The following is a 56,942-nucleotide window of genomic DNA, read 5'->3' as shown; positions in this document are numbered from 1 at the left end:
GGAAGCAATGCTTCCCCGCCCCTCGGACGTTTTGCTGCGCTACATGTCAGGCGTTTGGACGCTTGCCATGGTTAGCGGCGTTGCCCTTACGGCTGCGCTTCTTACGACCACGCTTACCCATGATTGGTCTCCCTTCTGTTTCTTTCGCGTCATTGTTTCACGCCGATGCCGGTGTGGTTCCATTGGCAGGTCGATCGAGTAATCCGTCGACGTATTTTCGTGGTCAGAGTGCAGTTCCGACAGAAGTGAGGTTCACGATGGCAGAAGACGTGCGCGCCGAGATGGTTTCGACGGTCTACCAGGTCGTCGTGAGCGAGGGAGACGTCGTCGCGGACGGCGACACCCTGGTCATCCTCGAATCGATGAAGATGGAAATTCCCGTCCTGGCCGAGGTTCCGGGAACGGTGACGACGGTGGGCGTCAAGGTCGGCGACGTGATTCAGCAAGGCGATCTGATCGCCGTGATCTCCTAAGTAAGCCGATGTCCACTCTCAGTGACCTCCTCGCCGAACACACCGATCTGCCGGGTGCGGCGGTCGACCATCTCCAGCGCGTCGTGGGGGAGTGGCAACTGCTCGCCGACCTCTCTTTTGCAGACGTTCTCCTGTGGGTGGGCACCGAATCGGAGAAGAACCGATCCGAAGGGACGGTCATCTGCGTAGCGCACTGCCGGCCGACCACGGCATCGACGGCTTTCCCGGAGGACGCGGTCGGAACGGTCGTTTCCGAGTCCGAGCATCCGCAGGTGCTTCGCGCTCTTGTCGAGGGGCGCGTCGTGCGTGGGGAAGACGAGACGTGGCGTAAAGGAATGCCGCCGCGTAAGGAAGCGGTTCCGGTGCGTCTGGACGGGCGAGTCATCGCGGTTCTGAGCCGCGACACCAACCTGTCGCACCAGCGAGCGCAGAGTCCGCTCGAGCTCGCGTATCTCGATTGCGCCGAAGACCTGTGTCAGATGATCAGCGACGGAACCTTCCCGATCCGAGAATCGCGCTCCGACACGAACTCGAGCCCACGTGCCGGCGACGGTTTCATCCGTCTCGACACCGAAGGCACCGTCGTCTACGCGAGCCCGAACGCTCTCTCGGCGTATCACCGGATGGGTCTGAGTTCGGATCTGGTGGGACAAGATCTCGCGGCGTTGACCCGTTCGTTGGTCACCGACCCGTTCGAGTCTCAGGAAGCTGCGGGTTACATCCGAGATACGTTGGCGGACAAGCCTGGCCGTCGGATGGAGATCGAGGCGCGTGGGGCGACCGTTCTGCTGCGCGCTCTGGTACTCAAGCCGGGTGGTCGGCATGTCGGTGCTGCGGTCGTGGTTCGCGACGTCACCGAGGTCAAGCGTCGTGATCGCGCGCTCCTGAGCAAGGACGCGACCATCCGCGAGATTCATCATCGAGTGAAGAACAACCTGCAAACCGTCGCGGCGCTTCTACGTCTACAGGCCAGGCGAACCGGCAACGACGAAGCGCGACAAGCATTGACGGAATCGGTGCGACGCGTGACGTCCATCGCCCTCGTCCACGACACCCTGTCGATGTCGGTGGACGAAGAGGTGGATCTCGACGAGGTGATCGACCGGTTGGTTCCCATGCTCTCCGATGTCGCGGGAGTGGGTGTGCCGGTGACGATTCGGCGCGAGGGAAGTTTCGGAGTGTTCTCCGCCGAGCGCGCCACCCCGCTGGTCATGGTGCTGACGGAGTTGGTGCAGAACGCGATCGAGCACGCTTTCGATCCGGGACTCACCGGCACGGTCACACTCAGCGCCGAGCGTTCTGCGCGCTGGTTGGACGTGATCATCCACGACAACGGGCGCGGCCTGCCGGAGAACTTCGACCTCGAGAAGTCCGATCGCCTCGGACTCCAGATCGTGCGGACTCTGCTGGGTGCCGAACTCGGCGGCTCGCTCGGACTGCACCCGGGAAGTGGCGGCGGCACCGACGCGGTTCTGCGTGTGCCGCTCGGTAGACGTACTGCGCGTTACTGATTCGAGCAGCGCCAGTAATTCGAGCAGCGCTGTTAATTCGAGCAGACAAAAAGCCCGGCACCATGTGGTGCCGGGCTGTCGTCTTCGACTGTGTGGAGGGGCTGTACTCCGCCGCGAGTCGAACGTCTCGGTTCTACCTAGACGGAAGTGCGTGCACGGGTACGTGCGTTACGACGCTTGAGTGCGCGACGCTCGTCTTCGCTCATTCCGCCCCAGACGCCTGCATCCTGACCGGACTCGAGGGCCCAGGACAGGCACTCGGCGGTGACGGGGCAGCGGTTGCAGACAACCTTGGCATCAGCGATCTGAGCGAGGGCCGGTCCACTGTTTCCCACGGGGAAGAACAGTTCGGGATCCTCGTCGCGACAGATTGCGTTGTGGCGCCAGTCCATCTTTTTTCGCTCCTTAATTGGGTGTGTATTCACACCATTTGGTACCAATGAGTTTGTGTGTGCGTCATCAACGTTTCCGCACTGTTACTTGTGAATGCTTTCACGAACTCGCGGTATGTCAATAGGTTTGAACGGGTTCGTGGGCCAACTCACTAATTTGTGACACACCTGACGGCCACCTGGTCGTCACCGGCATTTTACCCGATTTTAGCTATTCGGCACCAGAGTTTTTGCAGGTCAAACGTGTTGCCTGACTCACGTCGTAATCGGCGCGAACACTTCCAGTGCATCCGGGACCGAGGTGAATTCGACCTTTTCGCGAAGTCCGATGTAGTCGCCGTCCATCTGGAGTCCGATCGGTCGCGACGATTCGATGGTGATTGTCGGGACGTCGTCGGTGCGTAGGAGGACCTTCGATTTCGGCTCTGCGCCGCGTGCGAGGAGCTGCCGCACAACCCGCAGGGACGGTAGGACTTTGGTGCTCGTCATGGCGAAGATTCCGAGTCCGCTGTCGAAGGTGGTTCCCGGATTGGTGTGCACGGGACGCTCTTCCAGATATGTCCACGGGCTCGAGTTCGACACGAACGCGTAGTGGACTCCGGAGACGGGATCCTGATCGGGAAGGTGGACTGTCAGGGCTGGTTCGGCCCGCTTCGCGCGGAAGAACGCTGCGATCGCAGTTCGGACATATCGGGCGGGAGTGGCAGCGTCACCATTCTTGCGGCTGGCGTCGACGGCTTCGCACACGTCGGCGTCGAGGCCCATTCCGGCATTGAACGTGAACCAACGGTTGTCGCAATGTGCGAGCCCGATTCGGCGTCTCGTCCGCTCCGAGAGTAGGTCGACGAGTTGGTTTGTGGCGTCGATCGGGTCGGCGGCAATACCGAGTGAACGCGCGAAAACGTTTGCCGAGCCCCCTGGAACGACCGCGATCGTCGGGATCGGACCGACCGGAACCGATTTCATCGACGCGGGATGCGGTGCCCCGAGCAGTCCGTTGACCACTTCGTTGACCGTTCCGTCGCCGCCGTGGACGATCACCGAGCCGAAGCCGTCTTCGTGCGCTTCGCGCGCCAGTTCGGCAGCGTGTCCACGATGTGTGGTGTGCGCCACAGTAAGTCGCACCCGGCTCTCGAGGGCGTGTGCCAACAGGTCACGACCGGCGGCGGTGGTGGAGGTGGCATTGGGATTGACGATCAGCAGTGCGCGCACGGGGCATGAGCCTATCCGGTGTCGTGTTCTAGGCTGGCCTCGTGCCGAATACCGCCAGTCCGAACGCCCTGCCCAAGACAGTCAGATGGGCAGGTGCCCTCGTGACGCTGCAAGGGCTGGTTGCCGCCGGGTTCGCGATCGTCGCGGTGATTCGCGGCGCAACCGGGCACGATCAGAGCGTCACCAACGGGTACGGCTTCGCCGCCTGGGTCGCGATTCTCGGCGGCGCGGTGTTGGCTGCCGGTATCGCTCTGCTGAACGGTCGCCGATGGGGCCGGGCAATCGCCGTCGTCGCCCAGTTGCTGCTCCTACCGGTCGCCTGGTCGCTGCTGACCGATTCGCATCAGGTGCTGCTCGGCGTCGTTCTGGGTGTCGTCGTTCTCGGCGCCCTCGGCTGCCTGTTCTCGGCGCCGACGTCTCGGTGGATGGCAGCGGAGTACGGCGCGTACGCAGACGAGGTATCGCCGGAAGAGGGAAATCCCGGCGCTGACGAGCCCGAAGAGCCGCAGGACAAAAAAGGCTGACCGCCGACTCTGCTTCAGACCTACTCGGCTTCGGCGGCGAGAGCTCCGAGGTGGGTGCCGGTCAGGCGATACGTGGTCCACTCGGTTTTCGCGTCGGCGCCGAGTGACTCGTAGAACTTGATCGAGGGGGTGTTCCAGTTGAGCACCGACCAGGACAGCCGCGTGTAGTCGTTGTCGGTGCACTCCTTGGCAAGTGCGGCCAGAAGAGCCTTCCCGTGCCCTGATCCGCGCTGGCTGGGCTTGACGTACAGATCTTCGAGGTAGATGCCGTGGGCGCCGTCCCAGGTCGAGAAATTGCGAAACCACAGCGCCATGCCGACGACGTCGTCGGCTGAATTCACAGCTACGTGTGCGAAGGCCGTCGCGGCCGGCCCGAACAGAGCCTCGCCGATCTGTTCCGCCTTCACGGTGCACTCGTCGAGGGCCTTCTGGTAGTCCGCCAACTCGTAGATCATGTCGGTGATCGGCTGGACGTCTGCGGGCGTGGCGCGTCGAATCATGGAGAGAATCTTAAGCCTCGACCAGCGGCGGCACATTGTGATGAACGAGGTGGGTGGCGCCGTGCTCGTAGCCGAGAACCGTGTATGCACCCGGGAACAACGCGAAACGCTTTCCTTCCGTCACCGGGAGCTCGAGCCAGCGGGCGATGAGTGCGCGCGAGAAGTGTCCGTGCCCGATCAAGATCACGTCCCGCTCGGGTAGTTGTGAACGCACCATCGACAGCACCATGTCGGTGCGGGCATGGATCTGATCCGACTGCTCGCCGCCGGGGCACGGGTGTGTCCAGACGGTCCAGTCGGGCACTGTTGCGCGGATCTCGGGCGTCGTGAGGCCCTCGTAGTCGCCGTAGTCCCATTCGGAGAGCGCATCCCAGGTTCGCTCCTCCGGAAGGCCGGCGAGATCACCGGTCAACTGAGCGCGCAAGCGAGGACTCGTGAGAATCATGGGATTGCGGAGGTCGAGTGTCCGCAGGCGGTTTCCGGTCGCGGTGGCCTGCATCTCGCCGAGCGGAGTCAGCGGAACCTCGGTCCGTCCCGTGTGTTTCCCGGTGCGCGCCCACTCGGTTTCACCGTGGCGCATGAGTACGACGCGAGCGTTGAGGGGGATAGCCGAGGGGGCGGACTGGGAAGCCATGTGGACCATCATTGCAGGCTGCCTCGCGTGTGTAGCTCGCCTCCTGGCGCGAAGTGCGCAAGGATCTACGTGTGACGACGGTTCTCGCAGTGGCGAATCAAAAGGGCGGCGTGGCTAAAACCACCACGGTCGCCTCCCTCGGTGCGGCTTTGTCCGCGCTCGGACAGCGAGTCCTGGTGGTGGATCTCGACCCGCAGGGCTGCCTGACGTTCTCGCTCGGACACAATCCGGATCGCCTCGAGCGTTCGGTCAACGAGGTCCTGGCGGGTGATCTCGACGCGGTTGACGCCGTGCTGCAGACGGAAGACGGCATGGACCTCCTGCCGGCGACCATCGATCTCGCGGGCGCCGAAGCGCTGCTCCTGATGCGACCCGGTCGCGAGTTCGCGCTCAAGCGGGCGCTGTCTCCGCTCCTGGGTAGTTACGACGTCATCATCATCGACTGCCCGCCGTCGTTGGGAGTGCTCACACTCAACGGATTGACTGCGGCGCAGTCGGTTCTGGTCCCGCTGCAATGCGAGACCCTCGCGCACCGCGGCGTCGGACAGCTGCTGCGCACGGTTCGTGAAGTCCAGGCCATCACCAACCCGGATCTTGTTCTGCTCGGGGCACTCCCGACTCTGTACGACGCTCGGACCACTCACAGTCGCGACGTGCTCGCCGACGTCAGCGACCGCTACTCCCTGGCCGTTCTGGCGCCGCCGATCCCACGCACCGTCAAGTTCGCGGAGGCCTCTGCTTCGGGCGCGACGGTCCTCGCGGGACGAAAGAACAAGGGCGCGGACGCCTATCGTGATCTCGCCGACAATCTTTTGAAGCATTGGGCTGGAAACGAAGTCGTGACTTTCGCGCCCGAACTGACGCTCTGAGCGCAGCGAGAAATTCTAGCGCAGCGCGAACACGGTGTCGCCGCGCTGTTCCAGAATCGTCTCGCCCGCACTGGCGAGCACGATCGGTGTCGTCGTCTCACCTCGGTCGACGGCGAGCATGCGCTGAACCGTTCCGTCCGAAGGGCTGACGGCTGCAATGCCGCCCGGAACGGGGATGAGCATCTGACCGGCGACCATGCTTCCGGGCCCGGACGTTCCGTTGACGATCCACGTCGGAGCGAGATCGTTCAGGCGCAGGTTGACGGTCTGCGAGCCGGTCCACCACGTGATCGAAGCCTTGTCGGCGTGGGTGCGGGCGCCTTCGGTCACCGTTCCCTCGATCGGATAGTCGACGATCGGATTGCCGGATCCGTCGAAAATACTTATGCGAGAAACGGTTCCGTTGGCTGCTGGGAGATAGACCGCCGTCTTCTCGCCGGCCACGGCAAGCAGGCGGGCGCCCTCCGAGTCGAGGAGAATCGCGGATCCGTACTCTTCGGGTTCCTGGGCGTCCTTGGGTGCGGGATTCATCACCGTCAACCTGTTGGAGGCTTCACCGGGGCAGCGTTCGAGTACCGAGACTCGGTTGGCGCTCGACGCAGCATCGAGCAGCGTGCATCCGGTGCGGGGTTGCTTGTTGGGGTTGACCTTCGCGTCGACCCGGCCGTACTCGAGGGTTCGGACGAGGTCCGAGCGCCACAGTTCCATTCGCTCACTGCCGCGCGAAATCAGGTAGGTGCCGTCCGCTGAAAGGCTGACCGCGGAATCGGCGTCGCTGTTGCGTTGGTCCTTGCGGGCACCGGTGTCTGCGACCAGCGACGTGACCTGCGAGCAACCACGATTGTCTTGGTAGACGCCGACGACGCGATCCCACGAACCGATCGCGCCGCACAGAGCGATGTTGCGCGCGTACCGCCACACTTCTTCGCCAGTAGCCGGATCGCGGCCGATCACTTCGGAACCGTCGGCGGTGACGACGGCATTTCCGACGGTGATGGGCGCCGTCGAGGCGGCGCTGGGGGATTCCCACGTCTGCTTCAGGATGTCGGGCAACAACACCGACGTCGACAGAGGTGGGAGTGACGTGTCAGCGGTGACCGAGGTGGTTCCGTGCGCATCACTGCGCAACCACACCACGGTCACCGCTACGACTACGGCCAGCGCGAGAGCCAGCGCACCGATCAGATCTGAGCGAGTACGCCTTTCAGGAGCCAGCACATCGGCAGCTTACTCTGCGGCGCCTGCCGTCGCGGTAGCCGCGGGGCGACGACGCCGACGTCGACGCGGCTTGGCTGCTCCGTCGTCGTCCGTGTTCTCGGCACCGGTTGCGGCGGGTGCCGAAGGGGGAGCGGTGGTCGCGGTGGCGGTGGTGCCGGTCGCGGCGTCGGCCGAAGCGCCGGCGCGGGTGCGGCGACGGGTCCGGTTGCGGCGGGGAGCGGCCTTCTCTTCGGTGCCGTCCGAGTCGGTCGTCTTCGGCGCGTCTGCCTTGTCCGTTGCGGCCTTCTCGGGCGCAGCCTTCGCCTTGCGGACAGTGCCCTTGGCATCGGCCGGAATCGACAGCTCTTCGTAGAGGTGCGGCGAGCTCGAGTACGTCTCGACCGGGTCGGGGATTCCGAGGCTCAGGGCCTTGTCGATGAGCTGCCAGCGAGGGATGTCGTCCCAGTCGACCAGTGTGACCGCGATGCCGGTGCGGCCTGCACGGCCGGTACGACCGATGCGGTGGACGTAGGTCTTCTCGTCCTCGGGGCACTGGTAGTTGATGACGTGGGTGACGTCGTCGATGTCGATACCGCGGGCAGCGACGTCGGTGGCGACCAGAACGTCGACCTTTCCGTTGCGGAAGCCCTTCAGCGCCTTTTCACGGGCGATCTGTCCGAGGTCACCGTGGACGGCACCGACGGAGAAGCCGCGCTCGGCAAGATCGTCGGCAACCTTCTGGGCGGTGCGCTTGGTGCGGGTGAAGATCATCGTCGCGCCGCGGCCTTCGGCCTGCAGGACGCGCGCGACCATCTCGGCCTTGTCGAGCGCGTGTGCACGGTAGATGTGCTGGCTCGTGCGGTCGTGCACTGCGGAGGATTCGGCCTCTTCGGCGCGGATGTGCGTCGGCTGCGTCAGGAAGGTGCGCGCCAGGGTGATGATCGGGCCGGGCATCGTCGCGGAGAAGAGCATCGTCTGACGCTTGTCAGGGACCATGCCCATGAGGCGTTCGATGTCGGGCAGGAAGCCGAGGTCGAGCATTTCGTCGGCCTCGTCGAGGACGAGGACGCCGACCTTGCCCAGAATCAGATGCGACTGGTTGGCGAGGTCGAGCAGGCGGCCCGGGGTGCCGACGACGACGTCGACGCCCTTCTGGAGTGCCGAGATCTGCGCCTCGTACGGCCGGCCGCCGTAGATCGGCAGAACCTGAAGACCACGATCGCCGACGCGGAGGTACTTGCTGGCGTTCTCGAGGTCACGGGCGACCTGGATGCACAGTTCGCGGGTGGGAACGATGATCAGGGCGCGGGGAGTGCCGTCGAGGACAGCCGTGCCGTTCTCGGCGGTGACGATGCGATGCAGAAGCGGGACGCCGAAACCGAAGGTCTTGCCCATTCCGGTTCGTGCCTGACCGATGAGGTCGTCACCGGCGAGAGCCAACGGAAGGGTGAGTTCCTGGATGGCGAAGGTGCGCTCGATACCGATCTCGTTCAGTGCGCGGACGATTTCGTCGCGGACACCGAGCTCGGCAAAGGTCGGGGGTACGTGGGTGTCGTCGAGCTGGACGGAAACGGTGTTCTCGGTTGCTTCGTCTTCGTGGTCGACAGTGATCTTGCTCAGGGGACTAGCCTTTCCTCGTGGCGGTACGCACGCACAAGGTAAGGGGCCAGGCCGTAAGTCGGCCGATGTCGATGCCCTCTTTTTCTTCGGTCATGCCTACGCCTCAGCACTGAATTCCCCTCGGACGAATTCGAACCGTCCGGAGATCTCGGCGAAGCGGGCAACAACCGTCGATGCAGGTGCGCGCACATTATCGGTGGGGTCCGCGTGAGCACAGTCGTGTCGGCTGATCTAAAGCAGCCGTCCCGGCTAACCATAAGAGCCGGGGGAACTGGCGAACTCCCAAGACCATTGTAGCTGCACGTTGTCCGCCCCTCGCGATGACATGTCGAAGATCACCGAATCGGACATGCGGTCCTTGGCGGTCGCGTCGGCCGTCGAAGCACTACAGTTCGTAGTCATGGGCGCACACGATCTTGATGCTTCGACGGACGCTGGAACCGGAGGCCGGGTCGCTTCCGATCACCCTGGCGTGATCGATTTGTTTGCCGTTCTCGCGTATGGCGAGATTTCGGCGTTCTACCGTTTGGCGGAAGACGCACAAATGGCACCGGACCTGCGCGGCAAGGTGGCGTTCGCCAGCATGGCCGCCGCCGAGATGGACCACTTCGAGACTCTCGAAACAGCGTTGACGGAACGTGGCCACGAGATCTTTGCCGTCATGGACCCGTTCGTTCGCGCTCTCGACAATTATCACGCGTCGACCACGCCGTCGACGTGGCTGGAATCGCTCGTGAAGGCGTATGTCGGAGACGGAATCGCTGCCGATTTCTACCGCGAGATCGGGCATTCACTCCCGGCGGATGTGGCCGAGATCGTGGAGGACGTGCTCTCTCAAACGGGCCACTCGGAGTTCGTGGTGCTCGAGGTGAAGGCTGCAGTAGAGGCCAGTACCCGCGCCAAGGACCGGTTGATGTTGTGGGGACGCCGACTCCTTGGTGAGGCGATCACACAGGCGCAGTTCGTGTTGGCGCAGCGTGAGGACCTCACGGATCTGGTGATCTCGGCCTCCGGCGATCTCAACGGAGTTGTTGCGTTGTTCGACGGTATGCAGGCCAAGCATGCCGAGCGGATGGCGATTCTCGGTCTCGTCTAGGTGCCTGTTCGCTCTGGGCACAGCGTGCAGAGGAGCGTGGGCGGTCGCTGCTGCATTAGCCTTGCGTCGACAACGGATGTAATTCACGAACAGTTCGGAGGTTGACCGTGGAGGTCAAGATCGGTGTAATCGACAGCCCGCGTGAGCTCATCGTCAACAGCGAACAGACCCCTGACGAGGTCGAGACACAGGTCGCGGCTGTCCTCGGTGGCCGTGAGCCGGTTCTGGCACTCGTCGACGACAAGGGCCGCAAGTTCCTGGTGCAGGCTGCTCGTGTGGCGTACGTGGAGATCGGCCCGTCCGATATCCGCAAGGTCGGGTTCGCGCCTACCGTCTGACGCGTAGCTGTAACAGCAGAATGGGCGGGCAGTCGTTACGACTACCCGCCCATTCTCGTTCTGGGGTTCGGTTACTTGGTTTCGGCCTGCAGCGGCACGTGGGAGAGGCCGCCCCATGCCAGTGCCACCGTGATCTCGACGGCTTCTTCCTTGGGAATGGGTCGGGCAGCTTCGAGCCAGTACCGCGCGGTGAACTGGCTGGCACCGACAAGCCCGACGGCAAGGATGCGTGCGCGATACGGATCGAGTCCGGAATCCTGGCTGACCAGGTCGAACACGGCGTCGACGCAGGCTTCGGTGGCTTGTTCGACGCGCGTCTGCACCTGGGGCTCGCCCATGATGTCGGACTCGAACACCAGGCGGAAACCCTGCGAGTCGTTGTCGACGAAGTCGAAGAACGCCTGGACTGCGGCGCGGACACGCTGTTTGTTGTCCGTCGTCGATCGCAGAGCTTGGCGCACTCCCGAGATGAGACTGTCGACGTAGCTCTGGAGAACCGCTACGTACAGCTCGAGCTTGCCTGGGAAATGTTGGTACAAGACTGGTTTGCTGACACCGGCGCATTCGGCGATCTCGTCCATACCGGCCGAGTGGTACCCGTTCGCGACGAAGACCTCGCTTGCAGCTGCGAGGAGCTGGAGGCGGCGCGCATCGCGGGGGAGGCGGGTGCTGCGACGTGTTCCGGCAGGCTTGCCGGCCGTTGTACCGCGATCGGAGTCTGTCCGATCCGCGAGTTCTGTCATGTCGCTTCCAATCTGAGCAAAAGTAAAAGTCGGTCGGCGCGCGGATCCGCGAGTCGCGTGTGCGTACCCGCCAGTATCCTCCGTCACACCGGTCGTAGCCGAATGAACGATACCGTGTGTCGCCCGGGCGAGTCGCGTGTGCCTCGGTGAGCGAGACCGGCGGTCTTTCTCGTTACACGAGGGGTCGTCATGACACGCCAGGACCAGCAGGTTTCGGTCAGCCTGGGCGAGCGACTTGCCGTGTGTGAGATTCTGGACGACGTGACTGACCCAGGGGGACCGCGCATGCGTGGACGAACTACGCAGAACCCTGATCGTGAGGAACTTCGAATGCGTAGCGGAACTGGAGCACCCCGCGACGAACGTCGGCCGGAGGTGCCGGACGATCGTGCCTACGGTGAACGCGACTATCGAGGCATTTCCTCCCATCAGCCTTTGCGTGCCCAATGGGATCCGACCAAACGAGAAGTGGGCCGAACGCCGCGCAATCCGCGGCCGGACCGGGCAGCGCGAAAGCAGAGCAAGCTCGGGCGCTTCGTCTCGACGTACGGCTGGCGGGCCTACGCGATCCCGGTCCTCGTGGTGCTCACCATCCTCGTGATCGTCGATGCAGTGCGTCCGGACACCACCGAGTCCGCGAGTAAGACGTCGGCCACCGCCGACCTCGCGCACAGCACCGACGGAACCGACGTCATCGGCGCACCACCGGCCGGAGACGGAACTTTTGCGTCGTCGATACCGTCCGGTGCACTTCCCGACGGTGGTCCGTTCACCGTCGCCGGCGGTGGTACGTGGCATGTCGTACCGGGTACGACGGGCAAGGTCGGACAGGGAACCGAACGCGAGTTCACGTACACGGTCGAGATCGAGGACGGCGTCGACACCACCGGCTTCGGCGGTGACGAATCGTACGGACGCATGGTCGATCAGACACTGGCCAATCCCAAGAGTTGGACCAACGATCCCAAGGTCGCGTTCCGGCGCGTCGACGCGGGTGAGCCGGACTTCCGGATCTCCCTGACCTCACAGATGACTATCCGCGAAGGCTGCGGCTACGAGATCGAACTCGAAGGATCCTGCTACAACCCGAGCATGGACCGAGTCCTGCTCAACGAACCGCGGTGGGTTCGAGGCGCCATTTCGTTCCAGGGTGACATCGGTTCGTATCGCCAGTATCAAATCAATCACGAGGTCGGCCATGCCATCGGTTACGCCGCTCATCAGCCGTGCGAGACCGAGGGCGGACTCGCGCCGATCATGATGCAGCAGACCTTCGGAACCGCGAACAACGACATCGCTAGGCTGGATCCCGAGGGCGTCGTTCCGATGAACGGACTCACGTGCCGCTTCAATCCGTGGCCGTACCCCCGAGCGTGACCGGATCAAGAACCCCCTGATCTCGTCTTGAACTAGGAGTGTTTCGCGGTGTCTGCAACACCCGTCGTATTGCCACCACTGGTGGAGCCGGCAGCCGAGTTGAGCCGGGAGGAAGTTGCCCGGTACAGCAGGCACCTCATCATTCCGAACGTCGGCATGACCGGTCAGAAGCGGCTCAAGAATGCACGGGTCCTCTTCATCGGCGCCGGTGGATTGGGTTCGCCTGCACTGCTCTATCTCGCCGCTGCAGGAGTGGGCACGATCGGAATCGTCGAGTTCGACGAAGTCGACATGTCGAACCTGCAGCGTCAGGTGATTCACGGACGTTCCGACGTCGGACGCCCGAAGGCGCTCAGCGCGAAAGAGTCCATTCTCGAGATCAACGAACACGTCGACGTCCGGTTGCACGAGTTCCGCCTGGACAACTCCAACGCGGTCGAGTTGTTCTCCGAGTACGACCTGATCCTCGACGGCACGGACAACTTCGCGACGCGGTACCTCGTCAACGATGCCGCCGTGATCGCCGGAAAGCCGTACGTGTGGGGCTCGATCTACCGTTTCGAAGGGCAGGTCTCGGTCTTCTGGGAAGACGCCCCGGACGGTGCGGGACTGAACTATCGCGACCTCTACCCCGAGGCGCCGCCGCCGGGCATGGTCCCCTCGTGTGCCGAGGGTGGCGTTCTCGGAGTCCTGCCGGCGACCATCGGTTCGATCATGGCGACCGAGGCGGTCAAGCTCATCACCGGAATCGGTGAACCTCTTCTCGGACGCCTGATGATCTACGACGCACTTGCGATGACGTTCCGGACGATCCGCCTTCAGCGTGATCCGACCAGAGTTCCGGTCACCGCCTTGATCGACTACGACGCGTTCTGTGGTGTCGTGTCCGAAGAGGCGAGCGCTGCCGCTGCCGGCTCGACGATCACGGCGCCGGAACTGAAGGCCATGATCGGCGAGGGTCGATCGATCGAATTGGTCGACGTACGAGAACCGGTCGAATGGGACATCATGCATCTGCCGGGGGCGGTGCTGATCCCGAAGGACCGCATCCTGTCCGGTGAAGCCCTGGCAGCCTTGCCGCAGAACAAGCAGATAGTCCTGTACTGCAAGACCGGAATTCGTTCGGCCGAGGCACTGGCCTTTCTCAAGAACGCGGGCTTCGCCGACGCAGTTCACGTTCACGGCGGCGCGATCGCCTGGGCGAACCAAGTGGATGCGAGTCTGCCGGTCTACTAGGCGCGCCTCGCGGGAGGCAGCGGTGCGCACCGGTAGCGTTGTGGTGTGAGCACAGGCCAACCTCCCCAGCACGTGTGCTCCACCTTTGGCCTACGTGAAGTCGACCCCATCCCACTCGGTGCGGATTGGGACGGCGGTTGGCTGTGTGGAGACGTCGTCCTTTCAGCAGTCGCGGATCATGCCCGCGCAGCGTGGTCGGCGAAGGTGCGAGAGAACCTCGAAGTCGACGGTGTTCGACTGGCTCGGCCGGTGCGTTCGACCGACGGTCGGTACGTCGTCTCGGGCTGGCGCGCCGACACATTCATCGTCGGATCGCCGGAACCGCGTCACGACGAAGTGGTCTCGATGTCCTGCCGACTGCATGCGGCGACGGCCTCGCTCGAGCGCCCGCGCTTCCTTGCACAACCGCCGGTGCCGCCGTGGGCCGAGGTCGACGTATTCGTCGCGGCTGATCGCGCGGCGTGGGAGACGGTCCCGCTGAGGATCGCGAAGGGCGTCGAGCAGCTCGAGACGCCTACGCCGGACGGCCGCAAGAGTTTGGAACTGATTGCCGGGCTCGCAACTTTGCGTAAGCCGGTGCAGAGTCCCGACCAGCTCGTGCACGGCGATTTGTTCGGGACCGTGCTGTTCTCGGGCAGTATGGCGCCCGGAATCACCGACATCACGCCGTATTGGCGTCCGGCAGCGTGGGCGGCCGCCGTCGCGGTGGTCGACGCGATCTCGTGGGGCGGTGCCGACGAGGCGTTGGTCGGCCGTTGGGAAGACCTACCTGAGTGGCCGCAGATGCTTCTACGTGCGGTGATGTTCCGCTTGGCCGTTCATGTTCTTCATCCTCGCTCGACGGCGGACGCGTTTCCGGGACTGGCCCGCACGTCCGACATCGTGCGCTTGCTGCTCTAGAGGGCCGCACCTGCACCGAAGTCCGAGACCAGGCCCTCGAACAATTCGCGTGCGGCGTTCGAGGCGGCCACCGTGTCCCCGTCGACGACAGCCTCGACGAGCTTCGCGTGCTGCGAGTGAAATCCCTCACCGGTCGCATCGATGTGCTGTTGAATCGTGGTTTCGATGACCGGGAGCAGGGAGTCGTAGAACTCCAGGTAGACCTCGTTGTGGCTGGCCGCGACTATCGCCCGGTGCAGGGCGACGTCCGCAGTGGTGGCGGCGTCGATGTCCTGGCCTTCCCACGACGCGGTGCGGAGCGCGAGTAAGCGCGTCAGTTCGGCGATGTCGTCTTCGGTTCGGCGTGCGGCGGCGAGAGTGGCCGCGGTGATGTCGAGCGCGCGCCTGAGTTCGAGCACATCCCGCTGGTGGGCGCCGGCAAAGTAGTTGCCGAGAGTGCCGCCGAGGTCGGAGAGGGCAACGACGTAGGTGCCCGATCCCTGGCGACGTTCCAGCATTCCGGCGTGAACGAGCGCCTGGACCGCCTCGCGCACCGTGTTGCGTCCGGTGCCGGTCAGCTCCGACAGTTCCGGTTCGGTGGGGATTTTGGAGCCGATCGGCCAGGTTCCGCTCCGGATTTCGTTGCGGAGTTGTTCGGTGACCTGCGAGATGAGGCTTGCGCGTCGAACGGGTTGCACGTGGTGTTTCCTCGGGTCCGGGTTGTGACTCTGGGTCGTGGTGTGAATGTGACGTTAGAGTACCGCGCTTGTGCGAGTTCGTCCGGTCATCCTATGATTTGCCGGTGACTGCTCAACTGGAGAGAACCGAAACCCACTCGTTGGTACAAGGCCGTGTGCTCGTCTTCGCCGCTATTGCGATGTCTGCGCTCGTACTTCGACTTGCGGTGACCTCCTTCTCGCCGTTGGCGGCAGAGATTCGCGAAGAGATCGGCTTCTCCGCCTCGATCGTCGGCGTCTTCGGCATGGTTCCGACCGCTATGTTCGCGATCTTCGGTCTCATCACCCCGGCCATCGCGAAACGGATCGGGCTCGAACGCACCGCCCTCGTCGCGATGCTGATGGCGGGCGTCGGAATGCTGTTGCGCGCCATGATGTCTCAGACGTGGTCGTTGCTGGCTCTGTCGGCTCTGGCGCTGGCCGGCATGGGAATCGGCAATGTCGTGATCCCGCCGTTGGTCAAGCGGTACTTCTCCGATCGCCTCGCCACCATGAGTTCGGTCTACATCGTGGCCGTGCAGATCGGCACCATCGTTCCGGCGTTCGTCGCCGTTCCGGTTGCCGACGCCTTCGGGTGGAGGTTCTCGATCGGCTGGTGGTCGGCCTTCGGCTTCGCCGCCGCAGTGCCGTGGTTGATCACCCTCGCTCGCTCACGCAAGGCTCGTGCGAACGAAGCCGGGTCCGTCGAGAATGCATCGGATTCTGTTGCGGCAGTGACGGAACAGCCGCGCGGTCAGATCTGGCGTTCGCCCGTGGCCTGGGGGATGGCCGGCATGTTCGGCATGACTTCGCTGATCACCTATTCGATGTTCACGTGGATTCCCTCGATCCTTCGTGATGCCGGCGCCAGCGACGCATTCGGCGGAACCATGGTCGGCATGTTCTCGGTGATCGGGCTCGTCGCAGCTTTCGGGGCACCGACGCTGTGCGCCCGCATGGCCAATCCGTTCCCCGTCGTGATCGCGTGTGCCGTCTGCTACCTCGTCGGAATGGGCGGACTCTACTTCGCCCCGATGGCGGCACCGATCGTGTGGGTTGTCGTCCTGGGCCTCGGCCCGAGTACGTTCCCGATGTCACTCACACTGATCAATCTGCGCACACGTTCGCACATCGGCTCCTCCGCCCTGTCCGGTTTCACCCAGGGCATCGGCTACTCCGTTGCCTGCCTCGGTCCGCTCCTGTTCGGCGTTTTCCATGACGTGTCCGGTGGATACGCTGCGCCGTTCGGCTTGCTCGTCGTCGCGGTGATCGTGGTGCTCCTGGGCGCCTACCAGGCATGTAAGCCTCGGATGCTCGAGGATTCCTGGCACGCACCCGCGAAAAACTAGCTCACACCCGGCCTTGTTACCGGGTGAGGATCAATTGACTTCGCGGTCATCGCGCGCAGCACCGGCGCAATAACAGTTTTCTACCTTTGGGTCTCCAACATATTCAGGAGGCCCTGGTGAGTCATTACATCGAGCATTGGGATGCAGAGGACGTCGACGCCTGGGAATCCGGCGGCAAGGACATCGCGAAGCGAAACCTGATCTGGTCAGTGGTGGCCGAACACGTCGGCTTCTCGATCTGGTCGATCTGGTCCGTGATGGTGTTGTTCATGCCGACGGACATCTACGGCATCGACGCGGCCGGCAAGTTCTTCCTCGTCGCAGTGCCCACACTCGTCGGGTCGGTCCTCCGAATTCCGTACACGGTTGCCACCGCACGGTTCGGCGGTCGCAACTGGACGGTCATGAGTGCGCTGTTCCTCTTCGTACCAACACTTCTCACCCTCTACCTGATGATGAATCCGGGCGCGTCGTACACCACGTTCATGTTGGTGGCGGCCACAGCCGGCATCGGTGGCGGCAACTTCGCGTCGTCGATGACCAACATCAATGCCTTCTACCCGCAGCGCCTCAAGGGGTGGGCGCTCGGGCTCAACGCAGGCGGCGGCAACATCGGTGTGCCGATGATCCAGCTGATCGGCCTGCTGGTGATCGCCACCGTGGGTAACCGAGCTCCGTGGATCGTGTGCGCTGTCTATCTCGTGTTCATCGCGGCCGCTGCCGTCGGCGCTGCACTGTTCATGGACAACCTGGGCAACCAGAAGTCGGACCTGCGCTCGATGGCCAAGGCGCTGAAGTTCTCCGAGTCCTGGGTGATCAGCTTCTTGTACATCGGTACGTTCGGTTCCTTCATCGGATTCAGCTTCGCCTTCGGTCAGGTTCTGCAGATCAACTTCCTCGCCGGCGGTGCCACTCCGGCAGCGGCGGCACTGCATGCGGCACAGATCGCCTTCATCGGACCGCTCCTCGGTTCGATCGCTCGCCCCCTCGGCGGAAAACTGGCCGACCGCATCGGTGGCGGCAAGATCACGATGTGGACGTTTGTGGCCATGGCGTTCGCGGCATCGATCCTCGTGACGGCCGGAACGATGGACGACAACACCGCGGGCGTCGCGAGTGCCGGGATCATGGTGACGTTCGTTCTCGGGTTCATCGCCCTGTTCCTGCTCTCTGGCATCGGAAACGGATCCGTCTACAAGATGATCCCGGCAATCTTCGAAGCGAAGGCTCAGAGCTTCGACCACATGGATCGCAGCGAGAAGGCAACGTGGTCGCGCAGCATTTCCGGCGCGCTCATCGGATTCGCCGGTGCGGTAGGCGGTTTGGGTGGTGTCGGCATCAACCTGGTCCTGCGCGCGTCGTACAGCAGCCCCGCGAAGTCGGCGACCATGGCCTTCTGGGTCTTCCTTGCCTTCTACATCGCCTGCATCGCGGTCACCTGGTTCGTCTTCCTGCGCAAGCCGTCGACGCTGACCACGGACGTCGACGACACGAAGGTCGCCGTCACGGCATGACGACCGCTCCGCAGAATCTCAGAACTCTCTCGTACCTCAGGAAGTAGGCGTCATGAGCAAGTCGGTTGTTGTCATCGGACACGGAATGGTCGGACACCGATTCGTCGAGGCACTGCGTTCGCGCGACGAAGCGAACAACTGGTCGGTGACCGTGCTCTGCGACGAGCAGTACGCAGCGTACGACCGAGTCGGGCTGTCCTCGTACGTCGGAGCGTGGGACCCCAAGGAATTGGCACTGGCCGGAAACGACTACGTCGGCGACAGCCTGGTCGATCTCCGGGTCGGGGAGGGCGCGCTCTCGATCGACAAGGACGCCCGCACGGTCACGACAACCACCGGCAACACGATCTCCTACGACGCTCTGGTGATGGCGACCGGCTCGTATCCGTTCGTACCTCCCGTACCGGGGCACGACGGTGACGGATGTTTTGTCTACCGCACTCTCGACGACCTCGACGGTATCCGGGCTGCCGCCGACAAGGCGGGCCCTGGCGCTGTCGGCGTCGTGGTGGGTGGCGGTCTTCTCGGACTCGAGGCGGCAAATGCGCTCTCGCTCATGGGAATGACGGCACACGTTGTCGAACACAATGCGCGACTGATGCCGATGCAGGTCGACGAGGGCGGCGGCGCGCTGCTCGCCCGGCTCGTCACCGAGCTGGGGCTCACCGTCCACACCGGTGTCGGCACAGCAGGAATCTCTCAGGCCGACAACGGAATTGTGGTCGAGCTGTCCGACGGTTCCACCATCGACGCGTCGTTGCTCGTCTTCTCGGCGGGAGTTCGGCCGCGCGATCAGCTGGCCCGCGACGCCGGCATCGCGGTGGGTGAGCGCGGCGGTATCCTGACCGACCTCGGCTGCGTGACGTCGGATGAGAACGTCTACGCAGTCGGCGAATGTGCTGCGGTGGAGGGTCGTTGCTACGGACTGGTTGCTCCCGGTTACACGACGGCCGAGATCGTTGCCGACCGCCTGCTCGGTGGTGCCGCGGATTTCCCGGGCGCCGACATGTCCACGAAACTCAAGCTCATGGGTGTCGACGTCGCCAGCTTCGGTGACGCGATGGCGACCTCGCCGGGCGCTCTCGAAGTTGTCCTCAGTGACGCATCCAAGGGGACGTACGCGAAGCTCGTCGTCTCCGACGACGCGAAGATCCTGCTCGGCGGCATTCTTGTCGGTGACGCGTCAGCCTATGCGTCGCTGCGCCCGCTGGTCGGTCGCGAATTGCCCGGTGACCCGGCGGCATTGATCTCGCCTGCGGGGGAGAAGCCGGGTGCAGGATCGCTGCCCGACGACGCCGAGGTGTGCTCGTGCAACGCGGTGACCAAGGGTGCCATCTGCGGCGCTATCGCAGCCGGTGCGTGCGACATCGCTTCGGTGAAAGCGTGCACCAGCGCCGGAACCACCTGTGGTGGTTGTCTTCCCACGGTCAAGCAGCTGCTGGCCGATTCCGGCGTCGTGATGTCGAAGGCGTTGTGTGAGCACTTCGCGCAGTCACGCGCTGAGCTGTTCCAGATCGTGCAGTCGACGCAGACCCGAACCTTCTCGGCTCTGATCGCCAAGTACGGGAAGGGAGCCGGCTGCGATATCTGCAAGCCGGTTGTCGCCTCGATTCTGGCGTCGACGGATTCCGATCACATTCTGCACCGGCAACAGGCGTCGCTACAGGACACGAACGATCACTTCCTGGCGAACATCCAGAAGAACGGTACGTACTCTGTCGTCCCGCGGATGCCCGGCGGAGAGGTCACGGGCGAGCAGCTCATCGTCATCGGCGAGGTGGCGCGCGACTTCGGCCTGTACACGAAGGTGACCGGCGGTCAGCGCATCGACTTGTTCGGCGCCCGCGTCGAACAGTTGCCGGCGATCTGGAAGCGTCTCGTCGACGCTGGGATGGAATCGGGCCAGGCATACGGCAAATCTCTTCGTACCGTCAAGAGTTGTGTCGGTTCGAGTTGGTGCCGCTACGGCGTCCAGGACTCGGTGGGCATGGCCGTCGATCTCGAGAACCGCTACCGCGGCCTGCGTTCGCCGCACAAGATCAAGTTCGGCGTCTCGGGTTGCGCCCGTGAATGTGCCGAAGCGCGTGGCAAGGACGTCGGCGTCATCGCGACGGAGAACGGTTGGAATCTGTATGTAGGCGGTAACGGCGGACAGTCGCCCAAACACGCTCAGTTGCTTGCCGGAGGCCTCGACGACGCGACCTTGGTCAAGTACATCGACCGCTACCTCATGTTCTACATCCGCACCGCCGATCGCCTTCAGCGCACCGCGCCGTGGGTCGAATCACTCGAAGGCGGGCTCGACCACCTCAAGGCCGTGATTTGTGAAGACAGCCTGGGAATCGGCGAAGAACTCGAGGCTCTGATGGCCAAGCACGTCGAGGGCTACCAGGACGAATGGGCTGGTGTGCTGGGTGATCCGGAGAAGTTGTCGAGGTTCGTCTCGTTTGTCAACGCACCGGAAGAAGCCGACCCGACGGTTGTGTTCGACGAGACCGGAGTGCGCAAGGTTCCAGTCCTGATGGGTATGCCGAGCATCCCTACGCGCCGGTAATAGTCGCGTAACCCGTGGGAAACACGGGGTCCGTAGAAACGTAGACAAGAACCCGCGCGACGTTGTCGCCGGATCGACAGGAGGACTTCGATGAGTGTCATCGATGCGCAGATCGCCAAGCTGGATTCGGATCGACTCGAATGGACGTCGGCCTGCCCGCTGAGCCATCTGATCCCTGGACGCGGGGTCGCCGTGCTTCTGCGCGGCGGCGAGCAGGTGGCACTGTTCCTACTCGAGGACGGCACGCTGAGAGCCGTCAGCAACTTCGATCCGTACGGACGCGCTGCGGTGATGTCGCGCGGACTCGTCGGCGACCGTGACGGTGAACCGATCGTGGTCTCGCCGCTGCTCAAGCAGGTGTTCTCGCTGGTCGACGGCCGAGCACTGGACGACTCCTCGGTCGCGCTGCCGGTATACGGGGTCCGCGTCTGGGCCGGTGTGGTTCAGGTACACAGCCTACAAATGCAGGGCGTTAGCTCGACTGTCCCCGATGCAGTCTCGTGAGTGACGACATGCCGTTGGCTGGATTCACGGTAGGTATCACCGCTTCGCGCCGCGCCGAGGAATTCGCGACGTTGCTGACTCGTCGGGGAGCCGATGTCGTTCACGCTCCGGCAATTCGAATCATCCCGCTGGCCGACGACCGTGAGCTCGAAAGGGTGACGCAGCAGATCATCTCGGATCCTCCGGAGGTGGTTGTCGCGACTACCGGGATCGGATTCCGGGGGTGGCTGGAAGCCGCCGACGGGTGGGGTGAGGCCGAAAATCTCGGATCCGCGTTGGGCTCGGCTCGACTGCTTGCGCGCGGGCCCAAAGCCAAAGGCGCAATCCGCGCAGCCGACCTGCGTGAAGAATGGTCGCCGGCGTCTGAGTCGTCCGCCGAAGTGCTCGAACATCTTCTTGCAGAAGGTGTTTCGGGCAAGAGAATCGCCGTACAACTGCACGGTGCAACCACTGAATGGGAACCGATTCCGGATTTCTGTCAGGTGTTGCGCGAGGCGGGTGCGGAGGTCATCGCGGTGCCGGTCTACCGATGGGAACCGCCGGAGGATCCGACGCTGCTCGACCGGATGATCGACGCCATCGCTTCAGCCGGAATCGATGCCGTCAGCTTCACCAGTGCACCGGCCGTAGCCTCGATGTTGATGCGGGCCGACCAAACCGGGGATCTCGGCGACATGCTCGACGCGATGCGGGGCCCGGTAGCGGCAATGTGCGTCGGCCCGGTGACGTCGGCGCCGCTCGACGCGTTGAACGTGCCGACCACGGCTCCGGCGCGAGCGCGTCTCGGGGCGCTCGCGCGTCATATCGTCGACGAACTCCCGCAGCGAGCCAACAAGATTCAAGCCGGTGAACATGAAATCAGTATCCGTGGAGGATGCGTCGTCGTCGACGGTGAAGTGAAGCAGTTGCCGCCGGCGGCAATGTCGTTGATCCGCACGCTCGGGGCCAGTCCCGGCCGAGTCGTCTCCCGCGACGAGCTCCTCGCTTCACTTCCCGGTGGCGGCGGCGACACCCACGCCGTCGAGACCGCCGTCGCCCGATTGCGCGCGTGCCTCGGCGCACCGAAAGCCGTTCAGACCGTGGTCAAACGAGGCTACCGACTTGCCCTCGACCCCGGCGACTACGTACAGAATTCAGGTGACTATGCAACGCGATGACGACGTACTCGTACTGGTAGCTCACGGCACGCGTAGTGCACGCGGCGTGGAAATGGTTGCCGCACTTGCCGAAGCCGTCGGCAAGCGCGTCGGGCGTACTCGCGTTGCCTTCGTCGATGTGCTCGGTCCGTCTCCTTCGGAAGTTCTCCGGGACACTCCGGGCCGAGCGATTCTCGTTCCCGCTTTCCTGGCGTCGGGCTATCACGTCCACACCGACGTTCGACGCGAAGTAGCGATCAGTGAGCACGCGGCCGTGACCGTGACGCCCGCTCTCGGACCCGATCCGGCCCTGGCGCGGGTACTGCTTGGACGATTGGCCGAGGCGGGGTGGAACCCGGGTGAGGCGATAGTGCTTGCTGCTGCCGGGTCCTCCGATGCCCGCGCCCTACGAGACGTCGAGCGTGCTGCGCTGATGCTCGCCGAAGTGGCGGGAAATCGCGTGGATATCGGGTACATCGCGACCGGAGAGCCGAAGGTAGCCGATGTTGTTGCAGCAGCACGCGTTCGCGGCGCGAAGCGAGTTTTTGTCGCCTCGTACCTCCTCGCGCACGGACTTTTTCACGAAAGGTTGCACGCTGCGGGAGCCGACGGTGTCACCGAACCGCTCGGTGTCGACCAAGGGGTGGTGGACCTTGTCGTGAATCGGTATGAGAGTGCGCGAGGGGAACTAGTATCGCTGCATGACGTCTCACTCCGTAACACCGACGTATGCCGACCTGGTCGCAGCGGTTCGTGAATCCGACGTCAAGGCACAGGCTCTCATCGGTGAACTGACCGAAGAGCAGGCACGTGAGCCGTCGGGGCTACCCGGCTGGAGTCGGGGGCACGTCGTCACCCACCTCTCGCGCAACGCCGACGCGCTGGGCAGATTTGTTGCCGGAGTGCACAGCGGTCAGTCGGGCGAGATGTACCCCGGGGGACCGGACGCGCGCAACGCTGCAATCGACGAAGGTGCCGATCGCCCGGCCGAGTTGTTGGCACTCGACTATCGCTTCTCGGGGACGAGACTGGTCGACGCTTTGGCTGACCTCCCGACAGATCGACTGGACACGCCGGTTCCGTGGCGCAAACCTGTTACTGCTTTCGATCTACCGATCCTGCGCTGGAACGAGATCGAGATTCATTTGCTCGACCTCGACATCGGTTACACCTGCCACGATTGGCCGGCCGCGTTCGTGGAATTCACGCTCGCCAGTCAGTTGGGCGCACTCGAGACGGCTGTTCCGGGTGTTCGAGTGCCGTCACTGTCCGACGCGGAGACCTTGGCGTGGTTGGTCGGGAGGCCGACGAGAGTCGGGCTGCCTACCCTGCCTGCCTGGCCTTTCTGAGATACAGCCTTTCTGCGATACAGCCGTTCTGAGAGTTAGAAGAGGGTGGGGGCGCTGACGTCGTTGCGCGCTTGGGCCAGTCGCGCACTCCACCGCTTCACCAACCACATCTCGACGATCTCGGGTTGGGTGCCGGCGGCATAGGCCCAACTGTCGAGCAGTTCGCAGTACCGTCGGTAGCGGCGCGTCGTGAACCCGGTGACGGAAGGATCCTCGAGCCAGCCCTCGTGGATGAGCGTCGAGACGCCGTACTGGTCGATCATCTGAGCGCGTCGGCCTTCGTCCTGTACGCCCACCGCCCACATGAATGCGGCTATGAGCGATACCCCGACGCCGGGGGTGAGTGGCCAACCCGACCAGGTGTCACGCCGAACTACGGGCATGGACTTGTGTTTCGAACAGTGATCGAGAATGGCTGTGATCTGGGTCAGTGGGTCCTCGTCCTCGCGGTGATGCGGGTTGAAGACGTTGGGGAATCGCCGTGTGAACCGTCTGCTCTCGTGCGAGCCCTGCCAGGCTGCGCAGAGGAACAACAGTCCGAGACCGTCGTGCTGGGCGACGACGAGATCGCTCGACGGGCGAAGGTCGTTGCGTTGAACGATGGCTCGGCCCTCGGTGATCACCTTGCCGTCCAGATCGCGCCCGCGCAGGCTGATCGTGTGGCCGGCATCCTCGAGGTGCGCGTTCCACCAGTCCAGGTCGACGGTCGCTTCGTCGTCGAGGACGTGCAGTGGAAAGGTGCGGGAGCGGCACCACTCGACCAATGCGTCCGGCGGTTCGAATCCTTCGTCGACACGATTCATGGCGCGATGATCCCACGAGTCGCCGACAGAAACCCCGTCGACCTGATCGAACCGGACACTCGCGGTACGCTCCGCTCATGAAATTGGCGTCCTCGCGGGTGCGGCCGGTGCTGTGGATTGCGGCCCTCGCCCTGACGGCCTCGAGTCTGAGCGGATGCATCGGTGCCGTCGACCGGATGGATTTCGAAGATCGGATGCGTGAACGTGGCGGTGGAATGACGTCGGATCTGGTGCGGAACGGGTTCGACAGCCTCGCAGAGCGATACGGCGTCGACGCGGTGGCGGTGACCAGCGTCGACATCAGTCCGATCGAGACGCTCGGCGTCACCGTTCGAGACCCGGGGAAGCCGTCGCAGCTCGACCGGTTCTCTTTCGACGGCGTCATTCTCGGCGAGCCGAGCCCCGTGCAGGTGAGCGTCACCGAAAATCTTGATGCACGATCGTTCACGTTGGATCAAGTACCGGCATTGGCGAACGTCGAGAAGTTGGTCGACGACGCGCTGGCGAGCAGCGGCATCGACGAGGGTGAAGTCACCGGGATCTCGGTCGGTCGCACCGAGGCGATACACGCCTCCGTGATGGTGGAATCCTCACGCTCTCAGGTGCTGGTGGTCTTCGACCCGGACGGAACTCCCTTTCTGGTGCAGCCGCTGTGAGCCGCCGTATCGTTCCGCTGGTCATCTCGGCGGTGGTGATCGTGGTCGTGGGAATCTTTGCCGCACTGTTGTCTTCGGTGATCTGGCCCGGGCAGGTGGCTCACTTGGCGCCGATCTTCTGTGAAGATCCGACATCGAGCGCGATGGTCGTCTCGGATACCTTTACCGACGGCGACGGTACGTCCACCAATTTCACCCTGTATTGCGTCGGGCCGCGCGGTCAGACCGTCGATGCCGGTTGGCTGCTTCCGTTCGTGGTGCTGTGGGGCGTGTATTCGCTGGTTCTCGCGGTCGGTGTCGCCGTGATCGTGCTGGCGGGCATCGGCCGGCGTAGGCGCCGGAACAGTCTCGGGGTCAGCGATGCCCCGGCGGCGTCGTCCTATCGGGAGTTCTGACCGCGGGGTGCTTGTCCCGATCAGTCTGGGAGGACGATCAATTCGGCGACGGCGCCGTTTTGTGCGTGTGCCGGCACGAGGGCAAACGCCGAGCGTCCGATCAACCCTGCAAGGTGCGCGGTACGCACGGACGGATCGGCTCGCCAGCGACCGTCGGGGGATTGTATGACCGGAAGTAGGCGTACCGCATCGGAACTCACCGCAGCAGCGTTCTCGATGATGCCGAGCAGCGGCGGCGGCGTCTCGCGCCCGGTCAGGGCGGCCACGACGGTAGGCAGCATCGTCAACAGGGTGGTCACTGCGGCGTAGGGGTTGCCGGGGAGGCCGAGAACCACCCGACCGCTGGGCAGGACCGCCGTTATCTGAGATCCGCCCGGGCGCGAGGCAACCCGGCCGACGATCGTGCGAGCGCCGAGTCGATCGAGTGCACTGCGCATTTCGTCGGCCGCGCCGCCACCCGTCGCACCGATGACAACAAGCAGGTCCTGTTCGGTCGCATCCGCGAGCACACGCTCGAAACTGTCCGCCGTGTCGCGCAGGTGCGAATTCGACTCGCACCGTACGCCGTTGCGTTCGAGCAGGTAGGGAAGAATTCCGCCGACGGAGTCGCGGGTCTGACCTTCACGCAGTGGGCCTCTCTGCCGGATCTCGTCGCCGGTGACTATCAGGCGTGCCCGGACCGGACCACGGACGAGGGCGGCGAAGACTTCGCCGCTGGCAGCCGCCGAGATCACCGACGGGGTCACCGCGGTGCCAGTCGGGGCAATCGTGAATCCGGTGGTCCAGTCTTCCCCTCGCGGGCGAGCATCGTTGCGGTACGGCGCATCCGGCAGTCGTCGCAGTATCCGAGTTGGCTCGTCGAGGGACAGGTACTCGTCCCGAATCACCGAGGTGGCACCGGTGGGCAGGTGCGCTCCCGTGGCAATGCGGATCGCTTCGCCTTCGCCGAGTTCGAGTTGCCCGTCGGCGCCCGCGATGCGGATCTCGGTACGCACCCGCCACGGACCCTCGCCGGAGACGGCGTACCCGTCCATCGCCGAGACATCGGATCGAGGAAGATCACCCAGGGCGACGAGAGGCTGCGCGAGGGTCGCTCCCAGACTGTCGGCGAGGTCGGCCCGGTGCGGGGACAGCGGTGTCAAGGCGTTCGTGACGGCGATGCGGGCTTGATCGATCGTCAGGCGCGGATGCCTTCGCGCGCGATCGATGTCCGCCGGTGTGTCGCAGTCGGTGGTACCAGCCACACGCAGGGTCGAGAACGGTTCGGTGACAATTGCTTTCATCGGTTGGTTCTCGAGCCCTGAGCTTTCACGCAAAGTGGCGAGGCGCTTTCGGAGTTCACGAACAGTCCAGGCGGAGAACAGGAATTGGGTTCGGTTGGTCTCGTCCACCGCGCACGTGATCGGATTGTCCGTCGACGTCGCAGCGATCAACGCGTCGACCGATTCGGCCTCGATGTGCGGTAGATCGGATGCCAGCACGACCACCAGAGCGTCTTCAGTCAACCCGGATGACAACCCGGTCGCGGACAACCCCGCCCAGATCGCCGCAACGGGTCCGGCGCCGATCGGAGATTCCTGCGTCTGGGTGATGCGCGCATCCAGTTCGGGTCGATGCGGACCGACAACGACGACGGCGTCCAGATGCGCCGTCGCTGAAAGCGCGATGTCGAGGAGCCTGCGGCCGTGAACGAGCAGGCCAGGCTTGTCGACACCACCCATTCGGGTCCCGCGACCACCCGCCAGAATGACGGCGGCAGTCGGCGGCGTGATGGTCATACCTCCATGCTGCCCCATCGCCCGGGTCACGACGACCGGTGACACGTGAATCAGAAGTGATACCGAGCTTTCTTCAGGTCGATCCGACCGTCCTTGATCGGCACGCCTTCGAGTTCGAGCTTGGCGATCTGACGATGGGCCAGGTGCGCCGACGGTTTGCCGGAGGCACCGAGAACCCGATGCCACGGCAGATCGGCAGAGTCGGTCCGCATGATCCAGCCGACCGTACGAGCACTGGAAAGTCCTGCGGCGTCGGCGATGTCGCCGTACGTCGCCACGAAGCCGGCGGGAATCGAGGCGATGAGTCGCCTTACCTCTTCGATCTGCTCTTCCGTGGTGGCTGCCATCGGGCCCTCGTCAGAGCACTGTCCGGACGAGGGTCGCCACCTCGTCGGCCCGCACGTGCGGGACCATGTGGTCACAATCGAATTCGACACTGGTCAGATTTTCACCGAGGCGTTCGGTGAGTGCTGAGCGGAACTCGTCGGTGACATAGGGAGGCTGAACCTTCATTGCCTGAACCAGCACGGTCGGCATCGATGACGGTGGCAGCACGATCGGGCGAGCGAGTTCACCCCACCCGGTCACGATCGCAGGGGTGGACAGGCGCCAATTGACGCGCCCGTTGCCCAGTTGGATCAGGTGCTCGGCCATCTCGATGTCGAGATCCGGGGTGGGAACCTCACCCCACGAGCCGTGAATCTTCTCGGAGTAAGCCTCTGCCGCATCGGTGTAATCCGGTGAGCCGATTGTGAGTTCGGCCACTTCCTGCATGAAAGTCGGATCCAAACCGATCGCCGGGTCGAGCAGGACGAGCCCACGAACGCGTTCCGGTGCGGTGGCCGCGAGGTGCAGCGCCAGCATTCCGCCGAACGAATGCGCGAGGATCACCACCGGTCCGGTGGCATGTTCGTCGAGCGTCTCCAGCAGGCTGGCCACGTGGGATTCGATGTTCCACGGGGGAGCCCAGGTGGAACGCCCGTGACCGCGCAGATCGGGCGAGATCCAGCGCGCTTCGGGCAGTTGGTTCTCGGCCATCGACTGCCAACGCCGGCCGTGACCGGTCAGGCCGTGCAGCGAAAGGATCTCCGGCGCCCCGACGGGTCCGTAGAGATACGTATGGAGTGCAGACACACGAGCAATCATGCCGGATGTGGGCGATGCATGAGTTGTCGGTGCGCTCTGGTGGAATGCCTGGGTGAGTGAGACGGCAACACGCAGCAAGGTCACCATTCCGCGGGCGCGGTTGGTGCACCGAACTGCGCCGTCTCCGATACCCCGAACGTGGGACGAAGGGACGGCGCGGCTGTTCGCTCCGTCGTCAGAAGATCCGTTCCAGCTCGCATTCGGCCCGGCGTCATTCGGCTCGGCGTCATTCGGCTCGGCGGCCGCCTGGAATCCCTGGCAGGTGCTCGGCAGCCCAGGAACCGGCAAGACGTCCCTTCTCGTGGATCTGGCAGTGCAGAAGATCTCCGGTGGCGAAGATCCTGAATCGGTCCTCGTGCTCACCCAGTCACGCCGGGCAGCGACGCAGGTCCGTGAGCAGATCACAGCCGGATTGCTCGGGTACGAACAAGAACGCGGACCGCAGGCAACTCGAGAGCCGTTGGTCCGCACCGTTCACTCCTACGCCTTCGCCGTTCTTCGGCTTCAAGCCGCAGCACACGGCAACGCGCCGCCGCGCCTGATCACCGGCGCCGAGCAGGATTCGGTGCTGCGAGAGATGTTGCGCGGCGACATCGAAGACGGTGCACTCCGGTGGCCGGAGCGCCTGCGACCCGCGCTGGGCTTGAACGGCTTTGCCGTCGAACTCAGAGACCTGATGCTGCGTGCCAACGAACGCGGACTCGGTCCCGAAGATCTGGTCAAGCTCGGTAAGAAGCGCGGCCGACCAGAGTGGGTGGCGGCCGGCCGGTTCGCCGAGGCTTACGAGCAGGGTGTGCTGCTGCGCGGAAGCGTCGGCGTCGAGGCTCCGGAGGCCACAGCGCCGGCACTGGACGCAGCTGAGTTGATCGGCGCCGCGCTGACCGCGTTTGCCACCGACCCCGAGCTGCTCCGCTCCGAGCGCGCCCGCATCCGGCACCTCCTGGTCGACGACGCGCAGCACCTGGATCCTCAGGCGGCGCAACTGGTTCGACTGATCGGAACCGGAACCGCAGGCACTGTGATCGCCGGCGATCCGGATCAGTCGGTCTTCGGGTTCCGCGGTGCGGATTCGGCGTTCCTGCTCGGACTCGCCGAGCGCGGAGACGAGCGCCAGATCGTCCTGCCCACCACGTTTCGAAACAATGCCGACGTCGCGTCGATCTCGGCCAAGATCGCTGCGCGGCTGCCCGGCAACCTCGCTCACCGCATCGCGGTTCCGTCCGATCTCACCGATGAGGACCCCGGACGGGCGTCGGTGCGTGTTCTCGGCACGACGGCCAAAGAAGCGGCCGTTGTCGCAGATACCTTGCGCCGTGCGCATCTGCTGGACGGGATTGCGTGGTCCGACATGGCAGTCGTCGTGCGGTCGGTCCCGCGCACCCTTGCCCCTCTCCGGCGGGCCCTGCTCGCAGCGGGGGTGCCCGTCACCACTGCTGCCACCGAATTGCCGCTCGCCAGACAACACGGCGTGTCCGGCCTGCTCCTGGTCCTTCGGGCGCTCGGCGGCGATCAGTTCACCGGAGACGACGCTCTGGCCCTGATGGCCGGCCCCATCGGCGGCGCCGAACCGGTCACTCTGCGTCGGTTGCGTCGTGGTCTGCGCCGCGTCGAGTTGGCGTCGGGAAGTGATCGGGACTCGTCGGAGTTGTTGCGGCTGATCCTGATCGACGAGGATCGCGCGCAGTCCAAGCGGCTCATGGGCAAACTGACGGACGTCGAGGCTGCCGCCCTGAATCGAGTGCTGTCGGTCCTTCGCAAGGCCCGGGTACCTCTCGAGCGTGGTCTCGGGGTCGAGGAAGTCCTCTGGGCGGCCTGGCAGGCGACGGGACTGGAACGGCGCTGGGCGGCTGCGTCGGCGCGCGGGGGTCCTATCGGCTCACAAGCCGATCGCGACCTGGACGCCGTCGTCGCACTCTTCGACGCGGCCGCCAACTACGTCGACCGGCTGCCGCGTTCGCAACTCGCCGGTTTTGTCGACTACTTGACCAGCCAGGAGATACCGACCGACTCGCGGAGCCGATCGGTTATCGCTCCAGACGCCGTCACCGTGGTCAGCGCTCACGCCGCGGCGGGTCGCGAATGGGCCGTCGTGGCGGTGGCGGGTGTGCAGGAAGGGCTCTGGCCGAGTTTGCGGGCACGCGGATCGCTGCTGCGCACCGAAGCACTGATCGACCTGGTCAACGGAGTCTCGGACGGCAGTGACTCGGCTGCTGAACGACTCTCGCGAACCGCGCCCCTGCTGGCCGAAGAACGCAGGTTGTTCCTGGTCGCCTGCAGCCGTGCTCGTCGCCGTCTGCTGATCACCGCAGTCGAATCGGCCTCGGGAGACACCGATCTGGTGCCTTCGCGGTTCGTGGACGAATTGATCCGTGGTGACGCGTACTCGGACGACCCGACTTCCGATCTCGACGTCGTTGCACCGGAGACCGGAGATACCCGGGTTCTGTCGCTGCCGGCACTGGTCGCACAGCTTCGCAGCGTGGTGTGTGATCCCGACATCGCGCATTTCGACCCCGAGAAGCACTCCCGTGCCGCACACCAGTTGGCGCGTCTGGCTGCTGCTGGAGTACGAGGCGCTCATCCGGATCAGTGGTACGGCACAGCCGAGCCGAGCATCGCTGCTCCCATGTGGCAACCCGAGGACGGACCGGTATCACTCTCGCCGTCCACCATCGAGCTTCTCGAAACTTGCCCTCTTCGATGGGTGTTCGAGCGTCATGGGGGCAGTGACGGCGACAACACTCACGCGATCGCCGGCACCCTGGTCCATACCTTGGTGCAGGCGCTGGCCGGCCGGATTCCACCGGAGCAGGTCGAGAAAGCACTCGAAAATGCCTGGGAGTCGATCGATCTGGGTTCGCAGTGGTACTCGCGCCGCGAACTCAATCGAACGCGCGAGATGCTGGCGACCTTCACCGCCTGGATGAACGCGACTCGCGGTGAACTGACCGAAGTCGGCGTCGAGGTCGCGGTGGAGGGTGTCCTCGAACCGCGCGAAGAAGGAGCGCCTGCAGTCAAGCTTCGCGGCCGGATCGACCGGCTCGAGCGTGACACCGAAGGCCGCCCGGTCGTCGTCGACGTCAAGACTGCGCGAAATCCCGTCAGCAACGAGGCCGCCCAATCTCACGCGCAGTTGGCGGCGTACCAGGTCGCAGCGGCCGAGGGTGCGATAGCAGGCGAACCGGCGACACAACCCGGCGGCGCACGCCTGGTATTCGTGGCCAAGTCCAACAAGAAAGACGGTGCGGCGCAGCGAGTTCAGCCGCCGTTGACTGCCGAAGCAGTCGAGATGTGGCGTGACGTCATTCACAACGCCGCGGCAGCGACCCAAGGACCCGAGTACCTGGCCAGGGTCAACGACGGATGTAGACATTGCCCGGTGCGTTCGAGTTGCCCGGCACACGACGAGGGACGACAGGTGAGTAACTAAGTGGCTGCCGCGACGCAGAAGGCACGCCGACCGAAGATCGACCCTGTCGACCTCGCGGTCGCGCTCGGTCAGCACCCGCCGACGCCGGAACAGGCGGCAGTGATCGCCGCACCGCTCGGTCCGACATTGGTGGTCGCCGGTGCCGGTGCCGGTAAGACCGAGACGATGGCTGCTCGCGTCGTGTGGCTGGTGGCCAACGGCTTCGTCGATCCCGAGGCCGTTCTCGGATTGACCTTCACGCGCAAAGCGGCGCAACAGCTCACGTCGCGAATCCGCAAGCGCTTGGCGCGACTGGCGGGTTCGGACGTGCTGCGGGCACTCGACCCGACCGGCGGAGTGCGTTCACGGATTCTGGCAGGGGAACCCGAAGTCAGTACCTACCACGCTTACGCGGGACGGTTGCTGTCCGAACACGGACTCCTGTTGCCCATCGAACCCTCGGCGACGCTGCTGTCCGAGACCGAACTGTGGCAGGTTGCGCACCGCGTCGTGAGCGGCTGGGACAGCGATCTGGACACCGACAAAAATCCGGGGTCGATCACCGAAACCGTTCTGGCCCTTGCCGGTCAGTTGGCGGAGCATCTGGTCGATCCCGAGCAGCTGCTCGAGGCTCACACCGAGTTGGACAAGCTGATTCACACTCTGCCTGCCGGTCCGAAACAGCGGGGTGGACCGAGCAAGGAATTGCTGAATTACCTTGATGTGCAACACAAACGCATCGATCTACTGCCCCTCGTCGCCCGGCTTGGCGAGACGTTGCGGCGCGAAGGAGCACTGGACTTCGGAAGTCAGATGTCGCTGTCGGCGCGGGTCGCTTCCGAGCATCCCGAGGTCGGGCAGACCGAGCGTGAGCGCTTTCGGGTGGTTCTTCTCGACGAGTACCAGGACACCGGCCACGCTCAGCGAGTGTTGTTGTCGTCGTTGTTCGGTGGGGGAGCAGACGGCCGGTTGGCGTTGACGGCCGTCGGCGATCCGATGCAGTCGATCTACGGTTGGCGCGGCGCGTCGGCGGCCAACCTGCCTCTGTTCGCAACCGATTTCCCGCTCGCCAACGGAAAGCCGGCTCCGACACTCGAACTGCTGACCAGTTGGCGCAACCCGCCGGAGGCTCTCGAGCTGGCCAACCTGTCTTCGGCGCCGTTGCGTCGACGCGGCGTGGCCGTCAGCACTCTTCGTGCGCGGCCAGGAGCCGTCGCCGGAGATGTTCGACTGGCGTTGCTCGGTGACGTCGAACAGGAACGTCGGTGGGTGGCGGAGAAGATCGCCGAAGAATACGAGGCGGCACGTGCCGAAGACCGCCCGACGCCCACGGCAGCGGTGTTGATCCGCCGAAACGCGGACGCTGCCCCGCTGGCCGAAGCTCTGCGGTCCAAAGGTCTGCCGGTCGAAGTGGTCGGCCTCGGTGGGCTACTGCACACACCTGAGGTGGCGGACGTGATCGCCATGCTCCGAGTGGTCGCCGATCCACTGGCGGGCAGCGCAGCGGTTCGGTTACTCACGGGAGCGAGATGGCAAATCGGGGCGAAGGACCTCGCCGCACTCTCGCAACGCTCCCGCGAGCTCGCCATCTCCGCGGGATACGGAACGGCAGGTGCGGTCACCGACGCCGAGGCGCTCACCTCGGCGGTCCACGATGCATTGCCGGGGGAGAACGCCGAGCAAGCAGGTTTGGTCGATTCGATCTCCGATCCAGGTCCGGCGGAACGCTATTCAGCCCTCGGGTACACACGCATCAACGCGATAGCAGCAGAGTTGGCGTCGTTGCGCGAACGCATCGGCCAACCGCTCACCGAATTGGTGGCGGAGGTCGAGCGGGTGCTCGGTATCGGAATCGAGGCGGGAGCGCGGACCCGAGTCGGTGTCGTCGGCACCGCAGGCCGTGAGCATCTCGACGCGTTTGCCGACGTCGTCGCCAATTACGCGACGCGTCCGACGGCCAATCTGACCGGGATGCTCGCATTCTTCGCGGCCGCCGAACAGATCGAGAAGGGCCTGACCCCGGGCGAGGTGGAGGTGGCGCCGGATCGCGTGCAGATCTTGACCGTGCACTCGGCGAAGGGTCTGGAATGGGAAGTGGTCGCGATCCCGCATGTCAGCGACGGGGTGTTCCCCTCGTCCACCGCGTCCGGGTCCTGGCTCGGTGCGCTCGCCGAACTGCCACCGTCGTTGCGCGGTGACCGGGCCGTCGACGCGGATTCGGCGGACGGCGTGCCCGTGCTCGACCTCGAGGAGTTGTACAACCGCAAGGACCTCGAGAACGCGATAACGGCTCACAAGAAGGCACTGTCCAACCGTCGACTGGACGAGGACCGTCGATTGTTCTACGTCGCGTTGACCAGAACCGAACGGGCACTGTTCATCTCGGCTCATCATTGGGCGGAATCCGGTTCGGAACCGAAGGGGCCTTCGGAGTTCCTGGACGAGCTGCATCAGATGGTCACTGCCGAAAACGACGCCGGTGAAGACGGTTCACGCGGTCCGATCGGCGTTGTGGAGGAATGGGCGCCGGCACCGGAACCCGACACCGAGAACCCGTTGGCCTCCACGCCCCGGACGGCGCAGTGGCCACCCGATCCGCTGGGTGCGCGCCGCGGGGCCGTCGAGGCGGGAGCCGCGAGCGTCCTGTCCGCTCTCGCTTCGCTGCCGCAAGACAGCGAAGAGACGGAAGAACCGGAGGACGATCCGGAAAACTGGGCATCGGATGTCGACGTTCTCTTGGCCGAGCGCGAAGCCCGGGCAAACGCGCGTGCCGAAGTGATTCTCCCCGCCCAGCTTTCGGTGACTCAGCTCGTCGACCTCAAAGCCGACCCGGACGAACTCGCGGCACGTCTGCGTAGACCACTGCCGTACCCACCGAATCCGCTCGCTCGGCGAGGCACGGCTTTTCACGCCTGGATCGAGCGAAGGTTCGGTGCGACCCGGCTGTTGGATCTCGACGAACTACCCGGCGCCGCGGATACCGGCGCGGGCCCCGAGACCGATCTGGTGAAACTTCAAGATGCATTCCTGCGGTCCCCGTGGGCCAATCGCAGCCCGATCGAAGTGGAGGTTCCCTTCGAGACTTCTATCGCGGGAACGGTTCTGCGGGGCCGGATCGATGCCGTGTTCGCCGACCCGGACGGCGGTTGGACGGTGATCGACTGGAAGACCGGTGCCGAACCTTCGGCCGCCAACGAGGACGCGGTTGTCATGCAGTTGGCCGCGTATCGAGTGGCCTGGGCCGAATTGATGTCGGCCAGAGCTCGTTCGGCGGGGCGCAACGAACAGTTCCCGGCAGACAAGGTGCGCGCGGCGTTTCACTACGTGCGATCGGGTCGCACCATCGCCCCCGAGAACCTGCCGGACGGTGAGGCTCTCGCGCACCTCATCCGAACGGCAGGCGCGCAGGACTAGCCGGCGTTTCGACGAGCCTTGAGCGCTTCGGTCACCAGCGGAACCTGCAGGGGGAGACGTGCAATCGAACCGATCTTCTGCGGTGTGGACGTCTTCGGGCTTCGGCACCAGTCGATCGCCATCTGAATGTTGGCGGGGAAGACGGCAACAAAGAGCGCGGCGGCAAGGCCCGCACCGAGCTTGCGAGTCTTCGGCACGGCCAAGGCCGCGCCGATCGCCAATTCCGCGACGCCCGACACCTGCGTGTAGGTGCGCGCCTGACCGGGAAGCTGGCGGGGAACGGTGCTGTCGAAGAAGGAGGGCGCAACAAAATGCATGGTCCCGGCGCCGAGAAGGATGGCCGACAAACGAAGAGCGGCTGCTTGGCTGGGAGTGGACGTCGAACTGGTGAAAGGCATTTGCCCAGCCTGCCTCACAGTGGAACTTCTTGCCAGTAACGGCACCACTACCGGTCCGCTATTCGGCGCCCGAGTTCCGAAGTCGATCTTCGAGGGTTACGCTGCCTGCCGATGTCCGTGTAGGTATTTCGTAAGTTCGAGTGAGAGAGTCGATGTATGGCCGGTAAGCTCCGGGCGCGTTTGACCAGGTCGGAAGCATTGACCGATCAACCTGACTTCGCCCTTGTCGGGGTGCTGCGAATTCCCCAGCTGCAGACCAGTCCAGCTCGGGCGATCTACAAGCGAGTTCTCATCGCATTGGGTGCTCTCGGCGCCGCCGTGTTGATCGTGTACATCGATCGTGCGGGCTACCGTGACGCTCAGGACAACGAACTTTCCCTGCTCGACTGCATCTACTATGCGACGGTTTCGCTCTCGACCACCGGCTACGGCGACATCACCCCGTTCACGCCGTCCGCGCGCCTGGTCAACGTCCTGTTGATCACGCCACTTCGAATCTTCTTCTTGATCGTGTTGGTCGGCACCACACTTTCAGCTCTGACCGAGAGTTCGCGTCAGGCGTTCAAAATTCAGCGTTGGAGGCAGCACGTGCGTAATCACACCGTCGTCGTCGGATACGGAACCAAGGGACGCACGGCAATCGAAGCCATGCTCGGGGACGGTGTGCCGGCGTCGGAGATCGTGGTCGTCGACACCGATCAGGCCGTGCTGGATTCCGCTGCCAGCAAGGGGTTGGTGACGGTATTCGGTTCGGCTACGAAATCGGATGTACTCCGGTTGGCGGGCGCGCAGAATGCGTCGTCGATCATCGTGGCAACCAACCGCGACGACACCGCAGTGCTCGTGACGCTGACAGCTCGGGAAATTGCGCCGAAGGCCAAGATCGCCGCAGCCATCCGTGAAGCCGACAATGCGCATCTCCTGCGTCAGTCCGGCGCAGACTCGGTGGTCGTCTCGTCGGAGACGGCCGGCCGACTCCTCGGCATCGCGACCACGACGCCGACCGTCGTGGAGATGATCGAAGACCTGCTGACTCCGGAAGCCGGATTCGCGATCGCCGAGCGTGCTGTCGAGCGTGACGAGGTCGGTGGCTCTCCGCGTCATCTCTCCGACATCGTGCTCGGAGTCGTTCGCGACGGTCGTCTGGTTCGCGTCGGTTCGCCCGAGGTGGACGCCGTCGAGGAGAACGATCGCCTGCTGTACATCCGCCGCGTCACGAACTGAGTGCTACCGAGCTTCGTGCGCGCAGTAATGTCGTGAGCGTGAACGACTTCCAGCTGACCGAAACACCTCTGCTCTCACGTTCGAGCGTCGGCCGCGCCGAGGAATTGCGGTCGGACGCCGCTGCACTGACCACGGGGTGGGCGGATGCGCTGCTTCTACGGGTGAATTCACGGGGGCAGGTCAAGGTGTCGCCGGAAGGTCAATTGGTCTTCGCCGAGGCAACCGAGTTGGGACCCGAACCGGTGCGCGGTGCGGTGTTCCTGGGAATTCGCGAGAATCGCCACGTGTGGGCAGTGCGGGTGTCGCTGCTGGCGGGCACGTTGTCCGAATTGCGGATGCTCGGCGGAACACTCGACGACGCGGACGCCGGCCTGTTGACCGGTGCCGTCGCGATTCTCAACTGGCACGACAGTGCCGGATTCAGCGCTATCGACGGCGCACCGAGTGAGCCCACCATGTCCGGCTGGTCTCGCATCTCCACGTCCACGGGCCACGAGGAGTTTCCCCGAACCGATCCGGCGGTCATCTGCCTGGTGCACGACGGCGGCGATCGAGTTCTGCTCGCGCGTCAGCCGACCTGGCCGCAGCGGCGTTTCTCGATTCTCGCGGGATTCGTCGAGGCCGGGGAGTCGCTCGAAACATGTGTTGTCCGCGAGATCAAGGAAGAGGTCGGTATCGACGTGCACAGCGTCCGATACCTCGGCAGCCAGCCCTGGCCGTTCCCGCGATCGGTGATGTTGGGCTTTGCCGCAATCGGCGATCCCGCCGCTCCGCTGCTGTTCGCAGACGGCGAGATCGCCGAGGGCACCTGGTTCACCAAGGACGAGGTGCGTGCCGCTCTCGAACTCGGCGACTGGGGTTCGGAAGCGGACGCGCCACTGCTGCTGCCCGGATCGATCTCCATCGCTCGCGGAATGCTCGAGAGCTGGGTCAAATAAGGGCTGGGTCAAGTAGCAGCCGGAGAAGACCTACAGACCCAGAGCCTGCTTGACCTGGTTGAGCGACGGGTTGGTCGCGACGCTGCCGTCGCCGTACTTCACGGTCGGAACGACGTGATTGCCACCGTTGACGCTGCCGACAAAGTCAGCTGCTGCCGGATCGTTCTCGATGTCGATCTCGGTGTACTCGATCCCCGACGCGTTGAGCTGCGTCTTGAGGCGGCGGCAGTAGCCGCACCACGTGGTCGAGTAGATGGTCAGGGCAGGCGCGTTTTCGGTAGAAGTCACGGCCGATATAACACCACGACCGAGAGCGTTGTTCCGTATCGGCCCGTGTTCTCTTGCCCACATACCGTCGGGCGCGGCGATTGGAGTGTCGGAACGTCCTGCCATGATGGTGCCCATGCCTGCGGACACCGGACTGGATCCAGAACAATCGGCCGCCGTGCTCGCGCCACGCGGCCCGGTGTGCGTCCTCGCGGGCGCTGGAACAGGCAAAACCCGCACCATTACACGTCGGATCGCTCATCTGGTTGCCGACGGTCATGTGTCGGCCGGTCAGGTGCTTGCCGTGACATTCACCGCTCGTGCGGCCGGGGAAATGCGTGGGCGTCTCCGTGAACTGGGCGTCGGCGGGAGTGGGCCGCAGGTCCAGGCTCGAACCTTTCACGCCGCTGCTCTGCGGCAACTGAAGTACTTCTGGCCGCAGGTTGTCGGTGACACGCCCTGGCGTCTGCTCGACCGAAAGTTCGCAGTTGTCAGTAGCGCCGCAGCTCGGGTGGGATTGTCCACCAGCACTGAAAGCGTCCGGGACCTCGCCAGCGAAATCGAATGGTCGAAGGCTTCGCTGATCGCGCCGGAGGACTACCCACGAGCGATCGCCAAGATTCGCCGTGAGGCACCGGTCGACGCCACCAAGGTGGCCCAGGTTTATGCGGCATACGAAGAGCTGAAAGCGCGCGGCCAGGACGGCATGCTCCTGGACTTCGACGATCTCCTACTTCACACAGCGGCAGCTCTCGAAGAGCATTCGACGGTCGCCGACGAGTTCCGCGAGCGGTATCGCTGCTTCGTCGTGGACGAGTATCAGGACGTCACCCCACTTCAGCAGCGAGTGCTCGACGCCTGGCTGGGGGACCGCGACGACCTGACCGTGGTGGGCGATGCGAATCAGACCATCTACTCCTTCACCGGAGCCACCCCGAACTACCTGTTGGACTTCTCCCGCAAATTCCCCGAGGCGACTGTCGTCCGGCTCGAACGCGACTACCGCTCCACACCTGAGGTCGTGTCGTTGGCGAACCGCGTGATCGGTGCGGCGCGCGGGCGGATCGCCGGGACGCGTCTGCAGCTGATCGGGCAGCGCGCACCGGGGCCCGAGCCGGAGTTTATGGAGTTCGACGACGAGCCGGCCGAGGCGCTCGGCGTTGCGCGGGCGATCAAACGGCTGATCGCGGCAGGCACCCCCGCCGCCGAGATCGCTGTTCTGTACCGGATCAATGCCCAGTCCGAGGCGCACGAGCAGGCGCTCACCAAGCTCGGCATCCCGTTCCAGGTGCGCGGTGGAGAGGGCTTCTTCACTCGCACCGAGGTCCGTCAGGCAGTGGCGGCGCTGCGCCAGGCTGCCGGACGCGACGACCTCCCCGAAGGTGCAGACAATGGCGAAGCGCTGGTCTCACTCGTTCGCGCCGTACTCGCTCCGCTCGGCCTGACCAACGAGGAGCCTTCGGGTACTCAGGCACGCGAACGCTGGGCGTCGCTCTCGGCTCTCGTGGCGCTGACCGAAGAACAACTCGTCCACGAACCCGAACTCACGCTCACCGGGCTCCTGCAGGAGCTCACGGCCCGAGCCGAGGCGCGGCACCCACCGACCGTGCAGGGCGTGACGTTGGCTTCGCTCCACGCGGCCAAGGGACTCGAATGGGATGCGGTGTTCCTGGTCGGCCTCAACGACGGCACCCTGCCGATCCAACACGTTCTCGGCGACGCCAATTCGGGTGCCGACGACGTAGCGGTGGAGGAGGAGCGTCGGCTTCTCTACGTGGGGGTGACCCGCGCTCGTGAGCATCTGCAGCTGTCGTGGGCGCTGGCCCGCAACGAGGGCGGACGCAAGTCCCGTCGCCGGTCGAGATTCCTCAACGGACTCATCCCGGAGGACTCGCCGGCCTCGCGGGTCGCCGCGCCGTCATCGGGGAACAAGAAGCGTCCGCGCTGCCGCGTGTGCGGTAAACCGCTGATCGGAACGTCGGCGACAATGCTCGGACGCTGCGAGAAGTGCCCGTCCAATGTCGACCTGGAATTGCTCGAACATCTCAAGGCCTGGCGTCTGGACAAATCCCGTGAACTCAAAGTTCCGGCCTATGTCGTCTTCAGTGACAACACACTGATGGCTATTGCCGAACAACGACCACAAGACAATCGTGGACTGGTCTCGATTCCCGGAATCGGGCCGAAGAAACTCGACAATTTCGGCGAAGACGTACTTGCTGTCATTCGCGGTGAACTGCGAGCGGCAACACTCGATATCTGACAACACATCTGAATCGACAACCGTGAGTTACATAACCGCAGGTCAAAAATAGGTTGTGCAGATTCGAGAGATTCTCTACTCTGGTTTTCAGTGTTACGGGGCAACCTGTGCGCAGAAACTATCCGGACCGACACGAAATGGAGGTGGCAAATAAATGACGAACTTGATCTCTTACGAAGCGTGCGCAAGCGCAAAGTTCGCTGTTGCCGCCCCCATGCTGCCGCGTGCAGCGGGATGGGCGCAGCATGCGTTCCGCCTGCGCCCTCAAGCAGCAGCAAAGAAAGCAGCTGTCGAGTCCGTGTTCTTAAGCCATCGAGGTATTTCTCGGTAGGACACATCCGTTCACTTACGGCCACGGACCCGCAGCCCCTGCGGACCGTGGCCTTTGTGTTGGATACCCCTCTTGATCTGGTTTCCGACTCGGCTCAGGTTCGCACCCATCGAACCCATATCGTGCGACACAGTTTCGCATCCGAGCACTAGGAGACCGAGTTGTCTGCCCAGACAATCCGCGTGGAATCCGAAAACTCCACCACTGCAGCAACATCCACCGACGTCACTTCGGCTGCAGTGACATTCATCGAGGTCGCCTCCACCCGCCGCGACCTGCCGTGCCGGGCATCCAACCCCGATCTCTGGTTCGCCGAAGCTCCGGCCGAACTCGAGCAGGCCAAGGCACTGTGCGCGCAGTGCCCCATCCGTTCCCGTTGTCTCAGTGCGGCTCTCGACCGCGCCGAGCCCTGGGGGGTGTGGGGAGGCGAGATCCTCGATCAGGGGGCCGTCATAGCGCGCAAGAGGCCGAGGGGGCGCCCACGCAAGCAACTCGTGTGCGCGTGAGAGCTCTATTCGGCGGAGCCGGTGTCCTATTCGGCGGAGCCGGTGTCATCCAGAACCGGCTCCGCGAACCCTGGCAACCAACGAGTCAGGATTTCCATGTACGGGGCATATGCGTCCAACTGGGCGCATATGCCGACCGAACCGAGAAGAACACGAAAGATCATCAAATACTCGGCCGGAAGGTTGAGTGCACGGGCCGTTCGGAATTGCGCACTGTTGAAGTCAGTGGCGGTTCCGGCGGCCTTTTGCAGCCATGACCGAGTGAAGTGAAATGACTCGGTCTGGATCGGGTCGGTGAACGGGCGCAGGTAATCTGCGATCTCCTTGTCGGTCACCGTGCGCCCGGGGATCACGAAACCGTTGGCGCGCAACAACTCCGTCAACTCGTCGAATTGTTCCTCGACCGCCAAGCGCACCATCGTCCCGAGAACCCGTGGCAGTCCGTTCGGGAACGGCGCTGCAGCACCGAAGTCGATGACGCCGAGTCGGCCGTCCTCGAGAAGCATGAAGTTGCCGGGGTGCGGATCACAGTGGAGCAAGCCGACGCGTGCCGGAGACGCGAAGTGGAACTCGGCGAGTAGCGCACCGGCAGCATTGCGCTGATCCGGCGTTCCACTCTCGATGATTCTGGTCAACGGGGTTGCCGTCATCCACTCGGTCACGACTACTTTCGGCGCGCTCGCAACGACGTGCGGGATCACGAACTGCGGATCCCCGTCGAATTCTTTCGCGAATGCTCGCTGATTGTTCGCCTCGATCCGATAGTCGAGTTCTTCCTCCGTGCGGGCGGTGAACTCCTCGATCACGGGTCGCACGTCGACACCGGGCATGACCGAACCGAACAGGCCGGCAAATCTGCCCAAGGTCTTGAGATCGGCGCGAAGAGCTTCGTCGGCGCCGGGGTACTGAACTTTCACGGCTACGTCACGGCCGTCCGCCCAGACGGCTCGGTGAACCTGCCCGATGCTTGCCGACGCGGTCGGTTCGTCGTCGAACGACTGGAATCGGTCGCGCCACTTGGTTCCGAGTTGCTGGTCGAGCATCTTGTGTACTTGCTTGGTCGGCAGCGGCGGGGCAGCGGCCTGGAGCTTGTTCAGCGACTCGCGGTACGGTTCCGCGAATTCCTCCGGAATAGCCGCCTCCATGACGCTGAGCGCTTGCCCCAGCTTCATCGCGCCACCCTTGAGCTCACCCAGCACCGCGAACAATTGCTCGGCAGCCTTCGCGCTCAACTGTGCGTCGATCTCTCCTTTGTCGCCGCCGGCGAGCTTGCGTCCGAAGCCCATGGCGGCGCGACCGGCCATCCCCAGGGGGATGCTCGCGAGTTTGGCAGTACGGGCAGAACTCTTGCGTGGGATCTCGGACACCACACCATCATGTCTGACTGGGGCGCCCTTTGCCCGAAACAGGTGCCAGGTATTGGCAACTGCAGGATATTTGCCGAGGCCAGCGCCTCGTTGTGATTCGATACGGACGGAGCGCGATCTCGAGCGTCGAGGACAGACTGGCTGCGGATGTTGCACCGCGCCGGTCCACCACACCGAGAGCCGCGTCGATCTCGGCCAGGGCCAGCGCGACGCTTGCGTGGATCATCGCCGATTCCGCGTGGCCCGCGCTGCCGAGTAGCTGCGCGGACAGGTGAAGCCAATGAGGGTCGAGTTCGGATCGGATGATGTCGGCGCACCGCAGGCAACTCGACTGACCCGGCAGGACTAGAGGGCCGACCACACCGTTGCCGTCCCGGATGCGGACGCAAAGGTGGGGGAGTCCGCATCGAACGAGATCGCTGACCAAGCGAGGATCTGTGACGACGTCGTCGGCCAAGACCACCAGTTGTTCGTTCCACGTGCGCACGACGTCGGTGTTGCGATACCCACGCGAGCGTCGCGTGCTGATCCCGCCGGTGACGAGGGCGCGCTCGACGGCGTCCGAGAGGGGGCCGACGCCGTGGATCCGGACGGACGCGGCGCTTGTGCCGGCAGTGTGGACGAACCCGGAATCGGCGAGTTGCTCGAGTAACTCCTCCGTCACCGACGTCGAAATCCCGCGCTTCGACGCTTCCCAGAGGATGGTGGCGCGGGATCTCGAGCCGTCCATCGTGCGAAGGATCGACTTCACCGCCCGCGCATCGACCCCGACAGGCAGCGTCAGCAGGACGGCGCGTCCGGGTGTCCATCCCAGCTGCAGCCGACCGTCCGGGCGTGACAGAACAGCGATCCGTGGATCCCATCGGGGTCCCACGGATCGCTGTGTGTTCTGTGTCGTGCTGTTGTGTATCGCGCTGTTCTGCGTGTCACCGGTCATCGCTCGATGCTGGCATGACGCGCGGCCGGCGAGCCCGCTTCAGCGGCAGTTATCCACAGGCCGTCAACTTGGCTGAACTGCGAAAATGTGTCGAGAAGGAATTACTTCTCTTCGTCGTCCTCGCGGGTCTTGTCCATCGCTGCCTCAGCCGCACGCTCTTTTGCCTCGACGGCTTCGAGCTGGGCGATCGGGTCGTCGAAATTGCCGGCTTCGCCGCCGCCGAGGACACGGGCGACAAATCCGTCCGGTGCGTCGAGATCGCTCGAATCGGGCATGAGGTCGGGATGTGACCAGACGCCGTCACGAGTATCCATACCGGCTTCCGCAGTGAGCTTCTGCCATAATCCGGCCGCTTCACGGACCTTACGAGGACGAAGTTCCAGTCCGACGAGCGTCGCAAAGGTCTGTTCGGCCGGTCCACCGGTGGCACGGCGACGCCGCAACGTCTCGCTCATCGCGGCGACACCGGGCAGTCGCTCGCCGAGTGCGGCGGTGACGACCGTCTCCACCCAACCCTCGACCAGCGCAAGCAGTGTCTCGAGACGCTCGAGAGCGGCCTTCTGCTCCGGTGTGTTCTGCGGCTCGAACGTGCCCTGCTGCATCAGCGCTTCGAGCTTGCTCGGATCGGTGAGAGCAGACGGGTCGAGGTCCTTGGCGAATTCTTCCATCGCCGAGAAGTCCATCGTGATCCCGCGGGCGTACTCCTCGACTGTCGCGAGGACGCGCTGGCGCAGCCACGGAACGTGACTGTAGAGGCGCTGATGAGCTGCTTCCCGCGCGGCGAGGAACACGAGAACTTCCTGATGCGGCTGTTCGAGACCCTCACTGAAAGCCTGAACCGCAGCGGGGAGAAGGGCCGCAGTGCCTTCGGGTCCGAGGGGCAAGCCGATGTCCGTGGAGGAGAGCACCTCGGTGGACAGTTGGCCCAGTGCCTGGCCCAATTGCGAGCCGAACGCGAGTCCGCCCATCTGGCCGAGCATGCCCAGCATCGGGCCCGCCATCTGCTGCGCTTCGGCAGGAAGTCCCTGGACCCACATGCCAGCTACCTTCTCGGCTACCGGATCACAGAGTCGCTTCCACGTGTCGATCGTGTTGTCGAGCCAGTCGTTCGGAGTCCAGGCGAGGGTGCGGTTCGCTCCGGCGGGGAGCGTTGTCGCGGCGTCCAGCCACATCTCTGCCAGGTGCGCTGCGTCGGCGATCGCCTTGACATTGCCTTCGGTGATCGGTGTGACCGACCCGATCTGTTGGCGTGCCAGCTTCTTGGCGATGTCGTAGTTCACCGGGCCGGACGTACCGCCCTGGCCCATCGACGAGCCCATTCCGCTCAGCATCTGACCGAACTGGGTGAGCATCTGGCCGAGTTGAGCCGGATCGAATCCCTCACCGCCCGCGCCGAACCCGAACGGCATGTCACCACCCCCGAACGGATTGCCACCCGCCGCGTTCTTGTCGCGATCGGGATCGTCGTCGGAGTTGGAGAAGCCGAACGGCATATTGCTCATACCTCAACGGTACAAGGCTCGAGCGGTCGGAGTCGCCCTCCGAGTCACGCTGACGGCGAACACGCACGGCGCTCAGGCGGTGCGATCGGTGCTCCGGCGCCTTCGCGCTTTACTCTGGATCAGGTGAATCGACGGATAGTGACGCTCTTGGCCGCACTCGCACCCATCGTCGTGTTGGGAGTCGTCGGAACAATGGTCACTGTTCCTTATGTCGCGCTCGGTCCGGGCCCCACCTTCAACACGCTCGGCGACGTCGACGGTAAGCCCGTTGTCGACATCCAGGGGGCCGAGGTCGATCCCACCGACGGCAACCTCAACATGACAACGGTGTCTGTTCGCGACGGCCTCAACATCTTCGAAGCATTCGGACTGTGGGCGAGTGGCAGCAACGGACTCGTCCCGCGCTCGGAGATCTATCCGCCCGAGAAGTCGAAAGAAGAGATCCAGCAGGCCAACACCGCCGACTTCCAGCAGTCCGAGGACAGCGCCGAATTGGCCGCACTCCACTTTCTCGGCAAGCCGGTGGCACTGACTGTTTCGAAGGTGACCCCCGACGGTCCCGCTGCGGGTGCGCTGCAAGAAGGTGATGTCCTGGTCAAGATCGGTGACACTCCGGTGACCACGATCAGCGGCGTTCAGGACACGGTCGGGGCGATTGCTCCCGGCACTGCGATCAACGTCACCGTCATTCGCGCGGGCGTGGAGACCGTTGTGCCGGTCACCGTCGGGGCGCGGCCCAACAAGCCCGAATCGGGTTACCTCGGCGTCACGCCGAACGAGGTCCCGGACGTCCCCTTCACCGTGCAGTTCAACCTCGCCGACATCGGTGGTCCTTCTGCCGGACTGATGTTCACGCTGGCCTTGGTGGACAAACTGACACCGGGGGAGCTCAACGGCGGAAAGTTCGTGGCCGGAACGGGCACCATCGACTCCGCCGGTGAAGTGGGTCCGATCGGCGGTATCAGGTACAAGTTGATCGCCGCGTCCGAAGCAGGTGCGGAGACGTTCCTCGTGCCGGCCCAGAATTGTGACGAGGCGAAACAGAATGCGCCGGACGGGCTTCGACTCGTCAAGGTCGACAACCTGCCCGGCGCAGTGGACTCACTCGAGAGCCTCAACACCGGCGGCGACGCACCCCGCTGCTGAAAGCAGTCTCTGTCAGTCTTCTTCGACCTCGTCGAGCGTCGCGTACAGCGCGTGCACGAGGTGAGGTGCGAGACCGTCGTAGGTGAGCAGTTCCAGGTCGCCGTACGGATCCGCATCTTCGTCGGGACGCATCTGCAACAGCGACAGCGAAGGACCGTCACGCAGCACGCCGACGAACAGTCGAGCTTCGCGTCGATCGGGATGCGCGTTGGCAGTCAGTCGAGCGACCTCGTCCGCCGCGTGCTGATCGGTCAACACCGGCGCTGTGGCGTGGTCGAGATCCGATTCCGCCTCGGGCGGTAGGACGACGATTTCCTGCACCAGGATGCAACCCTGCACAGACTCGGGCCAATGCGTCGTTGCCAGGAACTCGTCGAGTGCCCGTGAACCGCCGATGATGTCCTCGGGGAGCGATTCCTGCTCGATCGGTGTGTATTCGGCACCCTCGGCGAGTTGGTCCAGCAGTCCGGGTTCGGCTGCGGCGAGCATTTCGGTGGGTACCAACGCGTACAGCTTCGGCGGTTGATCCCAGCCTTCGGCGTCGATGTGGTCGACTACTTCATGAACGCACCGGGCGAGGGCACTCGGTGATCTGCTCATATTCTCTTCACTCACACGTTCATCCTCGCACCTTCTGCCTGGCTTCCCGCTCTCCGTGTTGTCAACCCGTGACCGTTGTTACGTAGAGTGGTCGGAAACGGCCAAGTCCACTCGGGCGTGGCCGCAGTGATCGATGCAATCGGTTGCGACGCCACGGCGTCGCCAAATCTTGGAGCGTGGCACGTGGGCATGCGGCCCCCCGCAGGTTTACCCTCTCTGTCCAGACGCAGTCGAATCTTGTTGGTGGTGGCTGTCGTTGTGGCGGCCTTGCTGCTCGTGGGGCCGCGACTGATCGGCATGTACACGGACTGGTTGTGGTTCGGCGAAGTCGGCTTCCGTGGTGTGTTCACCAAGGTTCTGCTGACGCGATTCGTTCTCTTCCTCGTTGTCGGAATTGTCGTCGGAGCCATCGTGTGGCTCGCGATGCTTCTCGCGTACCGTGCACGTCCGGTGTTCGTCCCGGTCTCCGGACCCAATGATCCGATCGCGCGCTACCGCACCACCGTCATGTCGCGACTTCGTCTGTTCGGCGTGATCATTCCGGTAGCGATCGGCATCCTGTCCGGTCTCATCGCGCAGGCCAACTGGGTCACCATCCAGTTGTTCCTCAACGGTCAGCAGTTCGGCATCACCGATCCCCAGTTCAATCTGGACGTCGGCTTCTACACCTTCGATCTGCCGTTCTACCGTTTCGTTCTGAACTGGTTGTTCGTCTCGATCCTGCTGGCATTCGTGGCAAATCTGATCACCCACTACGTTTTCGGTGGTATCAAATTGGCCGGGCGCGCTGGGACATTCACCACTGCCGCTCGTATTCAACTCGCTGTTATCGCCGGAACCTTCGTGCTCCTCAAGGCGGTTGCGTACTGGTTCGATCGTTACTCGTTGATGTCGAGCAGTCGTAAGGAACCGACGTTCACCGGTCCGGGCTTCACCGACATCAATGCGGTGCTGCCGGCGAAGCTCATTCTGTTGTCCATCGCAGTCATCTGCGCCTTGGCGTTCTTCGCGTCGATCTTCACGCGGGATCTTCGGATACCGGCCATGGCAGTCGCTCTCCTGGTTCTCTCGTCGGTGCTCGTCGGTGCGGTCTACCCGATGATCGTCGAGCAGTTCTCCGTCAAGCCCAATGCGGCGCAGAAGGAGAGCACGTACATCGAGCGGAACATCGAAGCGACCCGTCAGGCGTACGGGATCACCGAAGAGAACGTCGACTACGTCGACTATCCGGGCATCGGCACCAAGCAGCCCCAGGATGTTCCGGCCGACCGGACCACGATCGCGAACACGCGATTGTTGGATCCGACGATCCTGTCGCCGACGTTCACCGCTCAGCGTCAGCTCAAGAACTTCTACGGGTTCCCGCAGACGCTCAACGTCGACCGTTACGAACAAGACGGACAGTTGCGCGACTTCGTTGTCGCCGCGCGTGAGCTGTCGCCGAACAACCTTTCCGGCAACCAGACGGACTGGATCAACAAGCACACGGTCTACACGCATGGCAACGGCTTCGTCGCGGCCCAGGCAAACGAAGTCACGGCCGTGCAGGGCGACAGTCAGAACAACACCGGTGGTTACCCGATCTACTCGGTGAGCGACCTGACGACCACACCCGAGAACGAGAACCTCAAGGTGGACAATCCTCGTTCGTACTACGGCGAGGTGATCAGTCAGTCGGACGCCGATTACTCGATCGTCGGTTCCGTCGACGGTGAGGGACCGCGGGAGTACGACACCGACACCTCGAAGTACACCTACACAGGCTCGGGTGGCGTTTCGATCGGCAACTGGTTCAACCGTCTTGCATTCGCGGCGAAGTACACCGAGCGCAACATCCTGTTCTCGAGTGCAATCGGCTCGAACTCCAAGATCATCTTCAAGCGTGATCCGAAGGAAAGGGTCGAGGAGGTCGCGCCTTGGCTGACGACTGACGGCGCTGCTTACCCCGCAGTGGTCGACGGCAAGATGCAGTGGATCATCGACGGCTACACCACTGCCCAGGACTACCCGTACGCGCAGCGCAGTTCGCTCGACGGCTTGGTCGAGGACAGTATCGACCAGACGACCGGGCGCCTCATTCCGCGCCAGGAGTTCTCCTACATCCGCAACTCCGTGAAGGCCACGGTCGATGCCTACGACGGCACCGTCACGCTGTACCAGGTCGACGAGCAGGATCCGGTTCTGAAGGCGTGGATGGGGGTCTTCCCGGACACGGTCAAGCCGAAGAGCGAAATTTCGGACGACCTGCAGGCGCACTTCCGGTACCCGGAAGACATGTTCAAGGTCCAGCGCGAGATGCTGGCGAAGTATCACGTCGACGATCCGAGTGAGTTCTTCACCAACAACGCGTTCTGGTCGGTTCCGAGCGATCCGACGATCGACACGACCGCCAACCAGCCGCCGTACTACGTGCTGGTGGGCGACAAGGACACCGCGAAAGCGGATTTCCGTCTGACCAGTCCGATGGTCGGGTTCAGTCGTGAGTTGCTGTCGGCCTACATTTCGGTGGCGAACGACAAGGAGAACTACGGCAAGTTCACGGTGCTGCAGTTGCCAACCGATACGCAGACTCAGGGTCCACAGCAGGCGCAGTCTGCGATGACGTCGGATTCGCGTGTTGCTTCGGAAGTGTCACTGCTCAAGCAGTCGAACAAGATTCAGTACGGAAACCTGCTGACTCTGCCGATTGCCGAGGGCGGAATCCTCTACGTCGAGCCCTTGTATTCGCAGCGAAACTCGCAGAACGCGTTCCCTCAGCTGGCGCGTGTGCTGGTGAGCTTCAGCGACACCAACGGCATTCGGATCGGTTATGCACCGACCGTCTCCGAGGCGATCAGTCAGATTTGGCCGGGCGCGGGTTCGGCAGCGACGGTCACCCAGCCGGCACCCGATCCGGATACCGGAGCGCAACCGGAAACGCCGACAACTCCGACGGCACCGGCCCCGCCGGCTTCTTCGGACGACGTCACGAAGGCACTCGCCGAGGTCAATTCGGCAATGGCGGCATTGAAGTCAGCGCAACAGAGCGGTGACTTCACCAGCTACGGTGCTGCGCTCGACCGCCTGCAGAAGGCTGTTGACGCGTACCAGGCGCTGCCGAGGTAAGCAGCGTCAGTTCGTGAACAGCAGAAGGCCCACCATCCGTTTCGGATGGTGGGCCTTCTTGTGTGCTCAGGTGAAACTGTGCGAGCTGAATCAGCGCAGTGCTGCAACGATCGGTGCGTTGGCATCGGAGAGCTGCTGGAACTGTGCTGCGAAGCCGTACTGGCCGGCGAGGTCACGAGCGGTGTCGTAGGCCTGCTGTGCGGCGGGCTTGAGCTCGGCCGGGATCTCGAGGGCGGGTGCAACTGCGGGTGCCTCAGCGACGGGTGCCGGTGCTGCTGCGGGAGCTTCTTCGACTGCGGGCTCGCTCGCGACGGTCAGACGCTGGCCGCAGACGGGCCATGCGCCGGGGCCCTGGCTCTGCAGGGTGTTCTCGGCGACGCGGATCTGCTCTTCCTTGGAAGCGTTGGCGGGCGAGCCGCTGCCGCCGTTGGCGGTCCAGGTGCTCTGCGAGAACTGCAGGCCGCCGTAGTAGCCGTTGCCGGTGTTGATGTTCCAGTCGCCACCGCTCTCGCACTGTGCGACGCCGTCCCAGTTGTGGGTGGCTGCGGAAGCGGTGCCGGTGCTGATGGTGAGGGGCACTGCGACAAGTGCGCCGGCTACTGCCAATGTGCCGAGTGCACGCTTGCTGATGCTGGTGTACGTCATGTCGGGGTAAATCCTCTCCGCGCTTGCTGACATCGGCGGGCCTGCGGGTCGGCGGTGGTGCTGGCTTCCCCGGGCGCTTGTCTCTCCGTGTCTCTGCCCCTCGAAGGTTTCGGGGGTTCCGATCCCGCGGGGCAGAGTCGAGCAGCGGCGGGTCGGCGTTCGCCCGGTTGATTCGGGCCGGGACCGACCGTACGGGAGCGCTGAACGAGGGTCGATTCGCAAATTTCCGGACCTTCTGGTCTGCTCTCGCCGGCGAACTTCGGCGTTTATGCTGGTAGAGCCTTTCCGATGCGGTTTCGAGGTACGTTCGTTACATGCCTGTTATGTGTTGATGCTCACGGGCATTTTGTGAAGCCAGTCACTCGGATTTGCGACTTTCAGGCGTGTATTTCACTCCAGCGCAGGCGATTTGCGTTCCGTTCATCTGCTCGTGTAACTTTGTCCATGCATCGCGGGGTGGAGCAGCTCGGTAGCTCGCTGGGCTCATAACCCAGAGGTCGCAGGTTCAAATCCTGTCCCCGCTACTAGAAAAGGACCGCCGTACTGGATTCCAGTGCGGCGGTCCTTTTTTGCGTGTGTCCGTCGTAGGGTTGCGACGTGCGATTCTCGAAGGTGCCCCTGTTATCGGTCGTCACCGCTTTTCTGGCGATTGCGGCGTCGGTGCTCTCTGCGAGCAATGCTGCAGCCGGTGGATGGGTCGAGACGGGGAAGCGCGTGGTCTTCATCGTTCCGGGCCAGCAGCTCTACAGCTCAGGTGAAGCCCATCAGGCGCCTTACCGCGCCCTCGACGAGGCACTGCAGGATGCGGGCTACGAGACGCATTTCGTCGATGCACCCGGCAAAACGATCGCCGCAGATGCCGAACTGATCGCCGAGTCGATTCGCACCTACGCTGCTGACGCCGCATACGTGGGCGTAGTCGCGCACAGTGCGGGCGGACTGAGCGCCCGGTATTACGCGAAATTCTTCGGTGGCTCGGACATCGTGGATTCATACGTCGCTATTGGCGCTCCGCAGTACGGCAGCCCCGGTGGCTGCGTGCAGGGCCCCGCCGACGGCTACGACACCTGCATGTTCTCCGAAGTTCTCACCAAGCTCAATGCCGGAGAGGACACTCCTGGTCCTGCCTACTATTCGGTGGTGCAGAGCTCGGGCGAGTGGGCGGACGGTCGGCTGGACGGGGGTCAGTGCCGGGTGTACGTCGATGGCGTTCCCGGTTCCGGAACCGGAGCAGACCACCTGACCGAGCTCGAGCACCCCGAGGTGATCTCGGGAACGATCAGCGCGTTGGAGCGCGACTGTGTCGGCACTTTCGTGGACGAGAACGACGGCGACATCACGTGGCCGGACACCTTGTTCCCGTCCTTCCGGTAGCGCTTCGGGGTTCGTGATTCAGGTCCGTGATTCAGGTTCGTGATTCAGGTCCGCGTTTCAGGGTCTCGGCATCAGACTCGGGTCGTTCGGACGAGTAGCCCGGCTACGTGCGCGCTCGCGGCTGTTCTCGCTCCCAAGGCGTCACCCGATTCGATGGCCGCGACTATACGAGCGTGCTCGGTGACAGCGATCCGGCGATTGAGCTCGAGGCTCCACATGTCCGAACGGTAGAGATGTGATTGCCCATCCAGGCGGTGCAGGGCTTCACTGAGTGGGTGATTGCATGCCGTCTCACGAATCAACGTGTGGAACTCGAGGTCCAGCTTCGAATCCCGACGCTGATCCGGCGGGCTCTCGAGAAGTTCGCGTTGCACCTGCACCATCTTGCTGAGCTGCGACACGGTTTCGTGAGTGGCATTCGCCGTAGCGTTGAACGCTGCGAGACCGTCGAGTACCTCACGCACCTCGAAAACAGCGCGCAGCGACTCCGCGTCCAGCGAATCGACTTTTGCACCCGCATTTCGGGTGTGGACGGCGATGCCCTCGTAGATCAACTGCTGCACGGCCTCGCGGACCGGCGTGCGACTGACATTGAGTTTGCTTGCCAGCGCGGGAACACTCAGTGGTGTCCCCGGCGCCAGCTCTCCCGAAAAGATCAGTTCGCGAAGTGTCTCGTGCACGGACTCGGTGAGCAAAGCTCGTTCGGTGGTGGTCATCTTGTCCTCACTTCGATCCTGCACGATATCGACGGTACCCGGGAGCGCTACCCGGCACCGTCACCCGGCGGCGCGCACCCGGTCAGCGCTGCGACGGTCGACCTCGGGCGCCGTCGTGCCTTTCAGTCCGGCCACCTTGGCCGCGATGTTCTCAGCGATCGTGATCGGCGGGTATCCCACTTCGCCCGGTGCGAGAGTTCCTGGGAGTGCTTCTATGACGGCGTCGTAGTTTCCGTCGAAAAAGAATGCGGCAGAGCGTCGTCGGATGATCTGGCCGTCGACGATCGGCGGGTCGACTCTGTGCACTGTCGAGCGCCATCGGTCGTTCGTCCAGCGCGCCATCGCGTCTCCGAGGTTGATCAAGAGTGCGCCGTCGGCAGGTTGGACGTCGTGCCACACGCCGTCGGTACTCAGAACTTGTAGGCCCGGAACCTGATCTGCCCACAGGATGGTCAAGATTCCGAAGTCGGTGTGAGCGCCCATTCCCGTCATGTCGCCGGAGATCCGGATCTCGCCCTCGGGCAGTGCGTAGTTGTTCATCTTCATCGCGTCGATCGAGTGGTCGAGCATCGAATCGAAGTATCCGGGCTGCAATCCGAGGGCGTCGGTGAAGGCGCACATCAGGATTCGTGCCAAACTCTGTGTCTGGCGGAAATACTCTTCGATTGCCGGTCGGAAGCCGGGCGCAGCGTCGGGCCAGGTGTTGTCGGCGTAGCTGGACTGGGGTAGGTCGACGCCCGGATAGTCGCTCACCTCTGTACCGACGACTATCGCTTCGTAGAAGTCGTTCATCTGGTTCGCAGACGCGACGCCCAGGCTCATACTGAGTGATTCCGACTTCGGTGGTGAGTAACCACGGTTCTCGGACGAGGGGCGGCGATAGTCGTTCTTCACCGCAAGTGGGAGCGCAAAGAACTCGTCGAGAGCGTCGGCCAGTCCGTCGGTCGCTGATCGTGGAATATCGTGCCCGACAATCTGTATGAAGCCGACGTCCCGGCACGCGCGATCGAGTTGAGCTGCGACCTCAGCACAGGCAGTGCTGTTGGTGGCGTTCGCAAGAGTTGGCTCGCCGCGACGATACGGGCTGATGTCGATGGTGGGGATTTCGAAGGCGGGAAATCCGGAGGCGGGAAGTTCGAAGGTCATTTAAAGTCCTTGCGGCCGGACGTGTGCCACTTACCGACGAGCACACGTGAGAGGAATCCAAAGGCAGAGAAGACGAGGACGCCGAACACCGACGCGATCACGATCGCCGCGATCAAGTCCTCGGACTGGAGGCGGCTTCGGTAGACGTCGAGCAGAGTTCCGATCCCGGGTTGTCCTTTGGCGAAGAACATGTCGCCGATGATGGCGCCGACGACAACAAGGCCGGATGCGGTACGGATACCGGCGAGAATGGCCGGCATTGCCGCTCGCAGTTCGAGTTTCACCAGTCGATCCCACCGCGATGCTCGTCCGAGGGTGAAGAGTTCGTGCAATCCGCGATCGACCGACTGTAATCCGAAGTGTGTGTTGGTGATGATCGGGAAGGCTGCGATGAGAACACACACCAGAGTACGAGCGGTCATGCCGTAGCCGAACCAGAGGCCGATGAGGGGCACGATGGCGAGGATGGGAATGACTTGCAGCACAACGGCGTACGGATAGACGATCCGCTCGATCCACTTGGCTTGGCTCATCAACACGCCGGTTCCGACGCCGACTGCCACAGCGACGACGAAGCCGACCAGCGCAACCTGAGCCGTCACGGCGAGGGCTTCGAGCATGGGAGAGAGATGTTTCCAGTCGAGCAGCGACTTGGTCAGCACCTGACTCGGTGGCGGGAGGAGAAACCGACGTTCGGGGGAGAGGACGAGATAGCTGACGATCGACCAGGCCGCGACCGCGCCGGCAAGGGAGAGCAGCGGATAGAGGACGAGGGCACCGAGCGCTCTCATTCGCGAGTTCCGTCCGGTCTGTGCCTCTGCTTGTGTGGTGGTCGCAGAATCGGAGCGAACCGCGGTCGTGCGTGTGGTGTTGCCTCGCCCAACTGCAAGAACTTCGGTCATCGTAGGCTCCCGTGCAAACTGGCCGAGATATCGGCGACGTATTCGGTGTAGCGGGCGTCGTAGCGCAGTTCCGGGCTACGTGGGTAAGGGAAATCGATGTCGACGACTGAATGTATTCGTCCGGGCCTGGCGGTCATGACAACCACCTTGCTTGCGAGGTACACGGCCTCGGATACCGAGTGCGTGATGAACATCGAGGTGAATCCTTTGTCGGTATACAACCTTTGAAGCTCCACCTGCATCTCCAGGCGGGTCATCTCGTCGAGTGCGCCGAAAGGTTCGTCGAGGAGCATCACAGCGGGTGCGAGCGTGAGGGCGCGAGCCAACGACACGCGCATCTTCATTCCGCCGGACAACGCATTGGGCAGTTGCTGGGCAAAGTCACCAAGGCCCACCGCGCGGATTGCCTCGTCGGCGCGCAACTTTCGCGCTGCTTTGTCGCCGCCACCGAGTTCGGCCGATAATTCGACGTTGGCCTGCACATTTCGCCAGGGGAGAAGGGTCGGCTCCTGGAAGATGAAGCCTACTGATTCGGTGTCGAGGGCAACCGCACCGCTCGTCGGTCGTTCGAGGCCGGCCGCCATGCGCAACAAGGTCGACTTGCCACAGCCGGAGGGTCCGACCACGGCGACAAATTCTCCCCGCTCCACGTCCAGATCGATGCCGTCCAGTGCAACTGTGCCGGTGTCGAACTTCTTGACGACGTCGGAAAAGACCATCTGCATCGGCGCGGTGAGTTTGCGAGCGTCGACATCCTGCATCGTGTTCGCGAGTTCCATCTGAGCCTCCGGTTCAATAATGCATGCAAAAGTTCTTCAAGATCTACGGCATATCTTGGATTGCATGTATGTCGTCGAGATTGCTGAATGTAAATGTGAGGTGACATTGCAGGTAAGGATAGGATCGTGGCCCGCGTTACCTGATGGAAACAACCAGGCGATTGCATGTAATCCAAGTGCTGCAGAGTGTGCTCATCGGATCACCCTTCTTGGTTCGCCCCCATCCCAATTGTTTTCACGAAGGAGACGCTGTGTATTCGAATCGCAAGGTGTATTCCAATCGCAAGAGTGTGGGAGTGGCCGGCGTGGCACTGGCGATGTGTGCGGCCATCGGATTGACTGCTTGCAGCTCCAGCGAAGCCGAAACGGCCACGGCCGAATCGCTCGAACCCGCCGCCGAGGCTCAGAACCTGGCGGGGCTCTGTCCGGAAAACGTTGTGGTTCAACTTCAATGGCAGCCACAGTCGGACATGGGAGCACTGTTCGAGATGCTGGGTCCCGGGTACTCGGTCGACACCGATGACAAGTCGGTCAGTGGAACTCTCGTTGCGGGAGGGAAGGACACCGGAGTCGACCTGACCTTGCGAGCCGGGGGACCGGCAATCGGGTTCCAGTCCGTGAGCTCCCAGATGTACGTCGACGATTCGATCACCCTCGGACTTGTGCACGGCGATCAGGTGATTGCGGCAGCAGCAAGTCAGCCCGTCGTGGCCGTTACTCCACTGCTCAAATACAGTCCTGCAATCCTCGTGTGGGACAAAGAGTCTCATCCGGACTGGACGAGTGTTGCCGATATCGGTAAGTCCGACGCGAGTGTCGTCGTTTCCAAGGAGCAGCTTTTCCCACAGTGGCTCGTGGCAAAGGGACTACTGAAGCAGTCCCAGCTCGACACGAGCTACGACGGAGCTCCCTCGCGATTTGTCGGTGACCCGACCATTGCTCAGCAAGGATTCGCGAATTCGGAACCGTACACGTACGAGAAGGAGACGCCGGCATGGGACAAGCCGGTTTCTTATGACCTGCTGAAAGATTCGGGTTTCGACATCTATGCCTCCAATGTTTCCGTCCGAGCCGACAAGGTCGAGACACTCTCGCCGTGCTTGAGCAAGCTGGTTCCGATCATTCAGCAGGCCACGGCCGACTACATCACCGCGCCGGATGCTGCGAATGCCGCCATTGTCGACGTCGTCTCGCAGGACGTGTCGTTCTCGCCGTACACCGAGGGTGAGGCGGCGTTCAGTGCCCAGCTCCTGAAAGAGAAAGGCCTGATCGCGAATGAGTCGGACGGCTCCGTCGGGACGTTCGACATGACCCGAGTCGCCCATACCGTCGAAGAACTCAAGCCCATCCTGATCGCCGGAGGTGCGGCGATACCGCAGTCACTGACCGCGGAAGAGATCTACACCGACAAGTTCACCGATCCGTCCATCGGAATCCGCTGAAGGAGCTGACAGTAAATGACTTACGACATG

At 63.6% G+C, this 56,942-nt stretch carries 53 protein-coding genes and 1 tRNA gene (1 of these 54 running past the window's edge); 30 read left to right on the top strand and 24 right to left on the bottom strand.

Features of this window, described 5'->3' with window-relative positions; genetic code table 11:
• Nucleotides 1–46: 46 nt before the first annotated feature.
• On the bottom strand, nt 47–121 hold the full coding sequence (locus tag ACFT1A_RS25270) for a 50S ribosomal protein bL37 (protein ID WP_022597109.1): 75 nt from the start codon (nt 119–121) through the stop codon (nt 47–49).
• Between the two features lie 136 nt (nt 122–257).
• Here ACFT1A_RS25270 and ACFT1A_RS25265 point away from each other — a divergent pair, with 136 nt between their 5' ends.
• Both ACFT1A_RS25265 and ACFT1A_RS25260 read left to right on the top strand, forming a co-directional pair.
• Entirely contained in the window at nt 258–473 is a 216-nt protein-coding gene (locus ACFT1A_RS25265) for a biotin/lipoyl-binding carrier protein (protein WP_007731208.1), read from the top strand.
• A gap of 8 nt (nt 474–481) precedes the next feature.
• On the top strand, nt 482–1,984 hold the full coding sequence (locus tag ACFT1A_RS25260) for a sensor histidine kinase (RefSeq protein ID WP_230812615.1): 1,503 nt from the start codon (nt 482–484) through the stop codon (nt 1,982–1,984).
• A gap of 137 nt (nt 1,985–2,121) precedes the next feature.
• Here the strand turns inward: ACFT1A_RS25260 and ACFT1A_RS25255 are convergent, their stop codons facing one another.
• Both ACFT1A_RS25255 and ACFT1A_RS25250 read right to left on the bottom strand, forming a co-directional pair.
• Entirely contained in the window at nt 2,122–2,376 is a 255-nt protein-coding gene (locus tag ACFT1A_RS25255; RefSeq protein ID WP_003940950.1) for a WhiB family transcriptional regulator, read from the bottom strand.
• Between the two features lie 255 nt (nt 2,377–2,631).
• Nucleotides 2,632–3,588, bottom strand: a complete 957-nt coding sequence (locus ACFT1A_RS25250; RefSeq protein WP_230812617.1) for a diacylglycerol kinase family protein — start codon at nt 3,586–3,588, stop codon at nt 2,632–2,634.
• 41 nt (nt 3,589–3,629) lie between these two features.
• On the opposite strand from ACFT1A_RS25250, the gene ACFT1A_RS25245 reads away from it, so the two are divergent.
• A complete protein-coding gene (locus ACFT1A_RS25245) occupies nt 3,630–4,112 on the top strand; it encodes a hypothetical protein (RefSeq protein WP_378449212.1) in 483 nt (160 codons plus the stop codon).
• A 20-nt stretch (nt 4,113–4,132) separates the two neighbouring features.
• Here the strand turns inward: ACFT1A_RS25245 and ACFT1A_RS25240 are convergent, their stop codons facing one another.
• A complete protein-coding gene (locus tag ACFT1A_RS25240) occupies nt 4,133–4,612 on the bottom strand; it encodes a GNAT family N-acetyltransferase (RefSeq protein WP_003940724.1) in 480 nt (159 codons plus the stop codon).
• Nucleotides 4,613–4,622: 10 nt separating this feature from the next.
• Nucleotides 4,623–5,246, bottom strand: a complete 624-nt coding sequence (locus ACFT1A_RS25235; RefSeq protein ID WP_230812622.1) for an acid phosphatase — start codon at nt 5,244–5,246, stop codon at nt 4,623–4,625.
• A gap of 71 nt (nt 5,247–5,317) precedes the next feature.
• On the opposite strand from ACFT1A_RS25235, the gene ACFT1A_RS25230 reads away from it, so the two are divergent.
• Nucleotides 5,318–6,115 carry a ParA family protein gene (locus ACFT1A_RS25230; protein ID WP_378449211.1) on the top strand — a complete coding sequence of 266 codons (798 nt, stop codon included), beginning with the start codon at nt 5,318–5,320 and terminating at the stop codon, nt 6,113–6,115.
• A gap of 15 nt (nt 6,116–6,130) precedes the next feature.
• On the opposite strand, the gene ACFT1A_RS25225 is transcribed toward ACFT1A_RS25230, so the two are convergent.
• The gene (locus tag ACFT1A_RS25225) at nt 6,131–7,333 is read right to left on the bottom strand and encodes a hypothetical protein (RefSeq protein ID WP_378449210.1); all 1,203 of its coding nucleotides are present in this window, start codon (nt 7,331–7,333) and stop codon (nt 6,131–6,133) included.
• Between the two features lie 9 nt (nt 7,334–7,342).
• Nucleotides 7,343–8,932 (bottom strand): DEAD/DEAH box helicase, encoded by a 1,590-nt coding sequence (locus ACFT1A_RS25220; protein ID WP_378449223.1) that lies wholly within the window; start codon nt 8,930–8,932, stop codon nt 7,343–7,345.
• Nucleotides 8,933–9,332: 400 nt separating this feature from the next.
• Between ACFT1A_RS25220 and ACFT1A_RS25215 the strand changes: the two genes are divergently transcribed.
• Both ACFT1A_RS25215 and ACFT1A_RS25210 read left to right on the top strand, forming a co-directional pair.
• Nucleotides 9,333–10,028: a ferritin-like fold-containing protein gene (locus ACFT1A_RS25215; protein ID WP_029255047.1), complete on the top strand. Its 696-nt coding sequence runs from the start codon at nt 9,333–9,335 to the stop codon at nt 10,026–10,028.
• Nucleotides 10,029–10,135: 107 nt separating this feature from the next.
• Nucleotides 10,136–10,366, top strand: coding sequence for a DUF3107 domain-containing protein (locus ACFT1A_RS25210; protein WP_230812632.1), 231 nt, complete (start codon nt 10,136–10,138; stop codon nt 10,364–10,366).
• 71 nt (nt 10,367–10,437) lie between these two features.
• Here the strand turns inward: ACFT1A_RS25210 and ACFT1A_RS25205 are convergent, their stop codons facing one another.
• A complete protein-coding gene (locus ACFT1A_RS25205) occupies nt 10,438–11,109 on the bottom strand; it encodes a TetR/AcrR family transcriptional regulator (RefSeq protein ID WP_230812633.1) in 672 nt (223 codons plus the stop codon).
• 330 nt (nt 11,110–11,439) lie between these two features.
• Here ACFT1A_RS25205 and ACFT1A_RS25200 point away from each other — a divergent pair, with 330 nt between their 5' ends.
• The 3 genes from ACFT1A_RS25200 to ACFT1A_RS25190 are packed head-to-tail and all read left to right on the top strand — an operon-like array spanning nt 11,440 to nt 14,622.
• Nucleotides 11,440–12,486, top strand: a complete 1,047-nt coding sequence (locus tag ACFT1A_RS25200; RefSeq protein WP_374227984.1) for a DUF3152 domain-containing protein — start codon at nt 11,440–11,442, stop codon at nt 12,484–12,486.
• Between the two features lie 48 nt (nt 12,487–12,534).
• Nucleotides 12,535–13,722 (top strand): adenylyltransferase/sulfurtransferase MoeZ, encoded by a 1,188-nt coding sequence (gene moeZ, locus ACFT1A_RS25195; protein WP_378449209.1) that lies wholly within the window; start codon nt 12,535–12,537, stop codon nt 13,720–13,722.
• 45 nt (nt 13,723–13,767) lie between these two features.
• Nucleotides 13,768–14,622, top strand: coding sequence for a TIGR02569 family protein (locus ACFT1A_RS25190; RefSeq protein ID WP_007731227.1), 855 nt, complete (start codon nt 13,768–13,770; stop codon nt 14,620–14,622).
• Here ACFT1A_RS25190 and ACFT1A_RS25185 read toward each other — a convergent pair.
• Nucleotides 14,619–15,299, bottom strand: a complete 681-nt coding sequence (locus tag ACFT1A_RS25185) for a FadR/GntR family transcriptional regulator (protein WP_378449208.1) — start codon at nt 15,297–15,299, stop codon at nt 14,619–14,621. The two genes, ACFT1A_RS25190 and ACFT1A_RS25185, sit on opposite strands and share 4 nt — an antisense overlap.
• A gap of 104 nt (nt 15,300–15,403) precedes the next feature.
• On the opposite strand from ACFT1A_RS25185, the gene ACFT1A_RS25180 reads away from it, so the two are divergent.
• The 7 genes from ACFT1A_RS25180 (at nt 15,404) to ACFT1A_RS25150 (ending at nt 23,723) form a co-directional block, all read left to right on the top strand.
• Complete coding sequence (locus ACFT1A_RS25180; RefSeq protein ID WP_378449207.1) at nt 15,404–16,666, top strand: CynX/NimT family MFS transporter; 1,263 nt, start codon at nt 15,404–15,406, stop codon at nt 16,664–16,666.
• A gap of 113 nt (nt 16,667–16,779) precedes the next feature.
• Entirely contained in the window at nt 16,780–18,180 is a 1,401-nt protein-coding gene (locus ACFT1A_RS25175) for a nitrate/nitrite transporter (protein WP_317553415.1), read from the top strand.
• A gap of 52 nt (nt 18,181–18,232) precedes the next feature.
• On the top strand, nt 18,233–20,734 hold the full coding sequence (gene nirB, locus ACFT1A_RS25170) for a nitrite reductase large subunit NirB (RefSeq protein WP_378449206.1): 2,502 nt from the start codon (nt 18,233–18,235) through the stop codon (nt 20,732–20,734).
• 90 nt (nt 20,735–20,824) lie between these two features.
• Nucleotides 20,825–21,238 carry a nitrite reductase small subunit NirD gene (gene nirD, locus ACFT1A_RS25165; RefSeq protein WP_378449205.1) on the top strand — a complete coding sequence of 138 codons (414 nt, stop codon included), beginning with the start codon at nt 20,825–20,827 and terminating at the stop codon, nt 21,236–21,238.
• Nucleotides 21,235–22,395 carry a uroporphyrinogen-III synthase gene (locus ACFT1A_RS25160; RefSeq protein WP_378449204.1) on the top strand — a complete coding sequence of 387 codons (1,161 nt, stop codon included), beginning with the start codon at nt 21,235–21,237 and terminating at the stop codon, nt 22,393–22,395. Before nirD ends, ACFT1A_RS25160 begins: the two co-directional genes overlap by 4 nt.
• Nucleotides 22,382–23,131 (top strand): sirohydrochlorin chelatase, encoded by a 750-nt coding sequence (locus ACFT1A_RS25155; protein ID WP_378449222.1) that lies wholly within the window; start codon nt 22,382–22,384, stop codon nt 23,129–23,131. Before ACFT1A_RS25160 ends, ACFT1A_RS25155 begins: the two co-directional genes overlap by 14 nt.
• Entirely contained in the window at nt 23,076–23,723 is a 648-nt protein-coding gene (locus ACFT1A_RS25150) for a maleylpyruvate isomerase family mycothiol-dependent enzyme (RefSeq protein WP_378449203.1), read from the top strand. The genes ACFT1A_RS25155 and ACFT1A_RS25150 overlap by 56 nt, the downstream gene beginning before the upstream one ends.
• Before the next feature lie 35 nt (nt 23,724–23,758).
• On the opposite strand, the gene ACFT1A_RS25145 is transcribed toward ACFT1A_RS25150, so the two are convergent.
• Nucleotides 23,759–24,526 (bottom strand): hypothetical protein, encoded by a 768-nt coding sequence (locus tag ACFT1A_RS25145; protein WP_378449202.1) that lies wholly within the window; start codon nt 24,524–24,526, stop codon nt 23,759–23,761.
• A 77-nt stretch (nt 24,527–24,603) separates the two neighbouring features.
• Here ACFT1A_RS25145 and ACFT1A_RS25140 point away from each other — a divergent pair, with 77 nt between their 5' ends.
• Nucleotides 24,604–25,182, top strand: a complete 579-nt coding sequence (locus ACFT1A_RS25140) for a hypothetical protein (protein ID WP_378449201.1) — start codon at nt 24,604–24,606, stop codon at nt 25,180–25,182.
• Complete coding sequence (locus ACFT1A_RS25135) at nt 25,179–25,577, top strand: hypothetical protein (RefSeq protein WP_378449200.1); 399 nt, start codon at nt 25,179–25,181, stop codon at nt 25,575–25,577. The genes ACFT1A_RS25140 and ACFT1A_RS25135 overlap by 4 nt, the downstream gene beginning before the upstream one ends.
• A gap of 20 nt (nt 25,578–25,597) precedes the next feature.
• Here ACFT1A_RS25135 and ACFT1A_RS25130 read toward each other — a convergent pair whose 3' ends face one another.
• Genes ACFT1A_RS25130 through ACFT1A_RS25120 form a run of 3 tightly spaced genes read right to left on the bottom strand, consistent with a single transcriptional unit; the run spans nt 25,598 to nt 28,501 of the window.
• On the bottom strand, nt 25,598–27,355 hold the full coding sequence (locus tag ACFT1A_RS25130; RefSeq protein WP_378449199.1) for an NTP transferase domain-containing protein: 1,758 nt from the start codon (nt 27,353–27,355) through the stop codon (nt 25,598–25,600).
• Nucleotides 27,356–27,405: 50 nt separating this feature from the next.
• Nucleotides 27,406–27,702, bottom strand: a complete 297-nt coding sequence (locus ACFT1A_RS25125; RefSeq protein ID WP_003942322.1) for an MGMT family protein — start codon at nt 27,700–27,702, stop codon at nt 27,406–27,408.
• 10 nt (nt 27,703–27,712) lie between these two features.
• Nucleotides 27,713–28,501, bottom strand: a complete 789-nt coding sequence (locus ACFT1A_RS25120) for an alpha/beta hydrolase (protein WP_378449198.1) — start codon at nt 28,499–28,501, stop codon at nt 27,713–27,715.
• A gap of 52 nt (nt 28,502–28,553) precedes the next feature.
• Here ACFT1A_RS25120 and ACFT1A_RS25115 point away from each other — a divergent pair, with 52 nt between their 5' ends.
• Nucleotides 28,554–31,931, top strand: coding sequence for an ATP-dependent helicase (locus tag ACFT1A_RS25115; RefSeq protein WP_378449197.1), 3,378 nt, complete (start codon nt 28,554–28,556; stop codon nt 31,929–31,931).
• Nucleotides 31,932–35,324 carry an ATP-dependent helicase gene (locus ACFT1A_RS25110; protein ID WP_378449196.1) on the top strand — a complete coding sequence of 1,131 codons (3,393 nt, stop codon included), beginning with the start codon at nt 31,932–31,934 and terminating at the stop codon, nt 35,322–35,324. It begins immediately after the preceding gene.
• Here ACFT1A_RS25110 and ACFT1A_RS25105 read toward each other — a convergent pair.
• Complete coding sequence (locus ACFT1A_RS25105; RefSeq protein ID WP_378449195.1) at nt 35,321–35,722, bottom strand: hypothetical protein; 402 nt, start codon at nt 35,720–35,722, stop codon at nt 35,321–35,323. The two genes, ACFT1A_RS25110 and ACFT1A_RS25105, sit on opposite strands and share 4 nt — an antisense overlap.
• A gap of 156 nt (nt 35,723–35,878) precedes the next feature.
• On the opposite strand from ACFT1A_RS25105, the gene ACFT1A_RS25100 reads away from it, so the two are divergent.
• Complete coding sequence (locus ACFT1A_RS25100; protein ID WP_378449194.1) at nt 35,879–36,946, top strand: potassium channel family protein; 1,068 nt, start codon at nt 35,879–35,881, stop codon at nt 36,944–36,946.
• Nucleotides 36,947–36,984: 38 nt separating this feature from the next.
• Nucleotides 36,985–37,884 (top strand): NAD(+) diphosphatase, encoded by a 900-nt coding sequence (gene nudC, locus ACFT1A_RS25095; RefSeq protein ID WP_007731249.1) that lies wholly within the window; start codon nt 36,985–36,987, stop codon nt 37,882–37,884.
• Nucleotides 37,885–37,914: 30 nt separating this feature from the next.
• Here nudC and ACFT1A_RS25090 read toward each other — a convergent pair whose 3' ends face one another.
• Complete coding sequence (locus ACFT1A_RS25090; protein WP_003942350.1) at nt 37,915–38,172, bottom strand: mycoredoxin; 258 nt, start codon at nt 38,170–38,172, stop codon at nt 37,915–37,917.
• Between the two features lie 103 nt (nt 38,173–38,275).
• On the opposite strand from ACFT1A_RS25090, the gene ACFT1A_RS25085 reads away from it, so the two are divergent.
• Nucleotides 38,276–40,414, top strand: a complete 2,139-nt coding sequence (locus ACFT1A_RS25085; protein WP_003942300.1) for an ATP-dependent DNA helicase UvrD2 — start codon at nt 38,276–38,278, stop codon at nt 40,412–40,414.
• Between the two features lie 570 nt (nt 40,415–40,984).
• Complete coding sequence (locus tag ACFT1A_RS25080; protein WP_269590699.1) at nt 40,985–41,251, top strand: WhiB family transcriptional regulator; 267 nt, start codon at nt 40,985–40,987, stop codon at nt 41,249–41,251.
• Nucleotides 41,252–41,277: 26 nt separating this feature from the next.
• Here the strand turns inward: ACFT1A_RS25080 and ACFT1A_RS25075 are convergent, their stop codons facing one another.
• The 3 genes from ACFT1A_RS25075 to ACFT1A_RS25065 form a co-directional block, all read right to left on the bottom strand.
• Entirely contained in the window at nt 41,278–42,621 is a 1,344-nt protein-coding gene (locus ACFT1A_RS25075; protein WP_378449193.1) for an ABC1 kinase family protein, read from the bottom strand.
• Nucleotides 42,622–42,625: 4 nt separating this feature from the next.
• Nucleotides 42,626–43,555: a hypothetical protein gene (locus ACFT1A_RS25070; protein ID WP_378449192.1), complete on the bottom strand. Its 930-nt coding sequence runs from the start codon at nt 43,553–43,555 to the stop codon at nt 42,626–42,628.
• A 101-nt stretch (nt 43,556–43,656) separates the two neighbouring features.
• Nucleotides 43,657–45,057, bottom strand: coding sequence for a zinc-dependent metalloprotease (locus ACFT1A_RS25065; protein ID WP_378449191.1), 1,401 nt, complete (start codon nt 45,055–45,057; stop codon nt 43,657–43,659).
• 123 nt (nt 45,058–45,180) lie between these two features.
• Between ACFT1A_RS25065 and ACFT1A_RS25060 the strand changes: the two genes are divergently transcribed.
• Complete coding sequence (locus tag ACFT1A_RS25060; protein WP_378449190.1) at nt 45,181–46,203, top strand: PDZ domain-containing protein; 1,023 nt, start codon at nt 45,181–45,183, stop codon at nt 46,201–46,203.
• 12 nt (nt 46,204–46,215) lie between these two features.
• On the opposite strand, the gene ACFT1A_RS25055 is transcribed toward ACFT1A_RS25060, so the two are convergent.
• Complete coding sequence (locus tag ACFT1A_RS25055; RefSeq protein ID WP_019747831.1) at nt 46,216–46,818, bottom strand: PPA1309 family protein; 603 nt, start codon at nt 46,816–46,818, stop codon at nt 46,216–46,218.
• Nucleotides 46,819–46,992: 174 nt separating this feature from the next.
• On the opposite strand from ACFT1A_RS25055, the gene ACFT1A_RS25050 reads away from it, so the two are divergent.
• The gene (locus ACFT1A_RS25050) at nt 46,993–49,908 is read left to right on the top strand and encodes a UPF0182 family protein (protein ID WP_378449221.1); all 2,916 of its coding nucleotides are present in this window, start codon (nt 46,993–46,995) and stop codon (nt 49,906–49,908) included.
• A 90-nt stretch (nt 49,909–49,998) separates the two neighbouring features.
• On the opposite strand, the gene ACFT1A_RS25045 is transcribed toward ACFT1A_RS25050, so the two are convergent.
• On the bottom strand, nt 49,999–50,553 hold the full coding sequence (locus tag ACFT1A_RS25045; protein ID WP_347872101.1) for a transglycosylase family protein: 555 nt from the start codon (nt 50,551–50,553) through the stop codon (nt 49,999–50,001).
• 450 nt (nt 50,554–51,003) lie between these two features.
• Here ACFT1A_RS25045 and ACFT1A_RS25040 point away from each other — a divergent pair.
• Nucleotides 51,004–51,077, top strand: a tRNA-Met gene (locus tag ACFT1A_RS25040).
• Nucleotides 51,078–51,150: 73 nt separating this feature from the next.
• On the top strand, nt 51,151–51,927 hold the full coding sequence (locus ACFT1A_RS25035) for an esterase/lipase family protein (protein WP_378449189.1): 777 nt from the start codon (nt 51,151–51,153) through the stop codon (nt 51,925–51,927).
• 71 nt (nt 51,928–51,998) lie between these two features.
• Here ACFT1A_RS25035 and ACFT1A_RS25030 read toward each other — a convergent pair whose 3' ends face one another.
• Genes ACFT1A_RS25030 through ACFT1A_RS25015 form a run of 4 tightly spaced genes read right to left on the bottom strand, consistent with a single transcriptional unit; the run spans nt 51,999 to nt 55,470 of the window.
• Nucleotides 51,999–52,643 (bottom strand): GntR family transcriptional regulator, encoded by a 645-nt coding sequence (locus ACFT1A_RS25030; RefSeq protein ID WP_283303975.1) that lies wholly within the window; start codon nt 52,641–52,643, stop codon nt 51,999–52,001.
• 60 nt (nt 52,644–52,703) lie between these two features.
• Complete coding sequence (locus ACFT1A_RS25025) at nt 52,704–53,789, bottom strand: isopenicillin N synthase family dioxygenase (RefSeq protein ID WP_378449188.1); 1,086 nt, start codon at nt 53,787–53,789, stop codon at nt 52,704–52,706.
• A complete protein-coding gene (locus tag ACFT1A_RS25020; protein ID WP_378449187.1) occupies nt 53,786–54,691 on the bottom strand; it encodes an ABC transporter permease in 906 nt (301 codons plus the stop codon). The genes ACFT1A_RS25025 and ACFT1A_RS25020 overlap by 4 nt, the downstream gene beginning before the upstream one ends.
• The gene (locus ACFT1A_RS25015) at nt 54,688–55,470 is read right to left on the bottom strand and encodes an ABC transporter ATP-binding protein (protein WP_378449186.1); all 783 of its coding nucleotides are present in this window, start codon (nt 55,468–55,470) and stop codon (nt 54,688–54,690) included. Before ACFT1A_RS25015 ends, ACFT1A_RS25020 begins: the two co-directional genes overlap by 4 nt.
• A gap of 251 nt (nt 55,471–55,721) precedes the next feature.
• Between ACFT1A_RS25015 and ACFT1A_RS25010 the strand changes: the two genes are divergently transcribed.
• Both ACFT1A_RS25010 and ACFT1A_RS25005 read left to right on the top strand, forming a co-directional pair.
• Nucleotides 55,722–56,912 (top strand): nitrate ABC transporter substrate-binding protein, encoded by a 1,191-nt coding sequence (locus ACFT1A_RS25010; RefSeq protein WP_378449185.1) that lies wholly within the window; start codon nt 55,722–55,724, stop codon nt 56,910–56,912.
• Between the two features lie 15 nt (nt 56,913–56,927).
• On the top strand, nt 56,928–56,942 hold the beginning of the coding sequence (locus ACFT1A_RS25005) for an isopenicillin N synthase family dioxygenase (RefSeq protein ID WP_378449184.1). 963 nt of this gene lie beyond the right edge of the window; the window shows 15 of its 978 coding nt (coding positions 1–15); its start codon is at nt 56,928–56,930; its stop codon lies beyond the right edge, outside the window.

It is taken from the genome of Rhodococcus sp. NPDC057135, from assembly GCF_042670865.1.
Taxonomy (GTDB): Bacteria; Actinomycetota; Actinomycetes; order Mycobacteriales; family Mycobacteriaceae; genus Rhodococcus_F.
This window is presented reverse-complemented; position numbering and strand designations above follow the sequence as displayed.

Bases quoted from the DNA above. Each gene is read 5' to 3' on its own strand.
- ACFT1A_RS25260 (WP_230812615.1), top strand. From the start codon at position 482: ATGTCCACTCTCAGTGACCTCCTCGCCGAACACACCGATCTGCCGGGT.
- ACFT1A_RS25120 (WP_378449198.1), bottom strand. From the start codon at position 28,501: ATGATTGCTCGTGTGTCTGCACTCCATACGTATCTCTACGGACCCGTC.
- ACFT1A_RS25150 (WP_378449203.1), top strand. From the start codon at position 23,076: ATGACGTCTCACTCCGTAACACCGACGTATGCCGACCTGGTCGCAGCG.
- ACFT1A_RS25020 (WP_378449187.1), bottom strand. From the start codon at position 54,691: ATGACCGAAGTTCTTGCAGTTGGGCGAGGCAACACCACACGCACGACC.
- ACFT1A_RS25240 (WP_003940724.1), bottom strand. From the start codon at position 4,612: ATGATTCGACGCGCCACGCCCGCAGACGTCCAGCCGATCACCGACATG.
- ACFT1A_RS25155 (WP_378449222.1), top strand. From the start codon at position 22,382: ATGCAACGCGATGACGACGTACTCGTACTGGTAGCTCACGGCACGCGT.
- ACFT1A_RS25105 (WP_378449195.1), bottom strand. From the start codon at position 35,722: ATGCCTTTCACCAGTTCGACGTCCACTCCCAGCCAAGCAGCCGCTCTT.
- nirD (WP_378449205.1), top strand. From the start codon at position 20,825: ATGAGTGTCATCGATGCGCAGATCGCCAAGCTGGATTCGGATCGACTC.
- ACFT1A_RS25025 (WP_378449188.1), bottom strand. From the start codon at position 53,789: ATGACCTTCGAACTTCCCGCCTCCGGATTTCCCGCCTTCGAAATCCCC.
- ACFT1A_RS25070 (WP_378449192.1), bottom strand. From the start codon at position 43,555: ATGACCGGTGACACGCAGAACAGCGCGATACACAACAGCACGACACAG.
- ACFT1A_RS25145 (WP_378449202.1), bottom strand. From the start codon at position 24,526: ATGAATCGTGTCGACGAAGGATTCGAACCGCCGGACGCATTGGTCGAG.
- ACFT1A_RS25085 (WP_003942300.1), top strand. From the start codon at position 38,276: ATGATGGTGCCCATGCCTGCGGACACCGGACTGGATCCAGAACAATCG.
- ACFT1A_RS25030 (WP_283303975.1), bottom strand. From the start codon at position 52,643: ATGACCACCACCGAACGAGCTTTGCTCACCGAGTCCGTGCACGAGACA.
- ACFT1A_RS25215 (WP_029255047.1), top strand. From the start codon at position 9,333: ATGGGCGCACACGATCTTGATGCTTCGACGGACGCTGGAACCGGAGGC.
- ACFT1A_RS25050 (WP_378449221.1), top strand. From the start codon at position 46,993: ATGCGGCCCCCCGCAGGTTTACCCTCTCTGTCCAGACGCAGTCGAATC.
- ACFT1A_RS25015 (WP_378449186.1), bottom strand. From the start codon at position 55,470: ATGGAACTCGCGAACACGATGCAGGATGTCGACGCTCGCAAACTCACC.
- ACFT1A_RS25140 (WP_378449201.1), top strand. From the start codon at position 24,604: ATGAAATTGGCGTCCTCGCGGGTGCGGCCGGTGCTGTGGATTGCGGCC.
- ACFT1A_RS25065 (WP_378449191.1), bottom strand. From the start codon at position 45,057: ATGAGCAATATGCCGTTCGGCTTCTCCAACTCCGACGACGATCCCGAT.
- ACFT1A_RS25205 (WP_230812633.1), bottom strand. From the start codon at position 11,109: ATGACAGAACTCGCGGATCGGACAGACTCCGATCGCGGTACAACGGCC.
- ACFT1A_RS25130 (WP_378449199.1), bottom strand. From the start codon at position 27,355: ATGACCATCACGCCGCCGACTGCCGCCGTCATTCTGGCGGGTGGTCGC.
- ACFT1A_RS25255 (WP_003940950.1), bottom strand. From the start codon at position 2,376: ATGGACTGGCGCCACAACGCAATCTGTCGCGACGAGGATCCCGAACTG.
- ACFT1A_RS25265 (WP_007731208.1), top strand. From the start codon at position 258: ATGGCAGAAGACGTGCGCGCCGAGATGGTTTCGACGGTCTACCAGGTC.
- ACFT1A_RS25045 (WP_347872101.1), bottom strand. From the start codon at position 50,553: ATGACGTACACCAGCATCAGCAAGCGTGCACTCGGCACATTGGCAGTA.
- ACFT1A_RS25100 (WP_378449194.1), top strand. From the start codon at position 35,879: ATGGCCGGTAAGCTCCGGGCGCGTTTGACCAGGTCGGAAGCATTGACC.
- ACFT1A_RS25235 (WP_230812622.1), bottom strand. From the start codon at position 5,246: ATGGCTTCCCAGTCCGCCCCCTCGGCTATCCCCCTCAACGCTCGCGTC.
- ACFT1A_RS25125 (WP_003942322.1), bottom strand. From the start codon at position 27,702: ATGGCAGCCACCACGGAAGAGCAGATCGAAGAGGTAAGGCGACTCATC.
- nirB (WP_378449206.1), top strand. From the start codon at position 18,233: ATGAGCAAGTCGGTTGTTGTCATCGGACACGGAATGGTCGGACACCGA.
- ACFT1A_RS25200 (WP_374227984.1), top strand. From the start codon at position 11,440: ATGCGTAGCGGAACTGGAGCACCCCGCGACGAACGTCGGCCGGAGGTG.